This window comes from Pseudomonas sp. HMSC076A11 (genome assembly GCF_001810205.1).
GTDB classification, from domain to species: Bacteria; Pseudomonadota; Gammaproteobacteria; order Pseudomonadales; family Pseudomonadaceae; genus Pseudomonas; species Pseudomonas aeruginosa.
Genome location: NZ_KV800310.1, coordinates 8,643 through 54,530, shown reverse-complemented (window position 1 = coordinate 54,530; position 45,888 = coordinate 8,643). Strand labels below are relative to the sequence as shown.

Below are 45,888 nucleotides of genomic sequence, written 5' to 3'. Positions count from 1 at the left end.
CGGTACTGCACGCAGTATTCCCACTCGCGGTAGGGGCGCGTGAGGGCATCCTCGAAATCGGAAAAGCCGAGGTCGCGGAACACCTGCTTGATGATCTCCGGCACGCTCTGGTTCTGGAAGATGCGGCAGTCCGAGGTGCGCGTCAGCAGCCACGGCCAGGGCCGCAGGGTGGCCTGGTAGCCGGCGAACTGGCCGTGCCCGGCCACCTGGCTACAGCGCGCGACGATGCCGTGAAAGAAGCGCCGGCTGCCGCCGGGCAGCTCCAGCGACAGGCTCATCGGCTTGCCGAGCAACTGCTCCAGCGGCAGGTTGGGATTTTCCGATACCAGGTGCAGCTCGTAGGCGAACAGCCGTCCCAGTTCCTCGCGTCCCTCCATGCGCTGCAACAGCAGCACGTCCGGCCCCAGCGGGCAATCCACCTGGACCAGGCGGGTCAGTTGCATCAATCCCATCGACGGTTCCTTCTACTGCTCTGCGTGTCGCCGGTTGTCACTCGGCCTCGGCGAAGTCGTAGTGGAACTGGTTGTCGCGGCTACTGATACGTACCCCGGCCAACGGCTTGCCTTCGAGCATGCGGGTGAGGAACTCGCGGCTCATGTCCGGCAACAGCGTGTTGGTGAGGATCGCGTCGATCATCCGGCCGCCGCTCTCGGTCTCGGTGCAGCGCGAGACGATCAGGTCGACGACGCCCTCGTCGAACTCGAACGGCACCTTGTGGGTCGCCTCCACGCGCTTCTTGATCCGCCCCAGTTGCAGGCGCGAAATGGCCTTGAGCATGTCGTCGCTGAGCGGGTAGTAGGGGATGGTCACCAGGCGGCCGAGCAGCGCCGGCGGGAAGATCTTCAGCAGCGGTTCGCGCAGCGACTTGGCGATGGCTTCCGGCTCGGGCATCAGTTCCGGATCGGCGCAGAGGCTGGCGATCATCTCGGTGCCGGCGTTGGTGGTGAGCAGGATCAGGGTGTTCTTGAAGTCGATCACCCGGCCTTCGCCGTCCTCCATCACGCCCTTGTCGAAGACCTGGAAGAAGATCTCGTGGACATCCGGGTGGGCCTTCTCCACTTCATCCAGCAGCACCACGCTGTAGGGCTTGCGACGCACCGCCTCGGTCAGCACGCCACCCTCGCCGTAGCCGATGTAGCCGGGCGGGGCGCCCTTGAGGGTGGAGACGGTGTGGGCTTCCTGGAACTCGCTCATGTTGATGGTGATGACATTCTGCTCGCCGCCGTACATGGCCTCGGCCAAGGCCAGCGCGGTCTCGGTCTTGCCCACCCCGGAGGTGCCGGCGAGCATGAACACGCCGATCGGCTTGCTCGGGTTGTCGAGGCCGGCGCGGGAAGTCTGGATGCGCTTGGCGATCATCTCCAGCGCGTGGTCCTGGCCGATGATGCGCTTCTTCAGGTGCCGGTCGAGGTTGAGCACGGTCTCGATCTCGTTGCGCGCCATGCGGCCGACCGGGATGCCGGTCCAGTCGGCGACCACCGAGGCCACCGCCTGGTAGTCCACGGTCGGCAGGATCAGCGGCTCTTCGCCCTGCAACGCGCTCAGTTGCGCCTGCAGCTCCGCCAGCCGCGCATGCAGCGCCTGGCGCTGTTCCTCGTCGAGACGCGCCTCGCCTTCGCCCAGCGGCACGCCGCCGGCGTCCACCGCTTCGGCGGCGGCACGCAGACGGGCGCGGGTCTCCAGCAGTTCGTCGACCAGGCGTTTTTCCTCGGCCCAGCGCTGCTCCAGGGCGGCCAGGCGCTCGCGCTCCTCGGCCAGCAGGGTCTCGGCGTTGCGCTGGCGTTCGGCGGTGGCGACGCCGATGGCGCTCTCGCGGCGGATGATCGCCAGCTCGGTTTCCAGCGCCTCGATGCGCCGGCGGCTATCGTCGACCTCGGCCGGCACCGCGTGCAGGCTGATGGCGGTGCGCGCGCAGGCGGTATCCAGCAGGCTCACCGACTTGTCCGGCAGCTGGCGCGCCGGGATGTAGCGGTGCGACAGCCGGACCGCCGCCTCCAGCGCCTCGTCGAGGATCTGCACCTGGTGGTGCTTCTCCATGGTCGACGCGACGCCGCGCATCATCAGGATGGCCTTGTGCTCGGACGGCTCGTCCACCTGCACCACCTGGAAACGCCGGGTCAGCGCCGGGTCCTTCTCGATGTGCTTCTTGTACTCGGCCCAGGTGGTCGCTGCCACGGTGCGCAGGGTGCCGCGCGCCAGGGCCGGCTTGAGCAGGTTGGCGGCGTCGCCGGTGCCGGCCGCGCCACCGGCGCCGACCAGGGTGTGGGCTTCGTCGATGAACAGGATGATCGGCTTCTCGGAACTCTGCACGTCTTCGATCACCTGGCGCAGGCGCTGCTCGAACTCGCCCTTCATGCTCGCCCCGGCCTGCAGCAGGCCGACGTCGAGGGCGCGCAGTTCGACGTCCTTCAGCGCCGGCGGGACGTCGCCGGCGACGATGCGCAGGGCGAAGCCTTCCACCACCGCGGTCTTGCCGACGCCGGCCTCGCCGGTGAGGATCGGGTTGTTCTGCCGGCGGCGCATGAGGATGTCCACCAACTGGCGGATCTCCTCGTCACGCCCGACGATGGGGTCGAGCTTGCCGCTACGGGCCTGCTCGGTGAGGTCCACGGTAAAGCGCTTGAGCGCCTCCTGCTTGCCCATCGCGCTCGGCGCCAGGGCGCCGCTGGCCTCGCCCGGGGCGGCACCGGCGTTGAAGCCGTCGCTGGCCGACAGGCCGTTCTCCGGCGAGGCGCCGACGTACTCGTCGAAGCGCTCGGTGAGCGCCTCGACCTTGAGCTTGGCGAATTCCGCCGACAGCCCGGTGAGGGCATGGCGCAGGCTCGGCGTCTTGAGGATGCCGATCACCAGGTAGCCGGTGCGCACCTGGCTCTCGCCGAACATCAGGCTGCCGTAGACCCAGCCGCGCTCCACCGCTTCCTCGACATGGGAGGACAGGTCGGTGATCGAGGTCGAGCCGCGCGGCAGGCGGTCGAGGGCCTCGGTCAGGTCCTTGGCCAGGCGCGCCGGGTCGATCCCGGACTGGCGGACGATCTGGTGCAGGTCCGAGTCCGGCAACTGGAGGATCTGGTGGAACCAGTGCACCAGCTCGACATAGGGATTGCCGCGCAGCTTGCAGAATACCGTGGCGGCCTCGATGGCCTTGTAGGCCAGGCTGTTCAGCTTGCCGAACAGCGCAACGCGACTGATCTCACTCATGTTCCTTCTCCTTGTGCTCGTGCGGCCGCGCAGTGGCGTACTGGCGGGCCAGCAGTAGATCCCTGGCGTCCTGGCCGGGATCGCCCAGCCAGGTGTTGAAACCGAGCCGCCCGCCGCCCTGCAGGCCCAGCGGGGGTACTTCGTGGCGTTGCAGGACCAGGTTGACGTCCCAGTCCAGCTCCTCGCCCAGGTATTCGGCGACCCAGGCGGCCAGCTCGACGAAGTGGTCGCCGTCGGGCAGGAAGCGCTGGTATTGATCGAGGTCCAGCGGCCCCAGGCGCAGGCGGAACTTGTGCTGGCGGTCCCAGACGTGGGTGCCCAGGCAGACGTCCATGCCCAGGCTCGTCGAGTCGACGCCGAGGCGGCTGCGCTCGGGCAGCTCCAGCCATTGGCCGACGTATTCCTCGACCGCCACCGGGACCTCGAAATACTCCGCGAGGATCACCCGCAGGCCGTCCGGGTAGCGGGTCTGCGCGGCGAGGTGGCCGGTGTAGTAGTAGCGTGCGGTATCCGCCAGCGGCTCGCGCCCCCGCAGGCTCGGCATGCCGCGCCCGGAGAGCGCGGCGAGGCGCGCCGACCAGTAGTCGTCGTCGATCCGGTCGTGGCTGATCTCCGGCCGCGCCTCCGCCCAGGCCCGGTAGAACAGGGTCAGCAGGCGGTGGTGGAAGACGTCCATGAAGCGCTTGAAGGTCGCGTCGTTGACGTTGCGCTGGCGTTCCCGGGCGTATTCGGTGAGGTGCAGCGGCAGCGGCCCGTTGGGGCCGGTGAGGCCGAAGAAGAACTGGTCCAGGCGCGGCACCGCAGCGGTGCCGGCCTGGCTCACCGAGGCCAGGGTCGAGGGCGCGAAGGTGCAGTCGGGCTTCTGCCCGAGACGCAGCGGGTCGTCCGCCAGCCGCACCGAATGACCGAGGCGCGGCAGTTGCGGCGACTCGCACTCGATGCGCCGCAGCGCCTGGAAGAAGTCATAGTCCCAGGGCGCCGCCGCCATCCCGGCGAGCAGGTTCAGAGGTTCGGACGGCTGCCCGGCTTCGCCTGCCATCTCATCACCTCGCCCCGTTCGCCGGTGCGCAGCACCGTCTCGGTAAAGCTGTTGATCGACACGTAGCGTGCCAGGAAGCGCTCGAACACAGCGCCGAGAAGGAACACCCCGGTGCCGCGGAACGCGTTCTCGTCGAAGTCCAGGGTGATCTCCAGGCCACGGCCGAAGACGATCGGCCCGGGCATCGGCAGGCGCCGCGTGCAAGGCTTGCTGCTGACCTCGCGCAGGCCCTCGATCTGCAATTGCAGCGCCGGATCGCCGCTGTCGCCGTAGAGCCGCAGCAGCTCGCGCAGGGCGGCGGCGCCCTGGCCGCGCTCGGCCAGCGACAGGTAGTTCAGCGACAGCTGGCTGATCAGCCGCCAGGCGCTGGCATCGTGGGCACGGCTGGCGCGCGGCCGGCTCGGTCCGGCGAGGCAGCGCACCTGCATGACCGGCGCGCTGTCCTCCAGGGTGAAGTCGCTCTTGTGCGCGCCGATCGGCATGAACAGCGGCAGGTCGCGGTTGGTGCACAGCGCGGCGATGCCGAGCTGGCGCAGGTCGTGGCGATAGGGCGCCTGGTTGGCGTCGACCAGGGCGACGAAGGTCTCGCTGCCGACGTAGGTCGAGCGCGGGCCCTTGCGCCGCTGCTTGCTGGACAGCACGCGCGGTTCGCGGCGCACGCTGAAGTAGGCCTGCTCGCGGCCGTAGCGCGCCGGGTCGCGCACCGCGTAGAACGGTTGGAAGGGTTGCTCCGGACCGCTGCCGTGGCCGCTCACCTGTTGCAGCGAATGCACCTCGAAATCCAGCGGACGGGTGCGGTCGACGATCACGTTATGCTCGTTGACCCGGTCGGACAGGTGGATGCGGTCGCAGCGGCGCGGGAACAGGTTGATCGCCGGGGTGCAGAACGGCACCAGTTGCTCCGCGTCCACCGTGCCCTCCAGGCGCTGGTCGTGCTTGCCGAACAGCACGACCAGTTCCAGCTCCTCGCCGTGGCATCGACGCAGGGCGCGGTTCAGGCCGGAGAACTCGACGAACAGGAAGCGCGCCGGCAGGGCGAAGTATTCCTGCAGCAGGCGGTAGCCCTGGAACGCCCGCGGCACCACCGGCAGCAGCGCGTCCTCGTCGTCGAAGCCGCGCGCACGCAGGCTGCTCGTCGGCAGGCGTTCGACCCAGGCATTGTCCGGGGCGCGGACGAACACCGCGCAGGCGTTGCCGAGCAATTGTTCGTAGAGGCGGTAGGGTTGTTCGTCGGCGCCGTGCAGGTAGAGCGGCAGGGCGTCCAGCGACAGGCTGTCGAACGGGATGCCGGCGCCGCTGCGCAGGCGGATGCGCAGGCCGGCCTTGGCCCGCGGCTCGCTGGCGGCGAGGCGGCCGAGCACCGCGGCGGGATTGCCGAAGTAGTCGGCCTGGGCCACTTCCAGCGGCCACAGGGTCACCGGGTGGGCGGTGCGGTATTCGCAGGCGGTCTGGTCATCGGGGCCGAGCTGGCCGCGCAGGGAGGCTCCGCGCTCGACGCTGAAGCCGCTGCTCAGGGCGCCTTCGTTGGGGTCCGGGCGCAACTGCACCACGGTCATCGACGGGGTCGGCGCCAGGTAGTGCGGGTAGGCGATTTCCAACAGGTTGTGGGTGAAGGTCGGGTACTCCGCGTCGAGCTTCAGCTGGACCCGCGCGGTGAGATAGGCGAAGCCTTCCAGCAGGCGCTCGACGTAGGGGTCGGCGCACTCGAAGCCGGACAGCGACAGGCGCCCGGCGATCTTCGGGAATTCCTCGGCGAACTCCGCGGCGCTTTCGCGGATGTGTTGCAATTCCTGGTTGTAGTACTCGAGCAGGCGCGGGTTCATGTACGCCTCCGCTCGCCCTGGGCGACGCGCACGTGGCCGGTCTCCAGGTCCAGGTTGGTGGTCAGCAGCAGGCGCAGCGGCGCCGGTTCGGCCCAGAGGTCGCCCTCGATCTCGAAGCTCAGGGCGTTGTGGTCCATCTCGCCGGGCAGCAGTTGCGCACGCACCCGCAACGAAGAACGGATGATGCGCGGCTCGAAGGTGGCGATGGTCTCGGTGAGCAGCGCCTCGATGGCATGCACGTCGACGCTCGACGCGGTGTGCCCGGCCAGCGCCGGCAGCCCGTAGTTGAGCACCGAGTTGCCGGCCGGCATCCGTGCGGCGGGGCCGTGGTCGAACAGCGAAGTGGTGTTGAACAGCCACGCCAGGTCGCGCAGCACCGAGGCCTTCAGCTGGTTCAGGGTCAGCACCCGGCGCTCCGCGGCTTCCTTGAGGTTGCCCGGCTCGTCGTCGGTGAGGCGGTCGAGCAGCGACGGCTGCAGGCGCTCCTGGAGGGTCAGTTCGGCCATGTCAGGCGTCCGTCGGCTCGAAGTCCAGTTCACGCAGGTCGAACAGCGCGGTCTCGCCGGCATCGGTGACGAACAGCCGCTGGCCGACCGGCAGGCCGCTGTCCAGCCATTCGGTCTTGCGCCCCAGGCGCGCGGCGTCGTCGCCGTGCTCGACGGTTTCCGCGTAGCGCGCCGGCAGCAGCGCGACGGTGGCGCCACCGTTGGCCAGGGTCAGTTCGGCCGGCAGCCAGACCAGATCGCGCAGGTCGCTCGGCGCCTCGACCTTGAGGCTGCGCAGGTTGCTCATCGGCAACCAGGCATAGCGACCGTTGACGATTACCTCGAGCACCGGGCCGAGGCGCGTGTCGGCATCCGCCAGCCAGGCGAACGGCGCTTCGCCGATCCGCCCGGGCACCGCCGGCGCGGCGTCGAAGGCCTGCTCGCGCAGGGCCTGGGCGGCCTCGCCATGGCCTTCGGCGTCCAGGCTCAGGGCCTGCAACAGCGGCGCGATCCATTCCGCCGGCTGGCCGAGGATCACCGGCGTCAGGCGCCCGGCGAACACCTCGCGGCGCAGCGCCTCGCAGTCGATGGCGGTGGAGTAGGTCTGTACCATCGGCAGCGCCGAGGCATCCAGTTCGCCGACCACCTTGAGCTGGTTCTGCGCCCGCGCCCACTGGCCCATCACGGCCAGCAGCTGGAACAGGAAGATCCGCAGGGTAGCGTTCGACGGCTGGCTGCGCACCTGTTCCTGCAAGGCTTTCAAGGCATCGTCCAGGCGCCCGGCGCGCAACAGTTCTTCGGCGATCATCGCGATACTTCCCTGTAGCCGGGAGCCCAGGCGCCCGGATGCGAATGAAGGGTCGGCCATGGCGCCCGGCGGACGCGACGGACGACCCGGTGGAATTCAGTACCTCCGGCAGGAGGTCGGGCGGACGAGGTCCGCGGCGCGCCGCGCGCGCCTTCGGCACCCGGCATGGCGGGCGCTCGCACCGGCCACGGCATGGCCTGGCCACGCCATGACCGGCAGCCGGCTCATCAGGCCTGCACGTTCTGGCGGATGTTCCAGCCGTACTTGACCGGACCGCCGTCCTTCGCGCCATCCGCCTTCTGCGGCTGGTAGTCGACCTGGACCTGGGCGAAGTTCAGGGTCACGTTCTCGGTCAGGCGATCCTCGCCACCGCTGCCGCCGGTGCTCACCGAGGACACCAGGACTTCCTTCAGGGTGATGATCAGGTACTCGACCTGGTTCTCGCCGCCGGCCTTGCGGATGGTCAGCTTCGCCTGCGGATAGTGCTTGCCGCTGGAGCAGGCCATCATCAGGTTGGGCGTGGACTTGTCGATGTACTTGGTGAACGACAGGTCCTGCACGTTGACCTTGCCGGCGCCGCCGCCACCGCCCATGTGCATCGACCCGGACTGGGACATGCCCCAGCTCCATGCCAGCACGTCGATTTCCTCGGCGTGAGTCTTGTCCTTGGACTCACCCTTGACGTCGCCGATCTTGATGAACATATCAACAGCCATCTTTCCTCCCGTGTGGCTCGCGCCACTACGCTATGCAAGCGCCCGCCACCATGGCAGGCGCTGTCGTTGAATGCCTCAGGCCTCTTTGGCCGAAGGCAGCTTGGATACCAGGCGTAGCGATACCGTCAGTCCCTCGAGCTGGTAGTGCGGGCGAAGGAAGAACTTCGAGTTGTAGTAACCCGGATTGCCTTCGACTTCCTCCACCACCACTTCGGCCGCCGCCAGCGGGTGCTGGGCCTTGGTGGTCTCGGTGGAGTGGGCCGGGTCGCCGTCGACGTAGTTGAGGATCCAGTCCTGCAGCCAGCGCTGCATCTCGTCCTTCTCCTTGAAGGAACCGATCTTGTCGCGAACGATGCACTTCAGGTAATGGGCGAAGCGGCAGGTGGCGAACAGGTAGGGCAGGCGCGCCGCCAGGTTGGCGTTGGCGGTGGCGTCCGGATCGTCGTACTCGGCGGGTTTCTGCAGCGACTGCGCGCCGATGAAGGCGGCGAAGTCGGTGTTCTTCTTGTGCAGCAGCGGCATGAAGCCGTTCTTCGCCAGCTCCGCCTCGCGGCGGTCGGAAATGGCGATCTCGGTCGGGCACTTCATGTCCACGCCGCCGTCGTCGGTGGGGAAGGTGTGCGCCGGCAGGCCCTGCACCTCGCCGCCGGACTCGACGCCGCGGATCCGCGAGCACCAGCCGTAGAGCTTGAAGGAGCGGTTGATGTTGACCGCCATCGCGTAGGCCGAGTTGGCCCAGGCGTACTTGCTGCTGTCGGCGCCGTCGGTTTCTTCCTCGAAGGCGAACTCTTCCACCGGATCGGTCTTCGCCCCGTAGGGCAGGCGCGCCAGGAAGCGCGGCATGGTCAGGCCGATGTAGCGGGAGTCCTCGGACTCGCGCAGCGAACGCCAGCCGGCGTATTCCGGGGTGGTGAAGATCTTGGTCAGGTCGCGCGGGTTGGACAGTTCCTGCCAGGAACCCATGCCCATCACCGTCGGCGAGGCGGCGGAAATGAACGGCGCGTGCATGGCGGCGGAGATCTTCGCCATCTCGCCGAGCAGCTCGACGTCCGGCGGCGACTGGTCGAAGTAGTAGTCGCCGACCAGGCAGCCATAGGGCTCGCCGCCGAACTGGCCGTATTCCTCTTCGTAGAGCTTCTTGAAGATCGGGCTCTGGTCCCAGGTGGTGCCCTTGAATTTCTTCAGGGTCTTGTGCAGCTCCGGCTTGGAGATGTTCAGCACGCGGATCTTCAGTTGCTCGTCGGTCTCGGTGTTGTTGACCAGGTAGTGCAGGCCGCGCCAGGCGCTTTCCAGTTGCTGGAAGTCGGCGTGGTGCATGATCAGGTTGACCTGCGCGGTGAGCTTGGCGTCGATCGCCGCGATGATCGACTCGATCGACTTGATCGCGTCGTTGGAGATCAGGCTGGTCTGCTCCAGGGCATGCTCGGCGAGGGTCCGCACGGCGGTCTCCACCGCTTCGCGGGCGCGCTCGGTCTTGGGCTTGAACTCCTGCAGCAGCAGGCTGGCGAACTCACTGGTCTGCTCGGTGGTGGTCTGGCCCTGGGCCAGGTTCTCGGTGCTCAATTCGGCCATGCTGGAATCCTCTTACGCCTGCGGCTCGTCGTCTTTGGGCTTCGGCGCGCTGGCCAGGGCCTGAAGCAGGGCCGGGTCCTTGATCGCCTTCATGATCATTTCCTCGGCGCCGGTCTTGCCGTCCATGTAGGTCAGCAGGTTGGCCAGCTGGGTACGCGCCTCGAGCAGCTTGTTCAGCGAATCGACCTTGCGCGCCACCGCGGCGGGGCTGAAGTCGTCCATGCTCTCGAAGGTGATGTCCAGGCTCAGGTTGCCTTCGCCGGTCAGCACGTTCGGTACGTTGAAGGCCACCCGCGGCTTCATCGCCTTCAGCCGGGCATCGAAGTTGTCCACGTCGATCTCCAGGAACTTGCGGTCGGCGACCGCCGCCTGGGGTTCGGCGGGCTTGCCGGCGAGGTCGGCCATGACGCCCATGACGAAGGGCAGCTGGACCTTCTTCTCGGCACCGTACAACTCCACGTCGTACTCGATCTGCACGCGTGGCGCCCGGTTCCTGGCGATGAACTTCTGACTGCTGGTAGTGCTTCCCATCTTGTTTCTCCCTCGCGCGACGGCGGTTGTTAGCGCCGTCGGAATCGCCCCGGCGGCTTGCAGCGTTGGCCCGGACGGCCGCTAGGCGTTACTCGCTTTCCGGGCCTCGCAGGGTTTCGAACTGGGAAATCCCATCGGGGATGAGATTCCTCACGATTTCGGCGAAGTCGGCCGTCACCAGTGTCTTGGCGCGCTTGAGCAGCACCGGCACCGGGCTCGACGGCTCGTGGCGAACGTAATACTCGAGCAGGCGGTCGAGCTGGCGCAGGACGTCTTCGCGGTTGGCGATCTCGCCGCTGGCTCGCGGTGCCGGCGCGGCGACGGCTGCGACAGGCGCGGCGCCCCCCTGCTCGTCGGCGGCCGCTTCGGCACCCGGCGCCAAGGGCTCGCCGGCGCCCTGCGGGCCGTACAGGTCGAACACCTGGAGGGCCTGGCGCAGCAGTTGACGAAGGGGACCGAGGTCGAGTCCCTGGGCCGAGCCGACCCGTTCGGCGACGCCGCTCTCGATGGCCAGGGCATGTTCCTGGGCGCCTTCCAGGGCGCGCCGGGTGGCGGCCAGCGCATCGGCGTCGGCATCGGCGAAGGCGCCGGCGATCTGCTCGGGACTCAGGGTCTCGCTGGCGAAGCGTTGCAGCCCGGCGGCGTTCAGCGCGGCGCGCAGGTTGACCGGGCCGAACGCCCGCGAGCGCACCAGCGGGATCGCCCAGACCAGTTGCAGCAGCGGTTCGGCGACCAGGCCGGTGAGGGCGTTGATACGGAAGGTGGGGTCGTTGTCGTCATCGGCGTCGAGCAGCGGATAGACGCCGTCCCAGTACTGGCCGAGCAGCTCGCGGACCAGCAGCAGGCCGTCGGCGAGCCCGTCCAGGCCGTCGAGGGCGACGTTGCTCTGCAGCAGCAGGTTGGCTACCCGCAGGTCCTTGCTACGGCCGAACAGTTCGCTGGCCAGCGCGCGTACGCGCGGCCACTCCGGCGGTTCGGCGGGCAGCACGGCATCGCCCATCTGGCGCTCGGGTTGGCCCTGGGCGATGCGTTCGAGTTCGAGGAACGCGGCGTCGTACTCCAGATCGTCGCCACAGGGCGAGTCCGGGGATACGGCAGCCAGCAAAACGGGTACATCCAGCACGGTGACGATCTCCCTATCATCGAAGCCGCTGCGCGGCCCTCACCTTCGCTTGTAAGATCCACTCCGTCGGATCTTGTAGGAGCCATTGATGAATATCGGATGACTCGAAAGGTTGGCAAAATTCTTGTGGCATGCCGCAAGGCTTGTCAAGGAAGGCACAACGCCACTAGTTGCATGACACCGCAGATCGGACAAATCTTTAAAAGACGTAGGATTAGTCTTTTATAATCCGGTACCACCCGATGTGTCTTCCCGAGGCGACGAAACGCCGGAAAGCCGTCGGGCCAGCCTGGATGCGAACCGAAATCCCTCGGGCACGGGGGTGAGCGCCTGGAAGAGCCGGGCGCTGGCAATGCAAGGAGTAGCAATGCCGCTGCGATTGACCATCACCAGCTACCACAAGCTGACCCCCGGTCAGTGTTCGGAAAAGGTACTGGACCAGGGACAGCTGACCATCGGTCGGGGCCCGGACAACGACTGGGTCCTGCCGGACCCGGAGCGCCTGGTCTCCAGCCGCCACTGCACCATCCTCAACCGCGACGGGGTGTACTACCTCACCGACACCAGCACCAACGGCGTGCTGCTGGTCAATGCCGGGCACCGCCTGCGCCGCGGCAACAGCGAGCCGCTGCAGGACGGCGAGACCGTCCGCCTCGGCGAATACGACATCCTCGTCCAGCTCGGCCATGACATCGCCCTGCCCGGCAGCGGCAATCCGCAGACCGATCCGTTCACCAGCTTCGACGCCCTGATGAGCCGGCAGGCCGCCGGATCGGCGCCTGCCTTCGCCGAACCGGCGCCCACCCCGCACCCCGCGGTGACGGCGCATTTCCAGGGCGGCTCGCCGCTGGACACCAAGCCCGACCTGTTCGACTTCCTCACCCCGCCGCCGCCCGGCGCGGCGCCGCGTCCGGACCATGTACCGGCCGAACAGCACGACTTCCGCCCGCCGGAACCGGTGATCCCGCCGCCCCCCGCGACCCCCCCGGCGCCACCGCCCGCTGGCGGCGCACCGCTGATTCCGGCCGACTGGGACCCGTTCGCCGAACTGCTCGGCAACACGCCCGCGCCAAGCGCCACGCCCGTCGCCCAGCCGCTGCCGACGGCCGAACCGACGCCGCTGGCGATGCCCTTCGCCGACCCAGGGATCACCCAACAGCCACAGCCACAGCCACAGCCACAGCCACAGCCAGCGAGCGTGGCGGCGCCGACGCCGCCGGCAAGCGCCGCCGCGTCGGCCGGCGGCGACCTGCTGCAAGCGTTCCTGCGCGGCGCCGGCATGACCCAGTTGAAGGTCGACCCGGCCGGCGCCGAAGCGCAGATGGAAGCCATCGGCCGCAGCTATCGCGGCCTGGTGGAAGGACTGGTGGACGTGCTGCGCGCGCGGGCCAGCCTGAAGGGCGAGTTCCGCATGGCGCAGACCATGATCCAGCCGGTGCAGAACAACCCGCTGAAGTTCGCGCCGAACGTCGACGAGGCCATGCTGCTCCTGCTGCGCCGCGACAACCAGGCGTTCATGGCGCCGGATCGCGCGGTGGCCGACAGCTTCGAAGACCTCAAGGCGCACCAGCTGGCGGTGATGGCCGGCGTGCAGGCCGCCATCCGCCACCTGCTGGCGCGCTTCGAACCGGCCGCGCTGGAAGCCCGCTTCGGCAAGCCGGCCGGGCTTTCCGGCCTGCTGCCGGGGGCCCGCCAGGCACAGAACTGGGACAGTTTCACCGAGCTGTACGCGAAGATCCTGCGCGAGGCGGAGGACGACTTCCAGGAGCTTTTCGGCCGCGAATTCAGCCGCGCCTACGAGGAACACAGCGCTCGACTACGGCGTTCCTGACGCCAACGAACACCAGGAGAAACAACGTCAATGAGGACGACACCATGCAGAAACTGATCGTCGCGCTGTTCGGGCTGCTGCTCGCCGCCTGTTCGTCCAGCCCGCCGGAAACCCCGCCGACCCGGGTGGTGATCTGGCTCCACGCCGCACCGAACCTCAACCCGTCCGCCGCCGGCCAGGCGGCGCCGCTGCGCCTGCGGCTGTACGAGCTGAAGAAAGACACCGCGTTCGGCCGCGCCGACTACTTCGCCCTCACCGACAACGCCCAGTCGACCCTCGGTGGCGACCTGGTGGAGCAGGACGAGTTCCTCCTGCGTCCGGGCGAGGAACGGCGCATCGAACGCACGCTCGACGAGCAGACCCGCCAGCTCGGTTTCGTCGCCGCCTACCGCGACCTCGACCGCGCCACCTGGCGCCAGGTCCTCGACGTGCCGGGGCAACGCACCAGCCATCTCGACATCACGCTCGGCGCGCAGGCCATCGGCATCGTCGCGCGTCCCGCGCCCTGAACCTTCGGAGTCCCTATGTCCTGGAATAACCGCGTGGTGTGGTCCGAAGGCATGTTCCTGCGGCCACAGCATTTCCAGCAGCACGACCGCTACCTGGAAACCCTGGTGGATGGCCGCTGCCGCTCGCTCCTGGCGGGCGGCTGGGGCTTTTCCGAGCTGAAGCTGGACGATGCCCTGCTGACCCAGGGCAAGCTGGCCATCGTCAGCGCCCGCGGCGTGCTGCCGGATGGTACGCCGTTCAACATCCCCGCCGACGATCCGGCGCCGGCGCCGCTGAATGTCGAGGAAAGCCTGCGCGATGGCATCGTCTACCTCGGCCTGCCGCTGAAGCGGGTCGGCACCCGCGACACGGTAGAGGAGGGCGAGGCCCTCGGCGGCGCCCGCTACGTCAGCCAGGTGCAGGAAGTGCGCGACGACAATGCCGCCTTCGAGAGCCGCGCCCCGGTGGCCCTGGGCAGCCAGGCGTTCCGCCTGCTGACCGAGCGCGACGGCCTCGGCGAATACGCCGCGGTGGGCGTCGCGCGGGTCCGCGAGAAGCGCGCGGACCAGGCCCTGAGCCTGGACGAGGACTACCTGCCGCCGGTGCTCGACATTGCCGCCGCGCCGCCCCTGGCGTCCTTCGCCAAGGAGCTGCTGGGCCTGCTCCACCAGCGCGGCGAAGCCCTCGCCGGGCGGGTGGTGGCATCCAGCGCCGGGGGCGCCTCGGAAATCGCCGACTTCCTGCTGCTGCAACTGGTCAACCGCGCCGAGGCCCTCACCGGTCACCTGTCCCGCGTGCGCCCGCTGCACCCGCAGGAGCTGTACCGCGAACTGGTGGCCCTGGCCGGCGAGTTCTGCACCTTCACCGCCAGCCAGCGGCGTCCCGAGGAGTACCCGGTGTACAACCACGACGACCTGGCCGCCAGCTTCGCCCCGGTGATGCTCGCCCTGCGCCAGGCGCTGGCGACGGTGATCGACGCCAAGGCGATCGCCATCCCGATCGTCGAGAAGGCCTACGGCGTCCACGTCGCGATGCTCAGCGACCGCAGCCTGATCGACAACGCCAGCTTCGTCCTGGTGGTGCGCGCCGACGTCCCCGGCGAGAGCCTGCGCGGGCACTTCCCGCAGCAGGCCAAGGTCGGCTCGGTGGAGCACATCCGCGACCTGGTCAACCTGCAACTGCCGGGTATCGGCCTGCTGCCGATGCCGGTGGCGCCGCGGCAGATCCCCTACCACGCCGGCTCCACCTATTTCGAACTGGACCGCGGCAGCGCGCATTGGAAGCAGCTGACGCACTCCGGCGGCTTCGCCTTCCACATCGCCGGCCAGTTCCCCGGGCTGAACCTGGCCTTCTGGGCCATTCGAGGATAAGCAACGATGCCTCCCATCGACGATCCCTTCGGCACCCCGGCCGGCGGCGGCAACGGAAGCCCGCCCGACGACCGCACCATGATCATGCCGCGTCCCGGCGGCCGCGCCCCGGAACCGGCCGGCGGCCCCCGCGGCGGCGATCCCTACACGCCGCCGCCGATGGCCAGCCTGGCGCCGCTGAGCGGCCGCGGCGACGGCCTCAACCCGCTGGAGCAGGCCGCCGGCCCACTGCTGGCGATGCTCACCCGCCTGCGCAACACCATCGCCCATCCGGCGCCGGCCAGCCTGCGCGCGCAACTGCTCGGCTACCTGCGCCAGTTCGAGGAGAAGGCACGCCAGGCCGGCGTGGCGCCGGACGAAGTGATGCTGGCGCGCTACGTGCTCTGCACCGCCCTCGACGAAGCGGTGCTCAGCACGCCGTGGGGCAGCACCAGCGACTGGGGCAAGCAGAGCCTGCTGATCACCCTGCACAACGAGGCCTGGGGCGGCGAGAAGGTCTTCCAGTTGCTCGAACACTGCCTGCAGAACCCGCACCAGCGCCTGCACCTGCTGGAGCTGCTGTACCTGTGCACCAGCCTCGGCTTCGAAGGCCGCTACCGGGTCATGCACGACGGCCGCAGCCAACTGGAGGCGCTGCGCGAGCGCACCGCGGCGGTGATCCGCAGCACCCGCGGCGAGTACGAGCACGAACTGTCGCCGCACTGGCGCGGCCTCAGCGTGATGCGCGACCGCCTTTCGCAATACCTGCCGCCGTGGGTCGGTATCGCCATCGGCCTGGCCTTGCTGCTGGCCTTGCTGTTCGGCCTGCGGATGAAGCTGGCCGCCGACGCCGAGCCGGTGTTCAAGCGCATCCACGCCATCGGCGAGATCCCGGTGCAGGCCATCGACCGCCCGGCGGTGCAGCCGCGGGTGATCGAGCGGCCACGCCTGGCGCGCTTCCTCGCCGACGACATCAAGGCCCAGCGGGTGGCGGTGGAGGACGCCGTCGACCGCTCGGTGGTGACCATCCGCGGCGACGAGCTGTTCGCCAGCGCCAGCGCCAGCGTGCGCGACGAGTTCCAGCCGCTGCTGCTGCGCATCGCCGACGCCCTGCGCAAGGTCAAGGGCCAGGTGCTGGTCACCGGCCATAGCGACAACCGGCCGATCGCCACGCTGCGCTACCCGTCCAACTGGAAACTGTCCCAGGCCCGCGCCCAGGAGGTCGCCGACCTGCTCGGCGCGACCACCGGCGACGCCGGCCGCTTCACCGCCGAAGGGCGCAGCGACACCGAGCCGGTGGCGACCAATGCCAGCGCCGAAGGCCGCGCACGCAACCGCCGGGTGGAAATCACCGTATTCGCGGAGGGCGCGCAATGAAAGGCTTCCTCAACTTCTTCGCGCGCTGGGTGGTGCCGGTGCTCGGCCTGCTCGCCCTGAGCCTGATCATCTGGTTCCTCGGCCCGCTGCTGCGCCTGGGCAACTACGAACCGTTGGCCTCGGCGACCAGCCGCTGGGTGCTGATCGTCCTGCTGTTCCTGGTCTGGATCGGCTTCCGCGTGCTGCGCATCGTGCAGGCCCGGCGCAACGCGGCGAAGGTCATGCAGAGTCTCGCCGAGGTCAGCGCGCCGGACGCCGCCAGCGTCGCCACCGCCGAAGAGCTGGCGACCCTCAAGCAACGCATGGACGAGGCCCTGGCCCTGCTCAAGCGGGCCAAGTTGGGCGGCAGCGAGCGGCGCAACCTGTACGAGTTGCCCTGGTACGTGATCATCGGCCCGCCCGGTTCGGGCAAGACCACCGCGCTGATGAATTCCGGCCTCGACTTCCCGCTCGCCGCGCAGATGGGCGCCGGGGCGATCCGCGGGGTCGGCGGCACGCGCAACTGCGACTGGTGGTTCACCGACGAAGCGGTGCTGCTGGACACCGCCGGCCGCTATACCACCCAGGACAGCCACGCCCAGGTGGACAAGGCCGCCTGGCTGGGCTTCCTCGACCTGCTCAAGACCCAGCGCAAGCGCCGCCCCATCGATGGCGCGTTCATCGCCATCAGCCTTTCCGACCTGCTGCTGGGCAGCGACGCCGAGCGCGCCGCCCATGCCCAAGCGATCCGCGCACGCATCCAGGAGCTGTACCAGCAGCTCGGGGTGCGCTTCCCGATCTACGTGATGCTGACCAAGTTCGACCTGGTGCCGGGCTTCATGGAGTTCTTCGACAGCCTGAACCGCGAGGAACGCGCGCAGGTCTGGGGGATGACCTTCGCCCTCGACGACGGCAAGAGCGCGGAAGGCCCGCTGGCGGTGTTCGACAGCGAATTCGCCCTGCTCGAACAGCGTCTCACCGCGCGCCTGGTGGAACGCCTGCAGCAGGAGCGCGACCCGGCGCGGCGCGACCTGGTCTACGGCTTCCCGCAGCAATTCGCCGCCCTGCGCGAATGCCTCGGCGAGTTCCTCAACGGCGTGTTCAAGCCCAACCCCTACGAGGAACGCCCGCTGTTGCGCGGCCTGTATTTCACCAGCGGAACCCAGGAAGGCAGTCCGATCGACCGCCTGATCGGCAGCATGGCGCAGTCGATGAACCTCGACCGCCAGCACCTGGCGCGGCAGACCGGAACCGGGCGCAGCTACTTCATCGAGCGGCTGTTCCGCGAAGTGGCATTCGGCGAACGCGGCCTGGTCGGCACCAACCCGAAGGTCGAGCGCCGCCGCAAGTGGCTGACCATCGGCGCGCTGAGCGCCACCGCGCTGGTGGTGCTGGCGGTGACGGCGGTATGGATCGCCAGCTACCGCGCCAACCAGAGCTACATCGCCGCGGTCGACCAGCGCGTCGACCCGCTGGCGCGCGGCATCGAGTCGCTGAGCCCGGCCCAGCGCGACGTCCTGGCCGTACTGCCACAGCTCAACGCGGTGCAGAATCTCGCCGGCGACGCGCCGAGCTGGGCCGAAGGCTACGGGCTGTACCAGGGCGACATGCTCGGCGAGGAGTCCGCCAGCGTCTACCGCAAGCTGCTGATCGCGGTGTTCGCCCCGCGCCTGGTGACCCGCATCGAGGAACAGTTGCGCTCCGGCGGCAGCAGCGATTTCCTCTACGAGGGCCTGAAGGCCTACCTGATGCTCGGCAGCCCGGACCATTACGACGCCGACTTCATCAAGGCCTGGATCAGCCTCGACTGGGAACGCAACCTGCCGCGCGACCTCTCGCCGGAACAGCGCCAGGCGCTGCACGCGCACCTCGACGCGTTGCTCGAACGACGGCCGCCGTCGGCGCGCCTGGACCAGGACCTGGTCGAGGACCTGCGCCGCCAGTTGCAGCAACTGCCGGTGGCGCAGCGGGTCTACGACCGGGTCAAGCGGCAGAGGCTGCCCAAGGACGTGCCCGACTTCCGCATCAGCGACGCCGCCGGCCGCGACGCGCCGCTGGTGTTCGCGCGCAAGAGCGGCAAGCCGCTCACCGACCCGCTCAGCGGCTTCTTCACCTACCGCGGCTATCGCGAGGTGTTCCTCACCGCCAGCCTCAGCCAGGCCGGCACCATCGCCGAGGAACAGTGGGTGCTCGGGCGCGACCTGAACGATGCCGGCGACGCCGCCAACCTGGCCCTCGACGTGCGTCGCCTGTATTTCCAGGACTACCTGCGGCAGTGGGACGACCTGCTCGCCGACCTCACCGTGGTGCCGATCACCAATGTCACCCAGGCCGCCGACGTGCTGCGCATTCTCTCCGGGCCGACCTCGCCGTTCCGCAAGCTGCTCGAGGCAGTGGCCCGCGAGACCGACCTGCAGAAGGGCGACCGGCTGGTCGCCGCGCAAGTGAAGAAGGCCGCCGACGGCACCGTGGACAAGCTCAAGCAGCGCCTCGGCTCGCTGGTCGGCCAGGAGGAAGAGGGCGCCCGCGAACAGCCGCGGCAGGTCGACAGCGACCCGATCAGCGCCCACTTCGCCGAACTCAACAGCCTGGTCAGCAAGGGCGAGGGCGGCAACGAGCCGGCGCCGATCGACAGCCTGCTGGAGGACATGAACGCGCTCTACGTACAGGTCAGCGCCATGGCCGGAGCCAGCGGCGACTCGCTGCTCGGCGACGCCAAGAACCAGGTGGCCGCCGCCGCCTCGCGCGTGGCCCTCAGTGCCGAGCGCCAGCCGCCGGTGGTCCAGGGCCTGGTGAAGAACGTGGTCAACTCCACCACCAGCAGCATGATGGGCAGCGTGCGCAACCAGCTCAACGCGGCCTGGATCAGCGACGTGGTCAGCGTCTACCGGCAGTCCCTGGCCGGGCGCTACCCGATCGCCGCCGGCAGTTCGCGCGACGCCACCCTGGAGGACTTCGGCCACTTCTTCGGTGCCGGCGGGGTGATGGACAGCTACTTCCGCCAGTACCTGCAACCCTACGTCGACACCTCCGCCAGCACCTGGCGCTGGCAGCCCGGCGCGGCGCAGAAGCTCGGCATCAACCCCGGCGTGCTGCACACCTTCCAGCGCGCAGCGGCGATCCGCGACGCCTTCTTCCGCTCCGGCGGCATGCAGCCGGCGGTGCGCTTCGAACTCAAGCCGGTGACCATGGACGCGGCGATCAGCCAGTTCATCCTCGACCTCGACGGCCAGCAGCTGACCTACGACCACGGCCCCGCCCGCCCGGTGGCGATGCAGTGGCCGAGCGCCAACGGCCTCGGCGTGGTCCGCCTGACCGTGACGCCGCCGCCCAGCAGCGGCCGTTCCGGCCTGACCCTGGAAGGCCCCTGGGCCTGGTTCCGCCTGCTCGACCAGTCGGACCTGGAACGCGGCAACTCGCCGGACCGCTTCACCCTGCGGCTGCGCATCGACGGCTCCAGCATCGCCTGCGAGCTGCGCGCCAGCAGCGCCTTCAACCCCTTCAAGAGCCGGGTCGTGTCCGGCTTCAGCCTCCCGGAGCGCCTTTGAACAGCGTCGGTTTCTACGGCAAGCTGGCCGGCCGCGGCGATTTCGTCAGCCGCGGCCTGCCGAACACCTTCGTCGAACCCTGGGACGCCTGGCTGGCCAGCGGCATGCGCGCCAGCCAGGACGAACTCGGCGCGGCCTGGCTCGACGCCTACCTGACCAGCCCGCTGTGGCGCTTCGCCATCGCCCCCGGCCTGCTCGGCGGCGAAGCGGTGGCCGGGGTGGTGATGCCGAGCATCGACCGGGTCGGTCGCTATTTCCCGCTGACCGTCGCCTGCCTGCTGCCGGCGAACGCCGACCTCGGCGGGCTGGTCGGCGGCGACGACGGCTGGTTCGAGCAGGTCGAGAGCCTGCTGCTCTCCACCCTCGAACCGGAGGCCGAGGTCGAGGCCTTCGAGCAGGCGGTGGCGCAGCTCCCGGCCCCTCCCTGCGGACCACGCATCAAACAATCGCTGATCAGCGGCAACCTGCTGCGCAGCGAAGCGGTGACCCCGGCGCAGCGCCTCGCCGCGCTGGCCCAGCATGCCTGCGACGGCGCCAGCCACTGGTGGGGACGCGGCTCGGCACGGATCTCCGCCGGCCTGATGCGCTACCAGGGCCTGCCGCCGGCGCCGGCGTTCGGACGATTCCTCACCGGAGAGGGCGAGGTGATCCCGCTCTTTCCCGGCATACCCGGTTAAGGACAACTGATGGTGCCCAACTCAGTCAGCTACTACAGGTCGGCCAGCTACAGCCACGTCGGCATGGTCCGCAAGGTCAACGAAGACGCCAGTCTCGACGCCCCCGAGTCGGGACTCTGGGTGGTCGCCGACGGCATGGGCGGCCACGCCGCCGGCGACTTCGTCAGCAGCCTGATCGTCGATACCCTGCGGCGCATCCCGGCGGCCTCCTCGCTACCGGCCTACGTCGGCGCGTTGCGCACCGGCCTCGCCCAGGTCAACGAGCGGGTTCGCCAGGAGGCCGGCCTGCGTGGCGTCAGCGTGATGGGCAGCACCCTGGTACTGCTCGCCGCGCGCGGCAACCAGGCGAGCTGCCTGTGGGCCGGCGACAGCCGCCTGTACCGCCTGCGCGGCGGCGTGCTGGAAGCCATCTCGCGGGACCACAGCTACGTCCAGGAGCTGCTCGACAACGCATTGATCAGCGAGGAAGAGGCGCGCCACCATCCGCGCGCCAACGTGGTCACCCGCGCGGTCGGCGTGCACGAGCAACTGGAACTGTCGGAAGCCGCGCTGCACGTGCTGCCCGGCGACAGCTTCCTGCTCTGCAGCGACGGCCTCAACAAGACCGCCGACGACAGCGAACTGCGCGACGTGCTCAGCCACAGCGATCCCTATGCGGTGGTCCGCAGCCTGGTCCACCTGGGCCTGACCCGCGGCGCCCCGGACAACATCACGGCCCTGGTGGTCAGGGCCTTCTGAGACGGACATGGACATAGAACTTCCGGGATTCGACATCGAACGCGAGCTGGGCGAAGGCGCCATGGCCACGGTCTACCTGGCCACCCAGCGCTCGCTGCAGCGCAAGGTGGCGCTGAAGGTGATGGCCGCGGCGCTGGCCGCCGACCCGAGCTTCGCCGAACGCTTCCTGCGCGAAGGTCGGACCCTGGCGCGGCTGTCGCACCCGAACACGGTGACCATCCACGACATCGGCAACGTCGGCAGTTGCTACTACATGGCCATGGAATACCTGCCCAACGGCACGCTCAAGGAGCGCATCCAGCAGGGCCTCGATCCCGAGCAGGGCCTGGCCTACGTACGGCAGGTGGCCGCCGCGCTCGGCTACGCGCACTCCCAGGGCCTGGTGCATCGAGACGTGAAGCCGGCCAACATCCTGTTCCGCGCCGACGGCACCGCGGTGCTCTCGGACTTCGGCATCGCCAAGTCGATCGAGGACAATACCCAGTTCACCCAGGTCGGCTTCGCCGTCGGCACCCCCAGCTACATGAGCCCGGAGCAGGCCCGCGGGCAGGAGATCGACGGCCGCGCCGACCTCTACGCGCTGGGCGTGGTGCTCTACGAGATCCTCACCGGCAAGCTGCCCTACAACGGCAAGGACTCGCTCTCCACCGCCCTGGCCCACCTCACCGAGCCGCTGCCGGAACTGCCGATCGAGCAGGGCCGCTACCAGGACATCCTGCGCCAGTTGCTGGCCAAGGACCCGGCCGAGCGCTTCCCCACCGCCGGCGCGTTGATCGCCGCCCTCGACCGCCTGGCGCCGAGCGCCCTGGAAGCCACCCAGATCCGTCCGCTGGCGACGCCGCAGGGCTCGCCGCGAGCGAGCAACCCGCCGCCGGCCGAACCCGCGCCCCTGCCGCCCGCCGACCTCGGCGGCCTGCAACCGGTGTCGATCCAGTTGCCGCCGGTCACGCCCAGCGCCGGCGGCGCCACGCCGCCTCCGCCTCCGCCGTCGCAAGCGGCGAAACCGCCATCGCCCCCGCCGCCTCCGTTGCCGCCGGCGAAGCCACGTGCCGGCGGCAGCCGCACGCCGTTGATCGCCGCCGCCGCGGCCGCCGTGCTCCTGGCGATCGGCGGCGGCGCCTGGTGGCTGCTGGGCTCGGGCGACGCGCCGAGCGCTGCCGATCCAGCGCCGCTGGGACAGACGCCGGCGGACAAGCCGCAGCAGCAGACCCCGGTGGCCGATGCCGAACAGGACGGCGGCGAGCGTCCGCTGCTGATGCCAGGCAAGAAGACGCTGTTCCAGCGCGTCCTGACCAAACCCGGCGCGGCCATCTCCGCCGAGGCTGGCGGCCCGCCCCGGGCCGGCGCGGTGCCGGCCTTCTCGGTGCTCTACGTGTACGCCCGCAAGCAGGTCGGCGGCAGCCCCTGGCTGCGCGTCGGCGCCTCCAGCAACGGCGAGGGCGACGGCTGGCTGCCGGCCAGCGCGGTGAGCGACTGGAAGCAGAGCCTGGTGCTGAAGTTCACCGAACGCTCCGGCCGCGCGCCGGTGATGTTCCTCAACAGCGCCGAGCAGGTCGAACGCCTGCTCGGCGATACCCGCGCGGCGCGCGACACCCTGACCCAGGCGGTGGACCACAAGGGCGATCCGCAGGTGGTCGCGGTCGAGCCCAACGACCGGGCGATCCCCCAGGACCAGTTCTACCTGCTGCCGATCTTCGACTCGAAGGAGAGCTTCGACGCCGACGGCCAGCCGGCGCAGTTGCTGGAGGTCGCTTCGATCGACCCCGGCGGCAGCGCCACGGCACCCCAGGCGCCGGGCCAGGCCGGGCGGGGCGGCGCCAGCGGCGCGGCGAGCGACACCTTCCGCACCGGCATCGTCCTGGTGGTGGACACCTCGGTGTCGATGCAGCCCTACATCGACCGCGTGCGCGAGGTGATCGACGGCCTGCAGCGGCAGATCGGCGAGCGCGGCGACCTGGACAAGGTCAGCTTCGGCCTGGTCGGCTTCCGCAACAACACCGACAAGACCCCCGGCCTGGAATACGTCAGCAAGACCCTGGTGCCGCTGCAACCGGGCAACGACGCGCAGCGCTTCGCCGAGTTGAGCAGCCAGGTGCGCGCCACCGACGTCTCCAGCCACTCGTTCAACGAAGACGCCTTCGCCGGGATCATGCAGGCGGTCGACGAAATGGACTGGTCGCCCTACGCCGGGCGCGTGGTGCTGCTGGTCACCGACGCCGGCGCGCTGCGCAAGAACGACCCGCTCGGGCGTACCCAGATGAACGAGGCCGAGGTCCGCCAGGCGGCGCTGCGCAAGGGCGTGAAGATCTATGCCCTGCACCTGCGCACCCCGGCCGGGAAGAACAACCACGGCTACGCCGAGCAGCAGTACCGCAGCCTCACCGCCGACGCCAACCCGAAGATCGCCGACCTCTACATCCCGGTGGCCGGCGGCGAGGTGAACGCCTTCGGCAACACGGTGAAGGAGATCGGCACGGTGTTCGCCGACCTGGTCCACGACGCCGGCAACCGCAAGCCGCAGGCGCCGCGCTTCGACGCCGCGCCAAGCGTGGCGAGCAAGTCGGCGGCCATCGGCTACGCCATGCAGATGGAATTCCTCGGTCGCCGCGACCCGGTGCGCGCGCCGCAGGTCGTCACCGCCTGGACCGCCGACCGCGACCTGACCAACCCGGCGCTGCCGGCGTTCCAGGTCTGCGTGCTGCTGAGCAAGCTGCAACTCAACGAACTGCAACAGTCGCTGAAACTGATCGTCGACGCGGCCAAGCGCACCCAGACCTCGCCCAAGGACTTCTTCCAGGAAATCGCCAGCGCCAGCGCCTACATGAGCCGCGACCCGGCGCAACTGGTGAAGGGCAGCAACCTGGCGCAGAGCGGCGTGCTCGGCGAATACCTGGAAGGCCTGCCGTACCGCAGCAAGTCGCTGAACATGACCCAGGACCTCTGGCTGTCGCTGAGCGTCGCCGAACAGCAGGACTTCATCGACGAACTGGAGTCGAAGATCCGCCTCTACGAAACCTTCCACAACGACGTCGCCAACTGGGTCCGGTTCGGCGACGCCGACGCCGGCGACGCGCTGTATCGCGTGCCGCTGTCGACGCTGCCATGATCCTGCGCCTGCACGAGGTCGCCCGCAGCCACGGCGCCGGCCGCCAGCGCTACCGCCTGCGGGTGCCGGCGCTGGAATTGCGCGCGGGTCGCCAGCTGGCCATCGTCGGCCCCAGCGGCTGCGGCAAGAGCACCCTGCTCGACCTGCTGGCGCTGGCCCTGGCGCCGGACCCGGGCGGGCGCTTCGAATTCCTCGCCGGGGAACGCCCGCAGGACATCGCCGCGCTCTGGCGCGACGGCCGCCAGGACCGCTTGGCGGCGCTGCGCCGGCAGCACTGCGGCTACGTGCTGCAAAGCGGCGGGTTGCTCGAGTTCCTCGATGTGCGGCGCAACATCGGACTGCCCTGCGCATTGCTCGGCACCCCGTCCGCCGAGCGCGTGCAGGCGCTGGCCGAGCGGCTGGAAATCGGCGACCAGCTGGACAAGAAACCGGCGGCGCTGTCGGTCGGCCAGCGCCAGCGGGTCGCCATCGCCCGCGCCCTGGTGCATGCGCCGCGCCTGTTGCTGGCCGACGAGCCGACCGCGGCGCTCGACCCGCTGAACGCCGAACGGGTGATGCGCCTGCTGGTGGAACAGGCCCGCGAGCGCGGCGCCTGCACCGTGGTCGCCACCCACGACGAGCGCCTGGCCCGCGCCGCCGGCCTGGAAGTCCTGGCCATCCGCTGGCAACGCGAGGCCGACGACAGCGTCGGCGCCTGCCTCGAGGACGTTGGCTGATGCGCGCCGGCCTGCTGCTCTCGCTGGCCTGGGCCGACTATCGCGGCGAGGCGCGCCTGTCGCTCTGCGCGATCTTCGCCCTGGCGGCGGTGATCACCCCGCTGCTGGTGCTGTTCGGCCTCAAGTACGGCCTGGTCAGCACCCTCACCGAGCGGCTGGAGCGCGCGCCTTCGGTGCGCGAGATCATTCCGGTCGGCGGCGCCCGCTACCGTGCCGAGGACATCGCCGCCCTGGCCGCACGCGCGGATGTCGCCTTCGCCGTGCCGCGCACCCGGCAGATCGCCGCCACCGCCGACCTCAGCGGCGGCGGCGAGACCGCCCTGAGCGTCGAGATGATTCCCAGCGCCGCCGGCGACCCGCTGCTGGCCGGCCTGCCGCAACCCGACCGGCCGACCCGCGTGGTGCTCAGCCACGGCGCCGCGGAAAAACTCGGCGCCCAGCCTGGCGAGCGCATCGTCGCGCGCATCGGCCGGCGCATGGATGGCCAGGCACAGAGCCAGCGCCTGGAGCTGGAAGTGCTCGCAGTGCTGCCACAGGAGCGTTTCGCCCGCGACGCGCTGTTCGCCCCGCTGGCCCTGCTGGAAGCCGCCGAGGACTATCGCGACGGTCGCGCGGTGGCCGCCTATGACTGGCCGGGGAAGGCCGGTGAGGCGCCGCGCGCACGCATCTACCCGGGCTTCCGCCTGTACGCCCGCGACCTCGATGCGGTGGAAGGGCTGCGCCGGCACTTCGTCGCGAGTGGCGTGGAAGTCGCCACCCAGGCCGAGGCCATCGCCCAGGTGCGCAGCCTCAGCCGCAACCTCGGCCTGGTGTTCTGGATCGTCGCCGCGCTGGCCATCGGCGGTGCCTTCGCGGCCATCGCCGCCAGCAGCCTGGCCGCCGTCGAACGCAAGCGCCGCGCCCTGGCGGTGCTGCGTCTGCTGGGCTTCCCGACCGCCGCGCTGGTCGGCTTCGTCATGCTCCTGGCGCTGTTCAGCGCCGTCTTCGGCCTGTTCCTCGCCGGGCTGCTGTACGCCGCCACGGCCGGCGCGCTGAACCACCTGTTCGACAACCAGAGCGGCGAGTTCGTCTGCCGCCTGCTGCCCAGCCACTACCTGACGGCGCTGCTCGCCACGCTGCTGTGCAGCGTCCTGGCCGCCGCCAGCGGCGGCTGGCGCGCGGCGCGGATCGAAGCCGCAGAGGGATTACGCGATGTTTGAGAAAGCCATTCTTCCGCTCGCCCTCGGCGCCTGCCTGGCATTTGCCGCGCCGGCCTGGGCCGAAGGCGACTCGCCGGACAATCCCAAGCCGCTGGCCGACGACGTCGCCCTGCCGCTGCCGTGTGGCGGCGAGATGGTCTTCCGGCATGTCTACGTACTCGCCGAAGGCGCCCTCGACGATCGCGAGGTCAACCTCGGCTACGCCTTCAACGAAGGCGAGGCGGGCTACCAGCAGTCGTTCATCTCCGGCTACCGGCGCGACTACGTGAACGGCCAGTTCAGCCTCGCCGACCTGGCACCGGCCTGGCAGCAGAAGCTCTCCGCCAGCCTGCCGAAGCCTGCCGCCGGCACCCCGCTGAAGCCGATGCTGTACTTCATCGGCAAGTACGAGGTGACCGCCCGCCAGTACGCCGCGGTGATGAGCCAGGCGGCCGCGCTCTCCGGCCAGGGCGAGGCGCCGGCCTGCGACGTGCCGGACGGAATGGCCGCGCGGCTGCCCAAGGTCAACCTCTCGCGCTTCGACGCCGAACGCTTCGGCGCGGTGTACAGCGCCTGGCTGCTGAAGAATCACCCGGAACTGCTGCCGGTCAGCGGCCGCGGCAAGAATCCCGAGGACGGCGGCATCGGCTTCGTCCGCCTGCCCACCGAGGTCGAGTGGGAGTTCGCCGCGCGCGGCGGCCAGGCGGTCAGCCGCCAGGAACTGGAAGGCCGGCTGTTCCCGCGCAAGGTCGAGGGCAGCGACCAGGAAGGCCCGCTGGGCGACTGGGCGGTGTACAACCAGGTCGCCGGCGGCACCGGCCAGGCCGCGCGACTGTTGCCGGTAGGGATGAAGCGGCCGAACCCGCTGGGCCTGTTCGACGTGATCGGCAATGCCGCGGAGATGGTCCAGGAGTCCTTCCAACTGGTCCACGCCGGTCGCCGGCAGGGCACATATGGCGGTTTCGTGGTGAAGGGCGGGAACTATCTCGAAGGCGAGATGACTCTATTCACCGGGATGCGCCGCGAATACCCGCTGTTCGCCGCCGACGGCAGCGAACAGCGCAACGAGACCACCGGTTTCCGTGTCGCCATCGGCGCGCTGTCCGCGCCGCGCTCGCGCTATCCCGAGCTGTTCGCCCAATGGCAGAAGGAAGGCCGACTAGCGGCATTGACCGATGCCATCGATGACGCTCAAGATCCCACCAAGCAATTGGACGGAATCATTGCCGCCACCCGCGACCCGCAGATGCAGGCGCAGTTGGCCCAGATAAACGAGGAACTCAAGCGTAACGTTTCGTTGATCGCCCGGCAGCGCGAAGAGGCCGCCGGAAACCTGATACAGTCGGCGGCACTGGTCGCCGAGACGATCAACAACTACAACATACGCCTGACCAACCTCAAGAAGGACAGGGAGAAAGCCGTGGCAGCCAGGGATCAGGCGACCGCCCAGCTCTATGCCGGCGCCATCGCCAACGGGCGCAGCGCCCTCGATGGCGCATTGGCCATCTACATCGACAACCTCGCCACCGGCACCCGTTACACCGACGCGGTGATCCAGGCGCAGTTCCAGCGCATCCAGGAAGAACTCAATCGCAACCCGGTTCTGGGCAAGAGCCTGGTCAAGCGCGCGACCCTGTTCGTCAAACACGTCGGAGATTATCGCCAGCAGCACCGGGCCGAGCCGGAGGCGGTATTGAAGGAATTGCTCGCGTCCAGCGGGCGTTGAAGGAGTTCCGTCCGGCCCCTCTCGGCAGCCGGGCGGTTCATCAAACCAGGAGTGAGATGCAATGAGCCAACCCAGCGAAAACCGTTTGATCACCTCGGCGCGCTACGCGCTCTGCCTGTTGACCGCCAGCGGCGTGCTGCTCAGCGGCTGCGCCAGCAGCGGCGTCGGCTCGGTCGCCCAGACCACCCGCGCGGAATACTACCCGTCCTGCTACGAGCCGGTGTCGCACCTGCGCAGCACCGATAACGCAGTGCGCAATTCGGCCATCACCGGCGCCATTACCGGCGGCCTCCTGGGCGGCCTGGCCGGCGGCCTGGCCAGCGACGAGAACCGCGGCCGCAATGCCGCCCTCGCTGCCGCAGGCGGCGCCCTGGCCGGCGGCGCGGCGGGCTACTACATGGAGAAGCAGAAGCAGATCAGCGATGACCGCGCGCGCATCGGCTCCTACGGTACCGACGTCGACCGCAGCACCGTCGAGATCAACCGTAGCGTGGCCTACGCCAAGTCGGCGCAAAGCTGCTACCAGAGCCAGTTCAAGGCTCTGCTCGACGGTCGCAAGAACAAGTCGATCAACGAAGCCGAAGGGCGCAAGCGCCTGGCCGAGATCGTCAGCGGCCTGCAGGAGACCAACGCCTTGCTGGTCGCCGCCAACGGCCGTGCCGGCGAGAACATCAGCAACTACACCCAGGCCTACGAGAAAGACCTGCAGCAGGTCGGCGTACCGCGCGCCGAGGTGACCAAGGTCGCCGAGGCCGAGAACCGCGCCAGCACTACGAAAGGCGGCAGCAAGCCCAAGACCGGCAGCAATCCCAAGGTGCCGAAGGAAGCGGTCGCCACCGAGCAGACCATCCGCAAGGCCCAGGACGCGCAAAGCGAAGGCAACAAGGTGGCCTCCCAGGGCCAGGGCATGATCCGGGAAGTCTGCAACAGCCCGGACATGGGCGACTGGGCGCCGCCGAGCTGCGCCAAGGCCTGATCGGCCTCGTTACCGGCACGAACGCGACGGCGACCTTCGGGTCGCCGTTTCGTTGAGGGGGCTGGCGCGCTGACCCGACCGGCCTGAAGGTCGAGCGTTCGCCGGGACGGCTGCTTCCGACGTTTCCGGCTTCCCGGCGGCAGCGGTTCTTCCCGCAGGGCGGATATCGCCACCGGCACGCTCCGCCGCTACTCCGCCCTATACGAAATGCTGCACCGCGGGGAAAACGCTAGAACAACGCCATCTGCGCCCCCGGCACGGCGAACCGGCTGCAATCCAGCCCGAAGCCCTCGCGGCGGTCCAGCCCGAGGCGCTTCATCGCCACCGCGAAACGCTGCGCCAGCAGGTCGGCGAACGGTCCCTGGCCACGAAAGCGGTGGCCGAAGCGGCTGTCGTAGACCTCGCCGCCACGGCATTGGCGGACCAGGCTCATCACATGCTCGGCGCGTTGCGGGTAGTGCGCCGCCAGCCATTCCTCGAACAGCGGGCCGACTTCGCGCGGCAGGCGCAGGAGCATGTACGCGGCGCTGCGCGCGCCGGCGTCCCGCGCCGCCTGGAGCAGGCGCTCCAGCTCCATGTCGTTGACCATCGGGATCATCGGCGAGCAGAGCACGCCCACCGGGATGCCGTTGCCGCTGAGCGTGCGGATCGCCCGCAGTCGCGCCGAGGGCGCCGCCGCGCGCGGTTCGAGAATGCGCTTGAGCTCGTCGTCGAGGGTGGTCAGGCTGATCATCACCGCCACCAGGTTCTGCTCCGCCAGTTCGCGCAGCAGGTCGAGGTCGCGAAGGATCAGCGAGCCCTTGGTGACGATGGTCAGCGGGTGACGGAAGCGCAGCAGCACCTCCAGCACCTGGCGGGTCAGGCGGCGTTCGCGCTCCAGCGGCTGGTAGGGGTCGGTATTGGCGCCCAGGTTGATCGGCGCGCAGCGATAGCCGGGCTTGCTCAGTTCCTGCTCCAGCGCGCTGGCGACGTTGCTCTTGGCGATCAGCCGGGTCTCGAAATCGATCCCCGGCGAGAGGTCCCAATAGGCATGGCTGGGCCGCGCATAGCAGTAGATGCAGCCATGCTCGCAACCACGGTAGGGATTGATCGAACGATCGAAAGGGAGGTCCGGCGACTGGTTGCGGGAGATCACCGTGCGGGCGATCTCCTCGCGCACCTCGGTGAGCTGGATCGGCGGCACGTCCTGCTCCCAGCCATCGTCGAAGGCCTCGCTGTGGGTCGGGGCGAAGCGGTTGAGGGGGTTGCTGGCGGTACCGCGACCGCGCGGGGGCAGGGGAGCGCTCATGAGGGGAACCCGGCGAAATACTGTATATGGATACAGTATCGCACCGGGCCCCGGCCCACAGCCATCGCCGCCGGTCGGCGGCGAGCGGTCAGGCGTCGGGCTTCTTCTTCAGCTTGGGATTGGGGAAGAACTGCACCGACTGCACCTTCGGGTTGGCCGGCTTCGGCGCGTTCTGGTTGACCCGCGTACCCAGCTCCTTCGGGATCGACTGGCCCTGGGCGTTGAGCGTGTCGGCGTAGCCGCAGGCCACGCATTCGCGGTGCGGCACGCCGTCCTCTTCCCACATCTGGATCTTGTCCTGTTCGCTGCACGCCGGGCAGACCGCCCCGGCGATGAAGCGCTTCCTGGTGATCGCCGGGCTCATGCGGCCTCCCCGACCAGCCCGGAGTGACGCAGCAGGGCGTCGATGGACGGCTCGCGACCGCGGAAATCGACGAACAACAGCATCGGCTCGCGGGAGCCGCCGCGGGCCAGGATCGCCTCGCGGAAGGCACGCCCGGTATCGGGGTTGAACACGCCTTCTTCCTCGAAACGCGAGAAGGCATCGGCGGACAGCACCTCGGCCCACTTGTAGCTGTAGTAACCGGCCGCGTAGCCGCCGGCGAAGATGTGCGCGAAGCTGTTGGCGAAGCGGTTGTACGCCGGCGGACGCATCACCGCCACTTCGTCGCGGATGCCCTCGAGCACCTGCAGCACGCTGCGGCCGTCGCCGTGGGTGGCGTGCAGCTCGAAGTCGAAGAGGGAGAACTCCAGCTGGCGGACCATCATCATCCCGGACTGGAAGTTCTTCGCCGCCAGCATCTTCTCCAGCAGGTCCTGCGGCAGCGCCACGCCGGTCTCGTAGTGGGCGGAGATCAGCGCCAGGCCTTCCGGTTCCCAGCACCAGTTCTCCATGAACTGGCTGGGCAGCTCGACGGCGTCCCAGGCCACCCCGTTGATCCCGGAGGCGGCGGCATGCTCGACGCGGGTCAGCAGGTGGTGCAGGCCATGGCCGAACTCGTGGAACAGGGTAGTGACCTCGTCGTGGGTCAGCAGCGCCGGCTTGCCGTTCACCGCCGGGGTGAAGTTGCACACTAGGTAGGCCACCGGGTCGATCAGCCGGCCCTGGGCGTCGCGCCGGCGGTCGCGGGCGCCGTCCATCCAGGCACCGCCGCGCTTGTTGGCGCGGGCATAGAGGTCGAAGTAGAAGCGGCCGACGTGCTCGCCGTTCTCGAGGATCTCGAACAGGCGTACGTCGGCGTGCCAGCGTTCGAAATCGTGCAGTTCGCGGATCTGGATGCCGTAGAGGCGCTCGACGATGGCGAACAGGCCGGAAAGCACCTTGTCCACCGGGAAGTAGGCACGCAGCGCCTCCTGGGACACGCTGTAGCGCGCCTCGCGGAGTTTCTCGGCGTAGTAGCCGGCGTCCCAGCTCTGCAATTCGGTGCAGCCCTGCTCGGCGGCGTAGGCGCGCAGCTGCTCCAGGTCGCGGGCGGCGAACGGCTTGCTGCGCACCGCCAGGTCGCGGAGGAAGCTGAGCACCTGGTCGCTGGACTCGGCCATCTTGGTCGCCAGCGACAGCTCGGCGTAGTTGGCGAAGCCGAGCAGGCCGGCCAGCTCCTGGCGCAAGTCGAGGATCTCTTCCATCACCGGACCGTTGTCGTTCTGCCCGGCGTTCGGGCCCTGGTCGGAGGCGCGGGTGCAGTAGGCGGCGTATACCTCTTCGCGCAGGGCGCGGTCATCGGCATAGGTCATCACTGCGTAGTAGCTGGGGAACTCCAGGCTGATCAGCCAGCCGTCCAGGCCCTTGGCCTCGGCGGCCTGCTTCATCTGGGCCTTGGCCGAATCGGTCAGGCCGGCCAGCGCGGCTTCGTCGGTGACATGCTTGGTCCAGGCCTGGGTGGCGTCGAGCAGCTGGTTGGAGAAACGGCTACCCAGCTCGGACAGGCGCGACTGCACCTCGGCATAGCGCTTCTGCTTGTCCGCCGGCAAGTCGATGCCGGACAGGCGGAAGTCGCGCAGGGCGTGTTCGAGGATGGTTTTCTGGGCCACGTCGAAGCCGGCCGCCTCGGGGCTCTTCGCCAGCGCCTCGTAGGCCTCGAACAGGGCGCGGTTCTGCCCCAGCTCGGTGGAGTAGGCCGACAGCTCCGGCAGGCAGGCCTCGTAGGCCTCGCGCAGCTCGGCGCTGTTGCACACCGCGTTGAGGTGGCTGACCGGACTCCAGGCGGCGCCCAGACGGTCGTTGAGTTCGTCCATCGCCAGCACCAGGCCCTTCCAGGTCGGCTGCTCGCGCTGGGTTTCCAGCAGGCGGGCGATGGCAGCGCGGTTATCGGCGAGGATCCGCTCGATGGCCGGCTTCACGTGTTCCGGGCGAATGGAGGAGAAAGGCGGCAGGTCGTAGGCCTGCAGAAGGGGATTCGCGCTCACGTTGGCAACCTTGGCTAAGGAAATACCCGACCATCTTAAATACAATCGGCGGCATCCGCAGCCTGAGGAAAACTATCGTGACCATTCGTTCCTACCAGGGCAAAACGCCACTGCTCGGCGAGCGGGTCTTCGTCGATCCCTCGGCCGTGCTCGTCGGCGACATCGAGATCGGCGCCGACAGCTCGGTCTGGCCGCTGGTGGTGATCCGCGGCGACATGCACCGCATCCGCATCGGCCAGCGCAGCAGCATCCAGGACGGCAGCGTGCTGCACATCACCCACGCCGGCCCCTTCAACCCGGACGGTTTTCCGCTGAGCATCGGCGACGAAGTGACCGTCGGGCACAAGGTCCTGCTGCACGGTTGCAGCATCGGCAACCGGGTGCTGGTGGGGATGGGCTCGATCGTCATGGACGGCGCGGTGATCGAGGACGAAGTGATCCTCGGCGCCGGCAGCCTGGTGCCGCCGGGCAAGGTGCTGGAGAGCGGCTTCCTCTACGTCGGCAGCCCGGCGAAGAAGGCCCGTCCGCTGAGCGACAAGGAGCGCGGCTTCTTCGCCTACACCGCCGGCAACTACGTGAAGCTCAAAGACCTGCACATCGCCGAGGACTACCATGCGTGACGCCGCGCTGCGCTACCCGAACATCCTCTTCGATCTCGACGGCACCCTCACCGACCCACGCGAGGGCATCACCCGCTCGGTGCAGTTCGCCCTCGCCCGCCTGGGCATCGACGAGCCGGACCTGGCGCGCCTGGAACACTTCATCGGCCCCCCGCTGTTGCAGTGCTTCATGCAGACCTACGGCTTCGACGAAGCGCGCGCCTGGGAGGCGGTGAACCACTACCGCGAGCGCTTCAGGGTCACCGGTCTCTACGAGAACCGCGTGTTCGACGGCATTCCCGAGCTGCTCGAAGCCCTGGTCGGACGCGGCCACACGCTCTACGTCGCGACCAGCAAGCCCGGCGTGTTCGCCCGCGAGATCGCCCGCCACTTCGCCTTCGACCGTCACTTCAAGGCGATCTACGGCAGCGAGCTGGACGGCACGCGCACGCACAAGGACGAACTGATCCGCCATCTGCTCGACAGCGAAGGCCTGGCAGCGGAGCATTGCCTGATGATCGGCGACCGCATGCACGACCTGCTCGGCGCCAGCCGCAACGGTGTCGCCTGCATCGGCGTCGGCTACGGCTTCGGCAGCGAAGACGAACTGCGCGCGCACCAGCCGACCCATTACTGCGCCGACCTCGCCGCCCTGCGGCAGGTGTTGGAATCCCACTGACCCATGCTCCGTTTCAGACAAGGACGCCTGACATGACCGACAACCCCTTCGCCACCCCCACCGCCCCGGTGCAGCCGCCGGCCAGAGAGGTGCCCGCCACCACCCAGCCCTATGCGTTCATCGCGGTGCTGGCGCTGGTCACCTGCCTGTCCTTCGCCGTGAGCCTGGGCATCCAGTGGTACAACGACATCGGCGAGATCCGCCAGCGTTTCTCCGAGCACCTGCAACTGATGGCGCCGCACTGGTTCACCGGCCTGGTGTTCTACGCGGCGGCCAACCTGCTGGTGCTGCATGCCTACCGCGAGAAGCGGCAGCTCGTCGAGTTCCGCCCGCTGGCGCTGCTGCTGATCGGCTACGGTCTGCTCAACCTGGTCTGCGGCATGCTCGCCGGGATCGGCCTGGCACCGCTGACGCTGCCGTTCTACCAGTGGGTGACGGCGCAATCCAGCTACGGCGTCTGGCTGATGGCGTTCAACGAAGCGATGAGCTGGGTCTACCTGCTCCTGGGCAGCCTGCTGCCGTTGGGGCTGGTGCTGCTCGGCAGCCGGGTGAACTCGCCGCGCCTGGCCGAAGGGGAAGAAGCCCGCGTCGCTGCCTGGCAGGTCGCCCTGGGCGCCGCGCTGTGTTTCGCCACGCTGTGTTTCAAGCTGATGCAGTTCCTTCCCTACGCCCTGCTGCGCTACGACGAGCCTTGGCTATACGGCCTGTACCTGAGCGGCGTGGCGCTGCCCGCGGCGCTGCTCTTCGGCGCCGTCTGCACGCGCCTGCCGGCGCGCCTGCAACGCTTCGCCGCCGGCCGCGCGCTGCTGCTCGCGGTGGTCGCCATGCTGCTCTGGAGCGTCGCGCTGCTGGCGGTCGGCGGGGGGCTGGCGCTGCTGATGATCCTCGGCCTGGCGCCCGCTGGCATCGGCTATACGCTGCTGGTGGCGCTGCTCGGCGTCGGCCTGTTGGCGCTGCTCTGGCCGATCGGCCGGCTGGCCACGCGCTGGTGCTACGCCGACCAGCTCGCCGCCTGAGCAGGCGTCAGGGCGCTGCGGCGGCCAGCCGCTGCAACGCCGCCTGGCGCTCTGCCAGGGGGAGCTGGCCAAGGGCACGGACCCGCGCATAGAACGCCGGCCAGTTGCCGCCGACCTGGCGGAACAGCACGGCGAACGCCGCCACCCATTGGTCGTAGAGGCCGAAGGGAAGCAGCTTGGCATTGTTGAACGGCGCGTCGATCCAGGCCTTGAACGGCGACTCGCCACCCCATTCGCGCTGGCTCAGCGCCGCGTACTCGCGGCGCAGGCGCTGGAATTCGGCAGCCTTGCCGGCACGCTTGGCGGCATCGTCCAACGGCCCGGCATAAAGTGCTTCGAGGCGCGCACGACTGGCCAGGACCAGCGCGGTGAACTGCTCGCGGCGCTTCTCCTCGCGGCCGTCCGCCGGCGGCAGTCCACGATACTCGCGCCACTGGCGGGTACCTTCCTGTTCGACGAAGGTGGCGAAGGATTCGTTGAAGGCGGTGTCGTCGCGCAGGTAGAACTTCTGGTGCGCCAGTTCGTGGAAGATCAAGGTCGCCAGCCGTTCGTCGTCCCAGCGCAGCATGCTGCTGAGGATCGGATCGTCGAACCAGCCGAGGGTCGAGTAGGCCTGCACCCCGCCGACGTAGACGTCGTCGCCGAGCGCCCGCTGGCGCGCCGCCTCGGCGCGCGCGGCGGCCTCGCTGTAGTAGCCGCGGTAGGCCACGCAGCCGGCGATGGGGAAGCAATGGGTGACCGGCTGCAGCGACAGCTCCGGGGTGGCGAACACGTTCCATACCACGTAGGGCCGGCCGATATCGGCGTACAGGCGATAGCTGCGGTTGTCCGGCAGGCCGAGGCGTTCGCTGGCGAATTGCCGGGCCTTTTCCGCCTTCGCCAGGCGTTCGCGCAAGCGCGCGTCGCGCTGCGGGTCGGCGATCACCGCGGCGGCCGGCTCGCGGGCGCGCAGCAGGGCGAACTGGCCGCTGGCCAGTTGCCCGTAGTAGGAGACGGTCGAGCAACCGCTCAGCGCCAACAGCGCCAGGCAGGGAACCCAACGGGGCAGTCGAAGGTCAGCAAGCGGATGGCGAAGGCGGCGTGGCATGGGCGGAACATAGCACAGCACGCGGACCGCCCGCCGCCCTACCAGCACCGGTCCGCGATCCGGCGAGGCGGAGGAACGCAAGGCGTTTTTCCAAGGCGCGACGGATGGCGGCCGGGTTAAAGGAGCTTCGGAGTCTTCTATGCGTACGCTGCTGCTTGCCGGTGGCCTGCTCGTCCTGAGCGGCTGCTCACTGCTGATGCCCACCCCCGACCCGAACCGCGCCTGGGTCGACCTCGATACCCAGCCCGACGCCGATCTCGCCGCCGTGGAAGTCGACGACAAGAGCTGGGACCGCACGCGCTACTTCGAGGTCGATCCCGGCACCCGCGAACTCACGGTGCGCTACCAGTTCACCGTCGACCCGACCAACATCGGCCCCGTGGACAGCCCGCTCTGGCGCGATTGCCAGCTCAACCTCAAGTTCAAGGACTTCAGCGCCGGCCAGCGCTACCGCCTGGAGGCCGGGCACATCGGCTTCCGTCCCTGGGCGAAGCTCTACGACCAGGACAACAGGGAACTGGCGCGCGGCCGCGAGGGGCGCTGCGCGAAGGTCTGAACGGCGCAAGGCGAGGGCGCTATGCTAGGAGCTGAACGCCCTCCGGAGCCCGCCCCATGCGTCCACTCACCCGTCTCGTCCCGCTCGCGCTGCTGCTCCTCGCCGGCTGCGCCGGACCGCTGCCGCAGCCGGACCCGCAGATGGCCTGGGTCGAGCTGCGCAGCGCGCCGGCCAACACCCTGCTGGCCGAGCGCCTGGACGGCGAGCGGTTGAGCGACGGGCGCTACTTCCAGGTCACTCCGGGACGCCATGTGCTGGAGGTGCGCTTCCAGTACGAACTCTATGGCGGTTCCGGCGGCGGGGGCGGCGGCTTCGGCGAGCCGGTGCAGATCAACTGCTACCAGCAGGTGGTCTATGACGGCTTCGAGGCGGGCCGGCGCTATCGCCTGGAGGTGCGCCCGCAATTGCGCAGGGCGCTGGCGCTACTGAGCGACGAGCGTGGCGAGGTGGTCGCCCGTTCGAACTTCCAGACCAGCCGCTGCCCGCCGTACTGAAACGCAGCGGCTCAGTCGTCGTTCTTCTGGTAGATGATCTTCTTGGTGCCGTTCTCGCAACTGCCGACCACCATGTTCGGGTCGCTGACTTCGTCGTTGCGCACGATCTCCAGGGTGTAGGAGGTCACCCCGGCCGACTGGATCTTGGTCTCGATCTCCGCCTTGAGTTCCTCGCACGGCTTCGGCGCGGCCAGCGCCGTGGCGCTGAACAGCAAGGTGGCAATCCCCAGCCCGATGGTTTTCATGACCCGTCACTCCTCGTCGATGCCTGGCAGCCGAGTGCTGCGCAGCGCATCCTGCCGCATTCGACTGCGGCAGGCCAGGGCCAGTTCGCCGGGCTGGGGAAGCGTTCCGCTCAGCCGTCGAGGCTGGCGTCCAGGCTGATCTTCGCGTTGAGCACCTTGGATACCGGGCAACCGGCCTTGGCCTTGTTGGCGATCTGCTCGAAGGTCTGCGCGTCCGCCCCCGGCACGCGCGCCCTGAGCACCAGGTGCACGGCAGTGATGGCGAAACCGTCGGACTGCTTGTCGAGGGTGACCTCGGCGCGGGTCTCGATACGTTCGGCGGTCAGGCCGGCCTCGCCGAGCATCATCGACAGGGCCATGCTGAAGCAGCCGGCGTGGGCCGCGCCGATCAGCTCTTCCGGGTTGGTTCCCGGTGCGCCCTCGAAGCGGGTATTGAAGCCATAGGGGTTGTCCTTGAGCGCGCCGCTTTCAGTGGAAAGGGTGCCCTTGCCGTCTTTCAGGCCGCCTTGCCAGACCGCCGATGCCGTCTTCTTCATGTCGACTCCTCCGGAGCTGTGGATGGACATCCGCTCGCGTCGGCGAGCGGGCATGTCTACATGGGAGGACGACGCAGCCGGACAAGTTCAGTCCGCCTGCGCGGCGGCGGGATTCAGGCGCAACCGTCGATGCGGCAGAGCGGCGCCGCGGCCCCGCCCACGGCATCGCTGCCGCCGGCAAGGCGCAGCCGCGTTTCGAGGAGAGCCCGCCAGTCGTCCGGCTGGCCGAGGTAGCGCCCGGTGTCGAGCACCTGCAGGCGGCCGTCGCGCTCCAGGGCGAAGGTCGGGAAGCCAGCGGCGCCGAGACGGTTCATCAGCCGCCGACTGTCGGCGAAGTGCGCGCGCAGCGGCTCGCCGGAGCAGGCGTCGAACGCCTCGGCGAAGCCCTCGCCAAGCCCCAGTTCGGCACCCAGCTCGAGCAGCACCGGACGCTCGGCGATACGCCGGCCCTCGACGTAGTGGGCACGCTGGATCCGCGCCAGCATCGCCGCGCCGAGGCCGTCGAGCGCTTCGGCGGCAAGCACGGCGGCGGTCGGCGGGGCCGAGTCGAATACCGCGCTGGTGTCGCGCAGCAGGCCGTCGAAGTAGTCCTTGCCGAACGGCTGGCCGGTCAGTTGGGCGATCCGCAGGTCATGGGGAATCACGTAGTGGCGCAGACCGGCGCCGACCGGCTGGCGGTTGGCATCGGTCATCATGCCGCCGCCATGCAGGCGTACGTCCAGACCCGTCACCTCGCGGGCGGCGGCGAGCAGCGGCGAGGCGCCGTAGCACCAGCCGCAGAGCGGATCGTAGAGGTAATGCAGGGTGAGGTCGTTCATCTCGGTCTCCACGAGACGCCCCGCAGGGGACGCCTCGATCAGCGGCTATCGGCGGGCGCGGCTCAGGGCCACTGCATCTCGCCCTTGAGCACCTTGGCGCTCAGCTCCAGGCCTTCCTCGCCCGGCAGGTTCGGGTAGCGGCGCTTCATCGCCTCGACCAGCGCGGCGGAATCCCTGGCCTTGGGCAGTTCGGCTTCCAGGGCCTTCAGGTAGTCACGGGTGAAGCGCACGCCGTCCAGGCCCTTCGGCTCCTCGCCGGTGAAATGGCCGGGCACCACGCGCCGCGGTTGCAGCGCCTCGATCCGGTCGAGCATCGCCACCCAGGCCTGGCGCGAGGCCTGGGTCTGGGTATCGGCGGTCCAGACGTGCGAACCGGATTCCACCAGCACGCCACCAACCACCGTCTTCAGCGACGGAATCCACAGCACCGTGCGGTCCGGGCTCGGCCCCTTCAGGTCGACCACCTTCAGGGCATGGCCTTCCAGCTTCAACTGGTCGCCCTTCAGCGGCTCCGGCACCACCAGCGACGTCGGCGCGTTGTCCTTGAGGATCGGCCCCCAGTAGGCCAGCTTGGCGTCCTTGGTCGCCTGGATGTGTGCGACGGTCTGCGCCGTCGCGAGGATCTTCGCCTCGGGGAAGGCGGCCTTCAGCACGTCGAGGCCGAAGTAGAAGTCCGGGTCGCCGTGGCTGATGTAGATAGTGCTGAGGGTCTTGCCGCTGGCCTGGATACGCTTGACCAGTTGCTCGGCGTCGGCGCGGGAGAACTGCGCGTCGATCAGCATCGCCTCGCGCTGGCCCACCAGCAGTTCCGAGGACACGGCGAAGATCGCCTTCTCGCCGGGGTTGTAGACCTCCAGCCGCAGCGGTTCGGCGCTGGCGGCGAAGACGCCGGCGGCACCCAGCAGGGCGGCGGCGGCGAACAGGGAACGAAGCAATCCATGGCGCGACATGAGCGGTTCTCCAGGCAGTGGGATCAGAGGCTTGCCATGTTAGTTGCTTGAAAGCGCGCAAAAATCCCCGCAATAATCACAGATTTGTTGCATGGATCGAGCGAATCATGGACCGCCTGACCGCCACTCGCGTCTTCGTCGAAGTCATCGACAGCGGCAGCCAGACCGCCGCCGCCGAGCGTCTGGACATGTCCCGGGCGATGGTCTCGCGCTACCTCGCCGAGTTGGAGGAGTGGGTCGGCGCACGCCTGCTGCACCGCAGCACCCGCCGCCTGAGCCTGACCGACGCCGGCGCGGAGCTGTTGCCACAGTGCCGCGAGATGCTCGCCGTGGCCGACGCCATGCAGGCCACCGGCCAGACCCGCCGCGACAGCCCGCGCGGCACTCTGCGCATCACCAGCAGCCTGTCCTTCGCCCAGGCCTGGCTGACCCGTGCCGCCGCCGCCTTCGTCGAGCGCTACCCGGGCACCGCCATCGACCTGCAGGTCAACAGCCAGGTGGTCAACCTGGTGGAGGAGCGCATCGACCTGGCCCTGCGCATCGCCAACCAGCTCGACCCCAACCTGATCGCCCGCCGCCTCGGCGAATGCCGCTCGGTGATCTGCGCCGCGCCGGACTACCTGCGCGGCCACGGCACCCCGCGGCGCCCGGAGGACCTGGCGCTGCACAACTGCCTGACCTACTCCTACTTCGGCCGCAGTCTCTGGCAGTTCGAGCGCGACGGCGAGCCGACCAGCGTGCCGGTGGGTGGCAGTCTCAGCGCCAACGAATCCACCGTGCTGCTGGAGGCCGCCGCCGCCGGTGCCGGGATCAGCCAGCAGCCGCTGTACTCGGCAGCCCCGCTGATCCGTAGCGGACGCCTGGTGGCGCTGCTGCCGGAGTGGTCGCCGCAGGTGCTCGGCATCCACGCGGTGTACGCCTCGCGCCGGCAGATGCCGCCGGCGCTGCGGGCGCTGCTGGACTTCCTGGTCGAACGGATGGCGGCCGATCCGCACTGGGACGAGGCGGGCCCCCTGGCGCTGGCGTGAAAGCCGGGTAGACTGCTGGACGCGCCGCCTTCGACGCACCTTTATCCCCTGTCTGGAGCACGTCCATGTCCCTGTCGATCTACCAGGCTTCGATCCCGACCTTCCTGCGCACCCTCGGCAACCTCTCGGCGATCCTGAAGAAAGCCGCCGCCCACGCCGAAGCGAAGAACATCGATCCGCGCATCTTCATCGACGCCCGGCTGGCGCCGGACATGTTCCCCCTGGCGCGCCAGGTGCAGATCGCCAGCGACGCCGCCAAGGGCGCCGGCGCGCGGCTGGCCGGGCTGGAAGTGCCGAGCTACGCGGATACGGAAACCACCTTCGACGAACTCCAGGCACGCATCGCCCGCACCGTCGAGTTCCTCGAGGGCATCCGCGAGGAACAACTGGACGGCGCCGAAGAGCGCAACGTGACCCTCAAGGTGCGCGGCCAGGAGATCAGCTTCAACGGCCGCGACTTCCTCTTCGGCTTCGCCCTGCCCAACTTCTTCTTCCACGTCACCACCGCCTACGCCATCCTCCGCCACAACGGCGTCGAACTGGGCAAGATGGACTTCCTCGGCGGCGCCTGAGGTTCCCGCGCCGGGATGGCACGCACAAGGACCATGGAATGGATCGGAAAACCCTCGACGACACCAGCAAGTTCCTCAGCTATGTCCTTCGCCACCAGCCCGAGGCCATCGGCCTGACGCTGGACGGCGAAGGCTGGGCCGACATCGACGCCCTGATCGCCGGCGCGGCGCGGGACGGCCGCGCCCTCGACCGCATGCTGCTCGGCGCGGTGGTCGAGAACAACGACAAGAAGCGCTTCGCCCTCTCCGCCGATGGCCAGCGCATCCGCGCCGTGCAAGGCCACTCGCATGCCGCGGTGGCCATCGCCTACGCCCCCGCGGTCCCGCCCGCAGTGCTCTACCACGGCACCGCCAGCCGCTTCCTCGACTCCATCCGCGAGCGCGGCCTGGTCCCCGGCAGCCGCCACCACGTCCATCTCTCCGCCCGCCGCGCCACCGCCCTGGAAGTCGGCCGCCGCTACGGCAGCCCGGTTCTGCTGGAAATCGACGCGCGCGACATGCACCTGGCCGGGCACCTATTCCACCAGGCGGAGAACGGCGTCTGGCTGACCGAGCGGGTACCCGTGCGGTTCATCCGCGAGGCTTGAGAAGGCATCGCCTCTCATCGGGAAGTCGTAGGGCGCATAACGCGCAGCGTTATCCGCCGATGCGCCGAGGCTAAAGGAGAAAGCCGCCGCCTGCGATGAACCAACCGCCTCCTTGATGGCCCGCTGCCGCCTAGCAGAAGCGGCAGTGGAGCAGGCGGTGAAAGCCAGCTTGACTGAGGAAAAACACCGACAAGCGCAGGACGCCCGATGGACCTTCGCCCCAGCCACGTGCATGTGTTCCCACCCAGCCGCGACCTCCCGGCCGCAACCAGTCCGCACCGCGAAACCCTGCTGCGCAGCGGCTGCGCCTGGAACGGCTCGCTCTACCTCGGCTATCCCCTTGGCCAGCCGCAGCTCACCGTGCAGCGCCTGAGCCTGGCCGCCCACGAACGCCTGGACTGGCAGGTCCATCCGATGCCCAGCGCGCTTTACGTGCTCAAGGGCGAACTGCGCCTGGAGACCCGCGACGGAGCCCAGAGCACGCGGGTGCTGGAAGGCGAGGCGGCGGGTTGCCTGATGAACATCATCCATCGCCTGATAGCCGGGGCCGAACCGGTGGAAGCCCTGCTGTTCCATGCCGGCGTGGAAGGCATGCCGGTGGGGCTCGGCGAACGCGGCGAAATGCCCGACGCCTGAAGACGCCGGCGGGCCGGACAGCAGCCCGAACCCGCCACGCCCCGCGTCACGCTCAGGCGGAGAGCCCGTACAACCTGAGCCAGCCTTCCAGCGCCAGCGCGGTCTCCAGGTTGTGGCGGCTCACCTGGGTGTTGAAGTACCCCTCCGGATGCTCCAGTTCGGCGGCCAGGAACTCTCGCGAAACGATGCCGAACACCGGGTTCGCCGCGTCCTCCAGCAGGCGCCGCACGCTCCCGCGCAGGAAACGCTCGTAGCCGAGGTTGGCAGAAGTCGGATAAGGGCTCTTGCGGCGCTTGAGCACGGCTTCCGGGACATAGTCGGCGCAGGCCCGCTTGAGCAGCCACTTCTCCTCGCCGTCCCGGCTCTTGATCGACCAGGGCACGTTGTAGACGTACTCCACCAGCTCATGGTCGGTGTAGGGCACCCGCACCTCCAGGCCGTTGCACATGCTCAGGCGATCCTTGCGTTCGAGCAGCAGCACCATCCAGCGCTTCAGATGCAGGTGGCTGAACTCGCGCATCCGCCGCTCCTCCGGGCTGTCGCCGGCCAGGTGTTCGACCTGGCGCAGCCCATCGTCGTAGCTGGCCTGCTGGTACTGGAGGAGATCGCAGCGGCGGTTGAAACCGGCGTCGATGAAGCCGGCTGGCAGGCGCACCCTGGAGGCCCAGGGGAAGCGCGCCGCAGCCACCGCCTGCGGATCGCGGAACCAGCCGTAGCCACCGAACAGCTCGTCGGCGCCTTCACCGGAGATGGCCACCGTGGAATGCCGGCGGATCTCGCCGAACATCAGGTGCAGCGAGGTATCCATGTCGCCGAAGGTGAAAGGTACGTCCTTGGCCCGGAATACCTCTTCGCGCGCTCGTTCGCAGACCAGTTCGGCATTGTCGATGAGCACGGTGCGATGACGGCTGCCGATGTACTGCGCGGCCAGCAGGGCGAACGGCTGGTCCTGGTCGGGACGCAGGTCGTCGCTGCGGAACTGCTCGGCCTGGCCGACGAAGTCCACCGAGAATGAATTGATGTCGCCGCCGTGCTCCGCCTTCGCGATGCGCTGGGCGATGCCGGTCAGGGCGGTCGAATCGAGCCCACCCGATAGCAGCGAACACACCGGAACGTCGGCGTGCAATTGCGACCCCAGGGCGCGGGTGACCAGTTCGCGGGTGCGCTGCACGGTGCTCTGCAGGTCGTCGGCATGCTCCTGGCGGCGCACCTCCCAGTAGCGGCGCAACTTCGCCTGGGAATTGGGACGCCAGGACAGCAGGTGGCCGGGCAGCAGTTCCTGGACCTCGCGGAACGGCGTCTGCGAAGTGCCCCGGGACAGCGTCAGGAGGTCGACCAGGCCGACCGCGTCGAGCCTGGCGGCGAATTCCGGATGCGCCAGGATGGACTTGATCTCCGAGCCGAACAGCAGTCCCTCGCGGTGCCGCGCGTAATACAGCGGCTTGATGCCCAGGCGGTCGCGCACCAGCAGCAGGTGGCCGTCGCGGCCATCGAAGACGGCGAAGGCGAACATCCCGGTCAGGTACTCGCAACAACGCTCGCCCCATTGCAGATAGGCGTGCAGGACCACCTCGGTATCGCTGCGGGTGCGGAACTCATGTCCGGCCCGGCGCAACCGCTCGCGCAGGGCATCGTGGTTGTACACCTCGCCGGTGTAGACGAGGGTGACCTCCTGGCCGGTGGGAAAGCGATAGGACATCGGCTGCACGCCGCCGCTGAGGTCGATGACCGCCAGCCGCCGGTGACCCAGCAGGGCGTTGCGGTGCTTCCAGATGCCCTCGGCATCCGGCCCACGCAAGGCGAGCGTATCGGTCATGGCGAAGATCGCCGGAAATTCGTCGTCGAGCTTGCGCGTGTAATCCACCCAACCCGCGAGACCGCACATAGGGAAACTCCTCTAATTGATGTTTTATCGGGAAATTCATCCAGAGAACATGCTGAAAACATCCGTGCGGCCGGCCAGATTGCCGGCGTACGAATGCTTCGCCCAAGGCGGTCGATGTATGAACTTTTCGAGGACCTGAAGATAAGCAGTTTCGGCAGGCCTGCGCCCAAGGAAGGCCAATGATAGAACAGGAAAAAACGTGGCCGAGTTAATTAATATCTATCTAAATCTGGTAGCTGTTTTTAAAAAAACAAAGGAAAAACAATAATCTACAAAATTAATGAAACATCCTGAAACATCATTACGCGGCTCTACAACCAGATATTACAGGGTCGTTCACGGCTCTTTCCAAAGACTTAGAAAGCTAATCCAATTAAACTTATAATTGCTTTACGGCAATCATATGGATAGCCAACTAAGCAAATGACTACAACAAACTCAGATCGTACAACTATTGAATATAAGAGTTGTCCACCGACGCTGATTTCGTGGCAACGTTCGACGCGACGATGGACGAGCGGGAAAAGTAGGGCGGCGCGGGGAATGGAGAATTAAAGCAGGCAACTTCGAGCGATCCATCCGGAAGCGGGCCCGCTGCACCGGGCCCGCCAGACGACCTACCTCAAGGGCATTCGCAGGTCGACGGACCGAACACCGGCCCGCTGCACGGGTCCTCGGACGGGCCGAAAACCGGGCACGCGGCCTGGGCGGTAAGAGAGAAGCCACAGAGCAGGAACACAGCCAACAGTACTTTCTTCATTTGCAACCTCCTGGTTGGTAATCGAACGCTCCCTGTCCCTGGTCGAGGGTACAGTCGGTCATCACGGGCACTCGCAGACGGTCGGTCCCAGCACCGGGCCCGCGCAGGGATCTTCCCCCGGCCCGAGCACCGCGCAGTCCGCCTGCGCCGTCAGCGAGAACATCCACAGCAGCAGCGAAGCCGCCAGCATCTTCCTTTTCATCTGACCTCCTTGGTCGAAACAGCGATCAACGATCCGTGTCCTTCTCCGAAAACAAGGGCATTTGCCTGCAGAAGGACCGAACGCCCGTCCGCTCGCGGCGCACCGCAAGACTCGCCGGCGAGCCGCCGGACCCCGGAGAGCAAAGACCGGCCCGAGCGAACGCGCCAGTGCGGTGGATTGCCGCAGCGCCAGCGAAAGTACCGGGGCAGGGGGCTTCGGCACCGGTTCGCCATCAACTTTTCCTATCCCCGGCGGCCACATAAATTCGTTGGACGCCCCGCGCCGGCGCCTCCAAGAATGCCGCACGGGTGCGAAGTCCGGCCGTGCACCCACCGACGCCCCACAACAGCAAGAACAACGATCGGTGCATCCATGGCAAAGGACCTGACTTTCCCAGACGCCTCCGCGTCGTCCCGCAACCCTCCCTCCGCGCGCCTCCGTCTACCGGCGACACGCGCCCCCTAGCACCGCCCTCCCGTCCGCCACCGCAGCAACCCGCGACGCACCTTGCGTCGGCCCCGGCCCCCGCGCCCTGGTGCTGCTGGTGATCGCCTGTCCC

The 45,888-nt window shown here is 68.7% G+C and carries 42 protein-coding genes; 21 read left to right on the top strand and 21 right to left on the bottom strand.

The features are described from left to right. The 10 genes from HMPREF2716_RS16545 to tssA all read right to left on the bottom strand — a co-directional run. On the bottom strand, positions 1 to 443 hold a 443-nt coding region (locus HMPREF2716_RS16545; protein WP_139147735.1), incomplete at its 3' end, for a type VI secretion system Vgr family protein. A 46-nt stretch (positions 444 to 489) separates the two neighbouring features. Further along, complete coding sequence (gene tssH, locus HMPREF2716_RS16540) at positions 490 to 3,198, bottom strand: type VI secretion system ATPase TssH (protein ID WP_010793589.1); 2,709 nt, start codon at positions 3,196 to 3,198, stop codon at positions 490 to 492. Beyond that, a complete protein-coding gene (gene tssG / locus HMPREF2716_RS16535) occupies positions 3,191 to 4,237 on the bottom strand; it encodes a type VI secretion system baseplate subunit TssG (RefSeq protein WP_003104969.1) in 1,047 nt (348 codons plus the stop codon). The genes tssH and tssG overlap by 8 nt, the downstream gene beginning before the upstream one ends. Beyond that, positions 4,201 to 6,060, bottom strand: a complete 1,860-nt coding sequence (gene tssF / locus HMPREF2716_RS16530; RefSeq protein WP_070621961.1) for a type VI secretion system baseplate subunit TssF — start codon at positions 6,058 to 6,060, stop codon at positions 4,201 to 4,203. Before tssF ends, tssG begins: the two co-directional genes overlap by 37 nt. After that, positions 6,057 to 6,566 carry a type VI secretion system baseplate subunit TssE gene (gene tssE, locus HMPREF2716_RS16525; protein ID WP_003104971.1) on the bottom strand — a complete coding sequence of 170 codons (510 nt, stop codon included), beginning with the start codon at positions 6,564 to 6,566 and terminating at the stop codon, positions 6,057 to 6,059. Before tssE ends, tssF begins: the two co-directional genes overlap by 4 nt. Position 6,567: 1 nt before the next feature. After that, on the bottom strand, positions 6,568 to 7,413 hold the full coding sequence (gene tagJ, locus HMPREF2716_RS16520; RefSeq protein WP_003119488.1) for a type VI secretion system accessory protein TagJ: 846 nt from the start codon (positions 7,411 to 7,413) through the stop codon (positions 6,568 to 6,570). 167 nt (positions 7,414 to 7,580) lie between these two features. Then, positions 7,581 to 8,069: a type VI secretion system receptor/chaperone Hcp gene (gene hcp, locus HMPREF2716_RS16515; RefSeq protein ID WP_003083670.1), complete on the bottom strand. Its 489-nt coding sequence runs from the start codon at positions 8,067 to 8,069 to the stop codon at positions 7,581 to 7,583. A 75-nt stretch (positions 8,070 to 8,144) separates the two neighbouring features. Then, positions 8,145 to 9,641, bottom strand: coding sequence for a type VI secretion system contractile sheath large subunit (tssC, locus tag HMPREF2716_RS16510; RefSeq protein ID WP_003104973.1), 1,497 nt, complete (start codon positions 9,639 to 9,641; stop codon positions 8,145 to 8,147). Between the two features lie 12 nt (positions 9,642 to 9,653). Continuing rightward, positions 9,654 to 10,172 carry a type VI secretion system contractile sheath small subunit gene (gene tssB / locus HMPREF2716_RS16505; protein WP_003083666.1) on the bottom strand — a complete coding sequence of 173 codons (519 nt, stop codon included), beginning with the start codon at positions 10,170 to 10,172 and terminating at the stop codon, positions 9,654 to 9,656. 88 nt (positions 10,173 to 10,260) lie between these two features. Then, the gene (gene tssA, locus HMPREF2716_RS16500; RefSeq protein WP_003104975.1) at positions 10,261 to 11,295 is read right to left on the bottom strand and encodes a type VI secretion system protein TssA; all 1,035 of its coding nucleotides are present in this window, start codon (positions 11,293 to 11,295) and stop codon (positions 10,261 to 10,263) included. Positions 11,296 to 11,662: 367 nt separating this feature from the next. On the opposite strand from tssA, the gene tagH reads away from it, so the two are divergent. The 12 genes from tagH to tagQ all read left to right on the top strand — a co-directional run bounded on the left by tagH (position 11,663) and on the right by tagQ (position 28,985). Next, positions 11,663 to 13,126, top strand: a complete 1,464-nt coding sequence (tagH, locus tag HMPREF2716_RS16495; RefSeq protein WP_070621960.1) for a type VI secretion system-associated FHA domain protein TagH — start codon at positions 11,663 to 11,665, stop codon at positions 13,124 to 13,126. Between the two features lie 44 nt (positions 13,127 to 13,170). After that, positions 13,171 to 13,635 (top strand): type VI secretion system lipoprotein TssJ, encoded by a 465-nt coding sequence (tssJ, locus tag HMPREF2716_RS16490; RefSeq protein WP_003083660.1) that lies wholly within the window; start codon positions 13,171 to 13,173, stop codon positions 13,633 to 13,635. 15 nt (positions 13,636 to 13,650) lie between these two features. After that, a complete protein-coding gene (gene tssK / locus HMPREF2716_RS16485; RefSeq protein ID WP_003115052.1) occupies positions 13,651 to 14,985 on the top strand; it encodes a type VI secretion system baseplate subunit TssK in 1,335 nt (444 codons plus the stop codon). 6 nt (positions 14,986 to 14,991) lie between these two features. Beyond that, positions 14,992 to 16,341: a DotU family type VI secretion system protein gene (locus HMPREF2716_RS16480; RefSeq protein WP_003115051.1), complete on the top strand. Its 1,350-nt coding sequence runs from the start codon at positions 14,992 to 14,994 to the stop codon at positions 16,339 to 16,341. Beyond that, positions 16,338 to 19,868 carry a type VI secretion system membrane subunit TssM gene (tssM, locus tag HMPREF2716_RS16475; RefSeq protein ID WP_009875647.1) on the top strand — a complete coding sequence of 1,177 codons (3,531 nt, stop codon included), beginning with the start codon at positions 16,338 to 16,340 and terminating at the stop codon, positions 19,866 to 19,868. Before HMPREF2716_RS16480 ends, tssM begins: the two co-directional genes overlap by 4 nt. Further along, positions 19,865 to 20,545 (top strand): type VI secretion system-associated protein TagF, encoded by a 681-nt coding sequence (tagF, locus tag HMPREF2716_RS16470; protein ID WP_070621959.1) that lies wholly within the window; start codon positions 19,865 to 19,867, stop codon positions 20,543 to 20,545. The genes tssM and tagF overlap by 4 nt, the downstream gene beginning before the upstream one ends. A gap of 9 nt (positions 20,546 to 20,554) precedes the next feature. Then, positions 20,555 to 21,283 (top strand): serine/threonine phosphatase PppA, encoded by a 729-nt coding sequence (pppA, locus tag HMPREF2716_RS16465; RefSeq protein WP_003083639.1) that lies wholly within the window; start codon positions 20,555 to 20,557, stop codon positions 21,281 to 21,283. 7 nt (positions 21,284 to 21,290) lie between these two features. Further along, positions 21,291 to 24,389, top strand: coding sequence for a serine/threonine protein kinase PpkA (ppkA, locus tag HMPREF2716_RS16460; RefSeq protein ID WP_023518242.1), 3,099 nt, complete (start codon positions 21,291 to 21,293; stop codon positions 24,387 to 24,389). Continuing rightward, positions 24,386 to 25,105, top strand: coding sequence for a type IV secretion associated ABC transporter ATP-binding protein TagT (gene tagT / locus HMPREF2716_RS16455; protein ID WP_023100708.1), 720 nt, complete (start codon positions 24,386 to 24,388; stop codon positions 25,103 to 25,105). The genes ppkA and tagT overlap by 4 nt, the downstream gene beginning before the upstream one ends. Then, the gene (gene tagS / locus HMPREF2716_RS16450) at positions 25,105 to 26,304 is read left to right on the top strand and encodes a type IV secretion associated ABC transporter permease TagS (protein WP_023518241.1); all 1,200 of its coding nucleotides are present in this window, start codon (positions 25,105 to 25,107) and stop codon (positions 26,302 to 26,304) included. Before tagT ends, tagS begins: the two co-directional genes overlap by 1 nt. After that, a complete protein-coding gene (gene tagR, locus HMPREF2716_RS16445) occupies positions 26,297 to 28,009 on the top strand; it encodes a type VI secretion system-associated regulator TagR (protein ID WP_003106615.1) in 1,713 nt (570 codons plus the stop codon). The genes tagS and tagR overlap by 8 nt, the downstream gene beginning before the upstream one ends. 61 nt (positions 28,010 to 28,070) lie before the next feature. Then, positions 28,071 to 28,985, top strand: coding sequence for a type VI secretion system-associated lipoprotein TagQ (gene tagQ / locus HMPREF2716_RS16440; RefSeq protein ID WP_003106614.1), 915 nt, complete (start codon positions 28,071 to 28,073; stop codon positions 28,983 to 28,985). Between the two features lie 229 nt (positions 28,986 to 29,214). Here tagQ and HMPREF2716_RS16435 read toward each other — a convergent pair whose 3' ends face one another. The 3 genes from HMPREF2716_RS16435 to prlC all read right to left on the bottom strand — a co-directional run bounded on the left by HMPREF2716_RS16435 (position 29,215) and on the right by prlC (position 32,679). After that, on the bottom strand, positions 29,215 to 30,273 hold the full coding sequence (locus tag HMPREF2716_RS16435; protein WP_003083628.1) for a PA0069 family radical SAM protein: 1,059 nt from the start codon (positions 30,271 to 30,273) through the stop codon (positions 29,215 to 29,217). A gap of 88 nt (positions 30,274 to 30,361) precedes the next feature. Then, a complete protein-coding gene (locus HMPREF2716_RS16430) occupies positions 30,362 to 30,637 on the bottom strand; it encodes a YheV family putative zinc ribbon protein (protein WP_003083624.1) in 276 nt (91 codons plus the stop codon). Continuing rightward, positions 30,634 to 32,679 carry an oligopeptidase A gene (gene prlC, locus HMPREF2716_RS16425; protein ID WP_003114658.1) on the bottom strand — a complete coding sequence of 682 codons (2,046 nt, stop codon included), beginning with the start codon at positions 32,677 to 32,679 and terminating at the stop codon, positions 30,634 to 30,636. The genes HMPREF2716_RS16430 and prlC overlap by 4 nt, the downstream gene beginning before the upstream one ends. 77 nt (positions 32,680 to 32,756) lie before the next feature. Here prlC and HMPREF2716_RS16420 point away from each other — a divergent pair, with 77 nt between their 5' ends. From HMPREF2716_RS16420 to HMPREF2716_RS16410, 3 genes are read left to right on the top strand one after another with little or no spacing between them, the layout of a single operon-like run. Beyond that, complete coding sequence (locus tag HMPREF2716_RS16420; protein WP_003083618.1) at positions 32,757 to 33,299, top strand: gamma carbonic anhydrase family protein; 543 nt, start codon at positions 32,757 to 32,759, stop codon at positions 33,297 to 33,299. Then, positions 33,292 to 33,957, top strand: coding sequence for an HAD family hydrolase (locus tag HMPREF2716_RS16415; RefSeq protein ID WP_003118497.1), 666 nt, complete (start codon positions 33,292 to 33,294; stop codon positions 33,955 to 33,957). Before HMPREF2716_RS16420 ends, HMPREF2716_RS16415 begins: the two co-directional genes overlap by 8 nt. A gap of 32 nt (positions 33,958 to 33,989) precedes the next feature. Then, positions 33,990 to 34,973, top strand: coding sequence for a hypothetical protein (locus HMPREF2716_RS16410; RefSeq protein ID WP_003114660.1), 984 nt, complete (start codon positions 33,990 to 33,992; stop codon positions 34,971 to 34,973). 7 nt (positions 34,974 to 34,980) lie between these two features. Here the strand turns inward: HMPREF2716_RS16410 and HMPREF2716_RS16405 are convergent, their stop codons facing one another. After that, positions 34,981 to 36,108 (bottom strand): aminopeptidase, encoded by a 1,128-nt coding sequence (locus HMPREF2716_RS16405; protein WP_003118564.1) that lies wholly within the window; start codon positions 36,106 to 36,108, stop codon positions 34,981 to 34,983. Between the two features lie 91 nt (positions 36,109 to 36,199). Here HMPREF2716_RS16405 and HMPREF2716_RS16400 point away from each other — a divergent pair, with 91 nt between their 5' ends. After that, entirely contained in the window at positions 36,200 to 36,616 is a 417-nt protein-coding gene (locus HMPREF2716_RS16400) for a PA0061/PA0062 family lipoprotein (protein WP_003083614.1), read from the top strand. 56 nt (positions 36,617 to 36,672) lie between these two features. Beyond that, positions 36,673 to 37,110 (top strand): PA0061/PA0062 family lipoprotein, encoded by a 438-nt coding sequence (locus HMPREF2716_RS16395; RefSeq protein WP_003083612.1) that lies wholly within the window; start codon positions 36,673 to 36,675, stop codon positions 37,108 to 37,110. Positions 37,111 to 37,121: 11 nt separating this feature from the next. On the opposite strand, the gene HMPREF2716_RS16390 is transcribed toward HMPREF2716_RS16395, so the two are convergent. From HMPREF2716_RS16390 to HMPREF2716_RS16375, 4 genes are all read right to left on the bottom strand, one after another. Then, positions 37,122 to 37,355 carry a DUF1161 domain-containing protein gene (locus HMPREF2716_RS16390; RefSeq protein ID WP_003114662.1) on the bottom strand — a complete coding sequence of 78 codons (234 nt, stop codon included), beginning with the start codon at positions 37,353 to 37,355 and terminating at the stop codon, positions 37,122 to 37,124. 110 nt (positions 37,356 to 37,465) lie between these two features. Beyond that, positions 37,466 to 37,921: an OsmC family protein gene (locus HMPREF2716_RS16385; protein WP_003118563.1), complete on the bottom strand. Its 456-nt coding sequence runs from the start codon at positions 37,919 to 37,921 to the stop codon at positions 37,466 to 37,468. 83 nt (positions 37,922 to 38,004) lie between these two features. Next, complete coding sequence (dsbM, locus tag HMPREF2716_RS16380) at positions 38,005 to 38,709, bottom strand: disulfide reductase DsbM (protein WP_023097117.1); 705 nt, start codon at positions 38,707 to 38,709, stop codon at positions 38,005 to 38,007. A gap of 62 nt (positions 38,710 to 38,771) precedes the next feature. Continuing rightward, a complete protein-coding gene (locus HMPREF2716_RS16375) occupies positions 38,772 to 39,659 on the bottom strand; it encodes an MBL fold metallo-hydrolase (RefSeq protein ID WP_003083599.1) in 888 nt (295 codons plus the stop codon). A 107-nt stretch (positions 39,660 to 39,766) separates the two neighbouring features. Between HMPREF2716_RS16375 and osaR the strand changes: the two genes are divergently transcribed. From osaR to HMPREF2716_RS16355, 4 genes are all read left to right on the top strand, one after another. Further along, on the top strand, positions 39,767 to 40,687 hold the full coding sequence (osaR, locus tag HMPREF2716_RS16370; protein WP_003128174.1) for an oxidative stress response transcriptional regulator OsaR: 921 nt from the start codon (positions 39,767 to 39,769) through the stop codon (positions 40,685 to 40,687). Positions 40,688 to 40,752: 65 nt separating this feature from the next. Then, positions 40,753 to 41,259 carry a DUF1993 domain-containing protein gene (locus HMPREF2716_RS16365; protein ID WP_003083593.1) on the top strand — a complete coding sequence of 169 codons (507 nt, stop codon included), beginning with the start codon at positions 40,753 to 40,755 and terminating at the stop codon, positions 41,257 to 41,259. A gap of 38 nt (positions 41,260 to 41,297) precedes the next feature. Next, on the top strand, positions 41,298 to 41,846 hold the full coding sequence (locus HMPREF2716_RS16360) for an RNA 2'-phosphotransferase (protein ID WP_003111523.1): 549 nt from the start codon (positions 41,298 to 41,300) through the stop codon (positions 41,844 to 41,846). A 207-nt stretch (positions 41,847 to 42,053) separates the two neighbouring features. Further along, the gene (locus HMPREF2716_RS16355) at positions 42,054 to 42,482 is read left to right on the top strand and encodes a cupin domain-containing protein (RefSeq protein WP_003083588.1); all 429 of its coding nucleotides are present in this window, start codon (positions 42,054 to 42,056) and stop codon (positions 42,480 to 42,482) included. Between the two features lie 52 nt (positions 42,483 to 42,534). Here HMPREF2716_RS16355 and asnB read toward each other — a convergent pair whose 3' ends face one another. The 3 genes from asnB to HMPREF2716_RS16340 all read right to left on the bottom strand — a co-directional run bounded on the left by asnB (position 42,535) and on the right by HMPREF2716_RS16340 (position 45,329). Further along, entirely contained in the window at positions 42,535 to 44,367 is a 1,833-nt protein-coding gene (asnB, locus tag HMPREF2716_RS16350) for an asparagine synthase (glutamine-hydrolyzing) (protein ID WP_003111526.1), read from the bottom strand. Positions 44,368 to 44,989: 622 nt separating this feature from the next. Further along, positions 44,990 to 45,127 carry a PA0050 family protein gene (locus tag HMPREF2716_RS29730; protein WP_003083584.1) on the bottom strand — a complete coding sequence of 46 codons (138 nt, stop codon included), beginning with the start codon at positions 45,125 to 45,127 and terminating at the stop codon, positions 44,990 to 44,992. A 61-nt stretch (positions 45,128 to 45,188) separates the two neighbouring features. Continuing rightward, entirely contained in the window at positions 45,189 to 45,329 is a 141-nt protein-coding gene (locus tag HMPREF2716_RS16340) for a PA0050 family protein (protein WP_003083582.1), read from the bottom strand. Positions 45,330 to 45,888 lie beyond the last annotated feature (559 nt).

Coding starts and splice junctions, on each gene's coding strand:
- tssH (WP_010793589.1), bottom strand. CDS start 3,198: ATGAGTGAGATCAGTCGCGTTGCGCTGTTCGGCAAGCTGAACAGCCTG.
- tssG (WP_003104969.1), bottom strand. CDS start 4,237: ATGGCAGGCGAAGCCGGGCAGCCGTCCGAACCTCTGAACCTGCTCGCC.
- tssF (WP_070621961.1), bottom strand. CDS start 6,060: ATGAACCCGCGCCTGCTCGAGTACTACAACCAGGAATTGCAACACATC.
- tssE (WP_003104971.1), bottom strand. CDS start 6,566: ATGGCCGAACTGACCCTCCAGGAGCGCCTGCAGCCGTCGCTGCTCGAC.
- tagJ (WP_003119488.1), bottom strand. CDS start 7,413: ATGGCCGACCCTTCATTCGCATCCGGGCGCCTGGGCTCCCGGCTACAG.
- hcp (WP_003083670.1), bottom strand. CDS start 8,069: ATGGCTGTTGATATGTTCATCAAGATCGGCGACGTCAAGGGTGAGTCC.
- tssC (WP_003104973.1), bottom strand. CDS start 9,641: ATGGCCGAATTGAGCACCGAGAACCTGGCCCAGGGCCAGACCACCACC.
- tssB (WP_003083666.1), bottom strand. CDS start 10,172: ATGGGAAGCACTACCAGCAGTCAGAAGTTCATCGCCAGGAACCGGGCG.
- tagH (WP_070621960.1), top strand. CDS start 11,663: ATGCCGCTGCGATTGACCATCACCAGCTACCACAAGCTGACCCCCGGT.
- tssJ (WP_003083660.1), top strand. CDS start 13,171: ATGCAGAAACTGATCGTCGCGCTGTTCGGGCTGCTGCTCGCCGCCTGT.
- tssK (WP_003115052.1), top strand. CDS start 13,651: ATGTCCTGGAATAACCGCGTGGTGTGGTCCGAAGGCATGTTCCTGCGG.
- HMPREF2716_RS16480 (WP_003115051.1), top strand. CDS start 14,992: ATGCCTCCCATCGACGATCCCTTCGGCACCCCGGCCGGCGGCGGCAAC.
- tssM (WP_009875647.1), top strand. CDS start 16,338: ATGAAAGGCTTCCTCAACTTCTTCGCGCGCTGGGTGGTGCCGGTGCTC.
- pppA (WP_003083639.1), top strand. CDS start 20,555: ATGGTGCCCAACTCAGTCAGCTACTACAGGTCGGCCAGCTACAGCCAC.
- ppkA (WP_023518242.1), top strand. CDS start 21,291: ATGGACATAGAACTTCCGGGATTCGACATCGAACGCGAGCTGGGCGAA.
- tagT (WP_023100708.1), top strand. CDS start 24,386: ATGATCCTGCGCCTGCACGAGGTCGCCCGCAGCCACGGCGCCGGCCGC.
- tagS (WP_023518241.1), top strand. CDS start 25,105: ATGCGCGCCGGCCTGCTGCTCTCGCTGGCCTGGGCCGACTATCGCGGC.
- tagR (WP_003106615.1), top strand. CDS start 26,297: ATGTTTGAGAAAGCCATTCTTCCGCTCGCCCTCGGCGCCTGCCTGGCA.
- tagQ (WP_003106614.1), top strand. CDS start 28,071: ATGAGCCAACCCAGCGAAAACCGTTTGATCACCTCGGCGCGCTACGCG.
- HMPREF2716_RS16435 (WP_003083628.1), bottom strand. CDS start 30,273: ATGAGCGCTCCCCTGCCCCCGCGCGGTCGCGGTACCGCCAGCAACCCC.
- HMPREF2716_RS16430 (WP_003083624.1), bottom strand. CDS start 30,637: ATGAGCCCGGCGATCACCAGGAAGCGCTTCATCGCCGGGGCGGTCTGC.
- HMPREF2716_RS16415 (WP_003118497.1), top strand. CDS start 33,292: ATGCGTGACGCCGCGCTGCGCTACCCGAACATCCTCTTCGATCTCGAC.
- HMPREF2716_RS16410 (WP_003114660.1), top strand. CDS start 33,990: ATGACCGACAACCCCTTCGCCACCCCCACCGCCCCGGTGCAGCCGCCG.
- HMPREF2716_RS16400 (WP_003083614.1), top strand. CDS start 36,200: ATGCGTACGCTGCTGCTTGCCGGTGGCCTGCTCGTCCTGAGCGGCTGC.
- HMPREF2716_RS16395 (WP_003083612.1), top strand. CDS start 36,673: ATGCGTCCACTCACCCGTCTCGTCCCGCTCGCGCTGCTGCTCCTCGCC.
- HMPREF2716_RS16390 (WP_003114662.1), bottom strand. CDS start 37,355: ATGAAAACCATCGGGCTGGGGATTGCCACCTTGCTGTTCAGCGCCACG.
- HMPREF2716_RS16385 (WP_003118563.1), bottom strand. CDS start 37,921: ATGTCCATCCACAGCTCCGGAGGAGTCGACATGAAGAAGACGGCATCG.
- dsbM (WP_023097117.1), bottom strand. CDS start 38,709: ATGAACGACCTCACCCTGCATTACCTCTACGATCCGCTCTGCGGCTGG.
- HMPREF2716_RS16375 (WP_003083599.1), bottom strand. CDS start 39,659: ATGTCGCGCCATGGATTGCTTCGTTCCCTGTTCGCCGCCGCCGCCCTG.
- osaR (WP_003128174.1), top strand. CDS start 39,767: ATGGACCGCCTGACCGCCACTCGCGTCTTCGTCGAAGTCATCGACAGC.
- HMPREF2716_RS16365 (WP_003083593.1), top strand. CDS start 40,753: ATGTCCCTGTCGATCTACCAGGCTTCGATCCCGACCTTCCTGCGCACC.
- HMPREF2716_RS16360 (WP_003111523.1), top strand. CDS start 41,298: ATGGATCGGAAAACCCTCGACGACACCAGCAAGTTCCTCAGCTATGTC.
- HMPREF2716_RS16355 (WP_003083588.1), top strand. CDS start 42,054: ATGGACCTTCGCCCCAGCCACGTGCATGTGTTCCCACCCAGCCGCGAC.
- asnB (WP_003111526.1), bottom strand. CDS start 44,367: ATGTGCGGTCTCGCGGGTTGGGTGGATTACACGCGCAAGCTCGACGAC.
- HMPREF2716_RS29730 (WP_003083584.1), bottom strand. CDS start 45,127: ATGAAGAAAGTACTGTTGGCTGTGTTCCTGCTCTGTGGCTTCTCTCTT.
- HMPREF2716_RS16340 (WP_003083582.1), bottom strand. CDS start 45,329: ATGAAAAGGAAGATGCTGGCGGCTTCGCTGCTGCTGTGGATGTTCTCG.